Source organism: Streptomyces sp. NPDC091272, assembly GCF_044757485.1.
In the GTDB taxonomy this organism is placed as follows: domain Bacteria; phylum Actinomycetota; class Actinomycetes; order Streptomycetales; family Streptomycetaceae; genus Streptomyces.
On the sequence record NZ_JBIVVC010000020.1, the window covers coordinates 1 to 51150 of the forward strand.

The 51150-nt window shown below is 70.6% G+C and carries 50 protein-coding genes; 24 read left to right on the forward strand and 26 right to left on the reverse strand.

The window, feature by feature from the left end; genetic code table 11:
• Window positions 1-1250 precede the first annotated feature (1250 nt).
• Window positions 1251-3467: a Helicase associated domain protein gene (locus ACIQM4_RS33840; RefSeq protein ID WP_401599312.1), complete on the forward strand. Its 2217-nt coding sequence runs from the start codon at window positions 1251-1253 to the stop codon at window positions 3465-3467.
• Between the two features lie 615 nt (window positions 3468-4082).
• Here the strand turns inward: ACIQM4_RS33840 and ACIQM4_RS33845 are convergent.
• On the reverse strand, window positions 4083-5078 hold the full coding sequence (locus tag ACIQM4_RS33845) for a GlxA family transcriptional regulator (protein ID WP_401599391.1): 996 nt from the start codon (window positions 5076-5078) through the stop codon (window positions 4083-4085).
• 190 nt (window positions 5079-5268) lie between these two features.
• Here ACIQM4_RS33845 and ACIQM4_RS33850 point away from each other — a divergent pair, with 190 nt between their 5' ends.
• Window positions 5269-5589 carry a hypothetical protein gene (locus ACIQM4_RS33850; protein ID WP_401599314.1) on the forward strand — a complete coding sequence of 107 codons (321 nt, stop codon included), beginning with the start codon at window positions 5269-5271 and terminating at the stop codon, window positions 5587-5589.
• A complete protein-coding gene (locus tag ACIQM4_RS33855; protein WP_401599316.1) occupies window positions 5589-6317 on the forward strand; it encodes a cysteine hydrolase family protein in 729 nt (242 codons plus the stop codon). Before ACIQM4_RS33850 ends, ACIQM4_RS33855 begins: the two co-directional genes overlap by 1 nt.
• A 174-nt stretch (window positions 6318-6491) precedes the next feature.
• Here the strand turns inward: ACIQM4_RS33855 and ACIQM4_RS33860 are convergent, their stop codons facing one another.
• The 3 genes from ACIQM4_RS33860 to ACIQM4_RS33870 form a co-directional block, all read right to left on the reverse strand.
• Window positions 6492-7373, reverse strand: a complete 882-nt coding sequence (locus tag ACIQM4_RS33860) for an alpha/beta fold hydrolase (protein WP_401599318.1) — start codon at window positions 7371-7373, stop codon at window positions 6492-6494.
• Window positions 7374-7637: 264 nt separating this feature from the next.
• Window positions 7638-8207: an NADPH-dependent FMN reductase gene (locus ACIQM4_RS33865; protein WP_401599320.1), complete on the reverse strand. Its 570-nt coding sequence runs from the start codon at window positions 8205-8207 to the stop codon at window positions 7638-7640.
• 223 nt (window positions 8208-8430) lie between these two features.
• The gene (locus ACIQM4_RS33870; protein WP_401599322.1) at window positions 8431-9573 is read right to left on the reverse strand and encodes an FAD-dependent oxidoreductase; all 1143 of its coding nucleotides are present in this window, start codon (window positions 9571-9573) and stop codon (window positions 8431-8433) included.
• A gap of 239 nt (window positions 9574-9812) precedes the next feature.
• On the opposite strand from ACIQM4_RS33870, the gene ACIQM4_RS33875 reads away from it, so the two are divergent.
• The gene (locus ACIQM4_RS33875; protein WP_401599324.1) at window positions 9813-10490 is read left to right on the forward strand and encodes a TetR/AcrR family transcriptional regulator; all 678 of its coding nucleotides are present in this window, start codon (window positions 9813-9815) and stop codon (window positions 10488-10490) included.
• A gap of 37 nt (window positions 10491-10527) precedes the next feature.
• On the opposite strand, the gene ACIQM4_RS33880 is transcribed toward ACIQM4_RS33875, so the two are convergent.
• Window positions 10528-11988: an MFS transporter gene (locus ACIQM4_RS33880; protein ID WP_401599325.1), complete on the reverse strand. Its 1461-nt coding sequence runs from the start codon at window positions 11986-11988 to the stop codon at window positions 10528-10530.
• Between the two features lie 151 nt (window positions 11989-12139).
• Here ACIQM4_RS33880 and ACIQM4_RS33885 point away from each other — a divergent pair, with 151 nt between their 5' ends.
• The 4 genes from ACIQM4_RS33885 to ACIQM4_RS33900 all read left to right on the forward strand — a co-directional run bounded on the left by ACIQM4_RS33885 (window position 12140) and on the right by ACIQM4_RS33900 (window position 16492).
• Window positions 12140-12703: a TetR/AcrR family transcriptional regulator gene (locus ACIQM4_RS33885; RefSeq protein WP_401599327.1), complete on the forward strand. Its 564-nt coding sequence runs from the start codon at window positions 12140-12142 to the stop codon at window positions 12701-12703.
• A 165-nt stretch (window positions 12704-12868) separates the two neighbouring features.
• Window positions 12869-14512 carry a maltose/glucose-specific PTS transporter subunit IIBC gene (malX, locus tag ACIQM4_RS33890; protein ID WP_401599328.1) on the forward strand — a complete coding sequence of 548 codons (1644 nt, stop codon included), beginning with the start codon at window positions 12869-12871 and terminating at the stop codon, window positions 14510-14512.
• A gap of 20 nt (window positions 14513-14532) precedes the next feature.
• Entirely contained in the window at window positions 14533-15876 is a 1344-nt protein-coding gene (locus tag ACIQM4_RS33895; RefSeq protein WP_401599330.1) for a MalY/PatB family protein, read from the forward strand.
• Between the two features lie 109 nt (window positions 15877-15985).
• Window positions 15986-16492 (forward strand): hypothetical protein, encoded by a 507-nt coding sequence (locus tag ACIQM4_RS33900; protein ID WP_401599331.1) that lies wholly within the window; start codon window positions 15986-15988, stop codon window positions 16490-16492.
• Between the two features lie 107 nt (window positions 16493-16599).
• Here ACIQM4_RS33900 and ACIQM4_RS33905 read toward each other — a convergent pair whose 3' ends face one another.
• A complete protein-coding gene (locus ACIQM4_RS33905) occupies window positions 16600-16932 on the reverse strand; it encodes a hypothetical protein (RefSeq protein ID WP_401599333.1) in 333 nt (110 codons plus the stop codon).
• A gap of 143 nt (window positions 16933-17075) precedes the next feature.
• On the opposite strand from ACIQM4_RS33905, the gene ACIQM4_RS33910 reads away from it, so the two are divergent.
• Window positions 17076-17525, forward strand: coding sequence for a hypothetical protein (locus tag ACIQM4_RS33910; RefSeq protein WP_401599335.1), 450 nt, complete (start codon window positions 17076-17078; stop codon window positions 17523-17525).
• Between the two features lie 133 nt (window positions 17526-17658).
• Here ACIQM4_RS33910 and ACIQM4_RS33915 read toward each other — a convergent pair whose 3' ends face one another.
• Entirely contained in the window at window positions 17659-18582 is a 924-nt protein-coding gene (locus ACIQM4_RS33915) for an endo-beta-N-acetylglucosaminidase H (RefSeq protein ID WP_401599336.1), read from the reverse strand.
• Window positions 18583-18729: 147 nt separating this feature from the next.
• A complete protein-coding gene (locus tag ACIQM4_RS33920) occupies window positions 18730-19713 on the reverse strand; it encodes a MerR family transcriptional regulator (RefSeq protein ID WP_401599393.1) in 984 nt (327 codons plus the stop codon).
• Between the two features lie 617 nt (window positions 19714-20330).
• On the opposite strand from ACIQM4_RS33920, the gene ACIQM4_RS33925 reads away from it, so the two are divergent.
• A complete protein-coding gene (locus ACIQM4_RS33925) occupies window positions 20331-20993 on the forward strand; it encodes an RNA polymerase sigma factor (protein ID WP_401599338.1) in 663 nt (220 codons plus the stop codon).
• A 57-nt stretch (window positions 20994-21050) separates the two neighbouring features.
• On the opposite strand, the gene ACIQM4_RS33930 is transcribed toward ACIQM4_RS33925, so the two are convergent.
• Window positions 21051-21944 carry an oxygenase MpaB family protein gene (locus ACIQM4_RS33930; protein ID WP_401599340.1) on the reverse strand — a complete coding sequence of 298 codons (894 nt, stop codon included), beginning with the start codon at window positions 21942-21944 and terminating at the stop codon, window positions 21051-21053.
• Between the two features lie 350 nt (window positions 21945-22294).
• Here ACIQM4_RS33930 and ACIQM4_RS33935 point away from each other — a divergent pair, with 350 nt between their 5' ends.
• The 4 genes from ACIQM4_RS33935 (at window position 22295) to ACIQM4_RS33950 (ending at window position 27731) form a co-directional block, all read left to right on the forward strand.
• Complete coding sequence (locus ACIQM4_RS33935; protein ID WP_401599341.1) at window positions 22295-23926, forward strand: polyprenyl synthetase family protein; 1632 nt, start codon at window positions 22295-22297, stop codon at window positions 23924-23926.
• A gap of 129 nt (window positions 23927-24055) precedes the next feature.
• Window positions 24056-25588 carry a phytoene desaturase gene (locus ACIQM4_RS33940; RefSeq protein ID WP_401599343.1) on the forward strand — a complete coding sequence of 511 codons (1533 nt, stop codon included), beginning with the start codon at window positions 24056-24058 and terminating at the stop codon, window positions 25586-25588.
• Window positions 25585-26616 carry a phytoene/squalene synthase family protein gene (locus tag ACIQM4_RS33945; RefSeq protein ID WP_401599345.1) on the forward strand — a complete coding sequence of 344 codons (1032 nt, stop codon included), beginning with the start codon at window positions 25585-25587 and terminating at the stop codon, window positions 26614-26616. Before ACIQM4_RS33940 ends, ACIQM4_RS33945 begins: the two co-directional genes overlap by 4 nt.
• Complete coding sequence (locus ACIQM4_RS33950) at window positions 26613-27731, forward strand: DUF5914 domain-containing protein (RefSeq protein ID WP_401599347.1); 1119 nt, start codon at window positions 26613-26615, stop codon at window positions 27729-27731. The genes ACIQM4_RS33945 and ACIQM4_RS33950 overlap by 4 nt, the downstream gene beginning before the upstream one ends.
• 67 nt (window positions 27732-27798) lie before the next feature.
• Here ACIQM4_RS33950 and ACIQM4_RS33955 read toward each other — a convergent pair whose 3' ends face one another.
• The 3 genes from ACIQM4_RS33955 to ACIQM4_RS33965 are packed head-to-tail and all read right to left on the reverse strand — an operon-like array spanning window position 27799 to window position 31377.
• Window positions 27799-29358, reverse strand: coding sequence for an FAD-dependent oxidoreductase (locus ACIQM4_RS33955; RefSeq protein WP_401599349.1), 1560 nt, complete (start codon window positions 29356-29358; stop codon window positions 27799-27801).
• Window positions 29355-30128, reverse strand: a complete 774-nt coding sequence (locus ACIQM4_RS33960; protein WP_401599351.1) for a class I SAM-dependent methyltransferase — start codon at window positions 30126-30128, stop codon at window positions 29355-29357. Before ACIQM4_RS33960 ends, ACIQM4_RS33955 begins: the two co-directional genes overlap by 4 nt.
• A 58-nt stretch (window positions 30129-30186) precedes the next feature.
• On the reverse strand, window positions 30187-31377 hold the full coding sequence (locus ACIQM4_RS33965) for a lycopene cyclase family protein (protein WP_401599395.1): 1191 nt from the start codon (window positions 31375-31377) through the stop codon (window positions 30187-30189).
• Between the two features lie 412 nt (window positions 31378-31789).
• Between ACIQM4_RS33965 and ACIQM4_RS33970 the strand changes: the two genes are divergently transcribed.
• The 3 genes from ACIQM4_RS33970 (at window position 31790) to ACIQM4_RS33980 (ending at window position 34850) form a co-directional block, all read left to right on the forward strand.
• The gene (locus ACIQM4_RS33970; protein WP_401599353.1) at window positions 31790-32623 is read left to right on the forward strand and encodes an aldo/keto reductase; all 834 of its coding nucleotides are present in this window, start codon (window positions 31790-31792) and stop codon (window positions 32621-32623) included.
• A 150-nt stretch (window positions 32624-32773) separates the two neighbouring features.
• On the forward strand, window positions 32774-33538 hold the full coding sequence (locus ACIQM4_RS33975; RefSeq protein ID WP_401599355.1) for a hypothetical protein: 765 nt from the start codon (window positions 32774-32776) through the stop codon (window positions 33536-33538).
• Window positions 33539-33641: 103 nt separating this feature from the next.
• The gene (locus ACIQM4_RS33980) at window positions 33642-34850 is read left to right on the forward strand and encodes a cytochrome P450 (protein WP_401599356.1); all 1209 of its coding nucleotides are present in this window, start codon (window positions 33642-33644) and stop codon (window positions 34848-34850) included.
• Window positions 34851-34935: 85 nt separating this feature from the next.
• On the opposite strand, the gene ACIQM4_RS33985 is transcribed toward ACIQM4_RS33980, so the two are convergent.
• The 5 genes from ACIQM4_RS33985 to ACIQM4_RS34005 form a co-directional block, all read right to left on the reverse strand.
• Window positions 34936-37014 (reverse strand): iron ABC transporter permease, encoded by a 2079-nt coding sequence (locus ACIQM4_RS33985; RefSeq protein WP_401599358.1) that lies wholly within the window; start codon window positions 37012-37014, stop codon window positions 34936-34938.
• 22 nt (window positions 37015-37036) lie between these two features.
• Window positions 37037-38020: an iron-siderophore ABC transporter substrate-binding protein gene (locus ACIQM4_RS33990; RefSeq protein WP_401599359.1), complete on the reverse strand. Its 984-nt coding sequence runs from the start codon at window positions 38018-38020 to the stop codon at window positions 37037-37039.
• A gap of 243 nt (window positions 38021-38263) precedes the next feature.
• The gene (locus ACIQM4_RS33995) at window positions 38264-39160 is read right to left on the reverse strand and encodes an ABC transporter ATP-binding protein (protein WP_401599361.1); all 897 of its coding nucleotides are present in this window, start codon (window positions 39158-39160) and stop codon (window positions 38264-38266) included.
• A 116-nt stretch (window positions 39161-39276) separates the two neighbouring features.
• Window positions 39277-39936, reverse strand: coding sequence for a class I SAM-dependent methyltransferase (locus ACIQM4_RS34000; RefSeq protein WP_401599363.1), 660 nt, complete (start codon window positions 39934-39936; stop codon window positions 39277-39279).
• Window positions 39937-40116: 180 nt separating this feature from the next.
• Entirely contained in the window at window positions 40117-40737 is a 621-nt protein-coding gene (locus tag ACIQM4_RS34005) for an L-threonylcarbamoyladenylate synthase (protein ID WP_401599365.1), read from the reverse strand.
• Between the two features lie 157 nt (window positions 40738-40894).
• Here ACIQM4_RS34005 and ACIQM4_RS34010 point away from each other — a divergent pair, with 157 nt between their 5' ends.
• On the forward strand, window positions 40895-41632 hold the full coding sequence (locus ACIQM4_RS34010; protein WP_401599367.1) for a DUF2470 domain-containing protein: 738 nt from the start codon (window positions 40895-40897) through the stop codon (window positions 41630-41632).
• 5 nt (window positions 41633-41637) lie between these two features.
• Here the strand turns inward: ACIQM4_RS34010 and ACIQM4_RS34015 are convergent, their stop codons facing one another.
• On the reverse strand, window positions 41638-41865 hold the full coding sequence (locus tag ACIQM4_RS34015) for a hypothetical protein (protein ID WP_401599369.1): 228 nt from the start codon (window positions 41863-41865) through the stop codon (window positions 41638-41640).
• Between the two features lie 71 nt (window positions 41866-41936).
• Entirely contained in the window at window positions 41937-42503 is a 567-nt protein-coding gene (locus ACIQM4_RS34020; protein WP_401599396.1) for a GNAT family N-acetyltransferase, read from the reverse strand.
• Window positions 42504-42675: 172 nt separating this feature from the next.
• On the opposite strand from ACIQM4_RS34020, the gene ACIQM4_RS34025 reads away from it, so the two are divergent.
• From ACIQM4_RS34025 to ACIQM4_RS34035, 3 genes are all read left to right on the forward strand, one after another.
• On the forward strand, window positions 42676-43596 hold the full coding sequence (locus ACIQM4_RS34025; protein WP_401599370.1) for an alpha/beta hydrolase: 921 nt from the start codon (window positions 42676-42678) through the stop codon (window positions 43594-43596).
• Window positions 43597-43606: 10 nt separating this feature from the next.
• Window positions 43607-43981, forward strand: coding sequence for an RNA-binding S4 domain-containing protein (locus ACIQM4_RS34030; RefSeq protein ID WP_401599372.1), 375 nt, complete (start codon window positions 43607-43609; stop codon window positions 43979-43981).
• 110 nt (window positions 43982-44091) lie between these two features.
• Window positions 44092-44514, forward strand: coding sequence for a YchJ family protein (locus ACIQM4_RS34035; protein WP_401599374.1), 423 nt, complete (start codon window positions 44092-44094; stop codon window positions 44512-44514).
• Here ACIQM4_RS34035 and ACIQM4_RS34040 read toward each other — a convergent pair.
• From ACIQM4_RS34040 to ACIQM4_RS34060, 5 genes are all read right to left on the reverse strand, one after another.
• The gene (locus ACIQM4_RS34040; protein ID WP_401599375.1) at window positions 44496-44711 is read right to left on the reverse strand and encodes a hypothetical protein; all 216 of its coding nucleotides are present in this window, start codon (window positions 44709-44711) and stop codon (window positions 44496-44498) included. The two genes, ACIQM4_RS34035 and ACIQM4_RS34040, sit on opposite strands and share 19 nt — an antisense overlap.
• Window positions 44712-44716: 5 nt before the next feature.
• Window positions 44717-45754: a DUF6397 family protein gene (locus ACIQM4_RS34045; protein WP_401599377.1), complete on the reverse strand. Its 1038-nt coding sequence runs from the start codon at window positions 45752-45754 to the stop codon at window positions 44717-44719.
• Window positions 45755-45866: 112 nt separating this feature from the next.
• On the reverse strand, window positions 45867-46262 hold the full coding sequence (locus ACIQM4_RS34050) for a roadblock/LC7 domain-containing protein (RefSeq protein ID WP_401599379.1): 396 nt from the start codon (window positions 46260-46262) through the stop codon (window positions 45867-45869).
• Between the two features lie 192 nt (window positions 46263-46454).
• The gene (locus tag ACIQM4_RS34055; RefSeq protein WP_401599380.1) at window positions 46455-47141 is read right to left on the reverse strand and encodes a GTP-binding protein; all 687 of its coding nucleotides are present in this window, start codon (window positions 47139-47141) and stop codon (window positions 46455-46457) included.
• A gap of 95 nt (window positions 47142-47236) precedes the next feature.
• The gene (locus tag ACIQM4_RS34060) at window positions 47237-47641 is read right to left on the reverse strand and encodes a DUF742 domain-containing protein (RefSeq protein ID WP_401599382.1); all 405 of its coding nucleotides are present in this window, start codon (window positions 47639-47641) and stop codon (window positions 47237-47239) included.
• A gap of 386 nt (window positions 47642-48027) precedes the next feature.
• Between ACIQM4_RS34060 and ACIQM4_RS34065 the strand changes: the two genes are divergently transcribed.
• The 3 genes from ACIQM4_RS34065 (at window position 48028) to ACIQM4_RS34075 (ending at window position 50086) form a co-directional block, all read left to right on the forward strand.
• Window positions 48028-48627: a class I SAM-dependent methyltransferase gene (locus ACIQM4_RS34065; protein ID WP_401599383.1), complete on the forward strand. Its 600-nt coding sequence runs from the start codon at window positions 48028-48030 to the stop codon at window positions 48625-48627.
• Window positions 48628-48680: 53 nt separating this feature from the next.
• Window positions 48681-49007 carry a hypothetical protein gene (locus ACIQM4_RS34070; RefSeq protein ID WP_401599384.1) on the forward strand — a complete coding sequence of 109 codons (327 nt, stop codon included), beginning with the start codon at window positions 48681-48683 and terminating at the stop codon, window positions 49005-49007.
• A gap of 272 nt (window positions 49008-49279) precedes the next feature.
• Complete coding sequence (locus tag ACIQM4_RS34075) at window positions 49280-50086, forward strand: hypothetical protein (RefSeq protein WP_401599385.1); 807 nt, start codon at window positions 49280-49282, stop codon at window positions 50084-50086.
• A gap of 96 nt (window positions 50087-50182) precedes the next feature.
• On the opposite strand, the gene ACIQM4_RS34080 is transcribed toward ACIQM4_RS34075, so the two are convergent.
• Window positions 50183-50725 (reverse strand): MOSC domain-containing protein, encoded by a 543-nt coding sequence (locus ACIQM4_RS34080; protein WP_401599387.1) that lies wholly within the window; start codon window positions 50723-50725, stop codon window positions 50183-50185.
• An 11-nt stretch (window positions 50726-50736) separates the two neighbouring features.
• Window positions 50737-50919 (reverse strand): hypothetical protein, encoded by a 183-nt coding sequence (locus ACIQM4_RS34085; RefSeq protein ID WP_401599389.1) that lies wholly within the window; start codon window positions 50917-50919, stop codon window positions 50737-50739.
• Window positions 50920-51150: the final 231 nt, after the last annotated feature.

Consider the following 51150-nt stretch of genomic DNA (forward strand, 5'->3'; position numbering starts at 1 on the left):
CGCGCGGTCTGCTCCGCAGACACGACGCGGAGCCGCTACGCGGCTCTATCCTCGCTCGCTCCGCTCCCGAGCATGCCGGTCCACTCCGTGGCCCAGCACTTCCGGAGCGCTCCGCGCCCCGGAAGGCCAGCGCTCCGCGCTGGCAACTCGCCTGCTCCGCAGTCGAGTTGAAATGCGCCGACTACGAGGCAGGGTCTGATCCGGTGCGGGGTGTGTTTAGCTGCCGTGCTCGGCGTCGGGCCAGGTGGTTGGTGATGAGTACGGCGATGAGTAAAAGAGTAATTCCTGTGGGAGCACCGTTCCTTGCTCCGCTGTCGTTGTCGGCTATTCGCCAGATCAGGACCGCGACATTCAGAACCAAGGCCGGCCAGCACATGATTGCCACCCACTTACCTCCTGGCTTGCTTGCCGCCGACGGTTCATAAGTTGTCTCATGTATCCTTTTTCCTGAGCAACTACCACCATTTTGCGGCCCCACCCAAAATTTCCATCACCCTGAGGTACTGAATGCGTCATCTTGCGCAAACCGCTACCTTGATTTCCGTAAGCTATTATCAAACGCGCCATGCCAACATCATCGAGAACCGCAAGAGTGCTGTGCTTGCCTGCCAAGGTCAGGGACGCCACAGCGCTGCTATTTCCTACCCCCCGGCGACAAGCTAAAGAAAAGATCCAATACCTGACGCATCGCAAGGTCACAACGCCAGTTCCTCGCGAAGCTCTTGAGATCGAACTCCACTCACACCAGGAAGGAAATACCGTGTGGCTGCGACAGCCATGCGGTGCATCTTCCGCCGTTTCTCAGAGAGCTCACTGAAGCGAGTTCACAGGAAGAGGTTGGAGCGCGACGCTTGCTCGTATCCGCAGTCATGTCATGGTGACCGAGGTGCTGTTTGCCTCCTCTGTTGCCGTCCTCCGTGCTGCGCTCGCCGCGCTTACCGCACCTTTGTCTATCCCGGCGCGCAGAGCCTTTTCGCACTTGTTTTCGACCTAGTGGCGGGCGAGAGCCAAACTCTCCGACTGGAAGCAGAGGGCCGGAACCTCTCTCAGGAGTGCGCCACAGCGGCACGTGAGGGAATTTGGCTTTACTGCGAGGAGATCTTCTCCGGGCGTGACCTGGCCTCAGCAAGCCATGCGTTTGAGCTGTTGACGCTCATCAAGCAGGATCAGGCGTTCCTTGCTCGCATCCGACATTCGGCAGCCGACCGGATCCCTCCGTGCGTTCGGGTGGACATCAAGCAAGGAGAACCGTGTTGAACCAGGCCCTCAGGGCACACCAGGTCGAGGCAGTCGATGCGGTCGTCCGCCACCTCCAAGCACCGGTCGGCGCTCCGGTGCCCGCAGGGGGGTTGCGGTGCCAGGTCATCGCAGCGACGGGCTCCGGCAAAACCCGCATCGCCGCCGTGGTTGCGCAGCGGCTGCGTGCGCGGCGGGTGTTGGTGCTGGTGCCGACGTTGGATCTGCTGATGCAGATGGCTGCCGAGTGGCGTCGGGCCGGGCGTACGGGGGCGACGGTCGGGGCGTGCTCTCTTTCGGCCTCGGTATCGGAAGGGCTCCCTTGTACGACCAATCCCATGGAGCTTGTGTCTTGGGTGCAGGGCCAAGGTCCGGTGACGGTGTTCTCGACGTACTCCTCCGCGTCCACGACGGTGCACCAGGCCCGCGCGATGGGCATGGACGGCTTCGACCTTATGGTCGTGGACGAGGCGCACCGTACGAGCGGTGACGCGGCGAAGGCATGGGCAGCCGTGCACGACCAGACAAAGATCCCGGCGGTACGACGGCTGTACATGACCGCGACCCCGCGGATCTGGGAAGCCCTCGAAGACTCCCGGAAGCAGGGCCGGTCGGCGCCGCGGTTGATTGCGAGCATGGACGACGGGTCGCCCGTTTTCGGGCCGGTGGCGTGGAAGCTGACACTCTCCCAGGCCATCTCACGGGGATTGGTCGCGCCGTACCAGATCATCTGCGTGGACATCTCCGATCCCGATCTGCATGCCGCGCACGCGGCCGGTGACCGCAGCTCCGACCATGTGCGCGGGGCACGGCTGGCCGCCTTGCAGGCGGGCCTGGTGACGGCTGCGGCGGACGAGAACCTGCGCAAGACCCTCGCGTTCCACTCCCGGGTGCACGAGGCGGAGGCCATGGCCGCAGGCCTCCCGGAGGTCGCGGAGCGGTTGTTCGCTCAGGATCCGGCGCGGTATCACCCGCCGGAACGGGTATGGGCGGACTGGTTGTGCGGGGAGCACAAGCCGGGTCATCGGCGCCAGGTGCTGGAGGAGTTCGAGTCGGACGTCATCAGCTGCCCGCAGGGCACGGGTCGGCGGAGGAAGGATGTCGTGCACCCAGCGAAGTTGAAGGTGCTCTCTTCTGTTCGCATTCTGGGTGAGGGCGTCGATTCAGCCCGCTGCGATTCCGTTGTCTTCTGCGATACACGGGGGTCGATGGTCGACATCGTGCAAATGGTTGGACGCGCACTGCGCATGCATCCCGGCGGAGGGAAAATTGCCTCCCTCGTGGTGCCGGTATTCCTCGAACCCGGTGAAACGCCTGGTGAAATGCTGACGTCGCCGGGCACAGAAGCATTGGCGAAGGTACTCGGAGCGCTTCGTTCCCATGACGCGGACGCGATCGAAGCTCTTGCGGATCCTCGTGTGCGCAGCGGGAGTTGGGATACTGCAGGTACAGCTGAGGCAGGCGAGGAGGAGGGCCAGGAGCGGCGGGACACGGCGACGGGCCCAGGTACCGGTGCGCGTGAGTTGCTGAGGTTTTCAGCGCCGCGGGATCCGGCGGAGGTGGCTAGGTTCGTGGCGTTGCGGGTGCTGCATCCGGAGACGGACTTCTGGCGTGCCGGGATTGCGGCCGCGGTGCGGTACCGGCAGGAGGCCGGGGTCGAGGAGTTGCGGGTGCCGTATGACTTCGTGACGCCCGACGGTTGGGTGATGGGTGGGTTTCCTTTGGGGACGTGGCTGCGGAACCAGCGCACTGCCTATAGGGCGGACACGCTGGTGTCGGGGCGGGTGCGGGAGCTGGAGAAGCTGGGTGTGGTGTGGTCGCATCGTGACCGGGCGTTCGAGGAAGGCCTCGCTGTGGCCCGGCACTGGGCTGGTGAGCACGGGCATTTGCTCCCGCCGGCCACCGCCGTCCGGAACGGGTACCCGATCGGGACGTGGGCGAAGAATCTGCGGACCGCGGCCCGGCTTGCGGACATGCGGGCGGCGCAGTTGGAGGGCGACGAGCTGCCCGAGGATGCGGAGCGGGCCGGTGGCTTGTCGTGGGCGCGACGTGAGGCGCTGGATGAGATCGACCCCGGCTGGTGTCCGGTATGGGATGCGGGGTGGCAGCGTTGCCTGCGTCTCGTGCAACACCATCTGAAGGTCGGCGGTGCCGTGCCGAGAGAGGCCGGGAAGGTGGTCGTCCAGGGCGAAGATCTCGGGCGGTGGGTCCAGGGCTGCCGGTTCGGATAGGACACGCTGTTGCCCGCGCAGCGATGGTTGCTGGAGATCAGTCTCGGGATCGGACCGGCGGAGGAGTCGGAGCGGCCTGTGAAACGCACGCAGGACGACAAGTGGCAACTCAACCTCCGCGCAGCACAGCAGTTTCACGCGCGTGAGGGACACCTACGGGTGCCGAGGAAGCACATCGAGCACGTCGAGGCGAGTGAGGGGCTGGCAGGCATTCAGAGGGCCGCTGGTGGTGGTGTGGTGGGGGTGAAACTCGGGATGGTGCTGGACAACATCCGTAAGCGTGCCGACAGCCTCAGCGGCGATCGACGGCTGACCTCGACGCACTCGGTATGCGGTGGGCCACCCGAGCATGAACGGCGAAGAGGAGGACGGCACGAAAATGAGCACGGATGCGTAGACCAACCACGCGGTAGACAGGCAGCCGAAGACGTATGAGAAGGCAACGCGGGCGCCCATGCTGGCGGGCTGCCAAGCGGCTGAGTTCGTCCGCCGCATTCTCTTCGACCCAGCGCCCGTTCACGATGGCTCGCTTCTTCGATACTCATGGTTCATGAACTACGAGTAGAGCGGTTGGCCGAACGCTCATGCGGGCGGTCGGTTGGCGGTGTCTGTTGGTCACGAGACCTGAGGGACCCGGAATCGGCGCCGGTATTCCGTCGGCGTCGTGTTGAGGCGACGGCGGAAGGCCCGTACGAGCGTGTCGGTGGTGCCGAAGCCGCACAGGGATGAGACGCGGTTGAGCGTGGCGTCGGACGATTCCAGCTCGTGGCGGGCCTTCTCGACGCGTACCGATTCGATGTACGCATGGGGGGTCATGCCTAGTTCGTTCTTGAACAGGCGTGTCAGGTGCCGGTCGCTGACATGGGCGTACGCGGCGAGGTCGACGACGGTGAGCGGTTCGGCGATGTGCCGCAGGATGTGGTGGCGCAGGTCCTCGATGCGTCGGGTTGTGGAGACCTGCTTCAGTGGGACGCTGAACTGGCTCTGGCCGCTGGGGCGTTTGAGGTACATCACGAGTTGGCGGGCGACGCGCAGTGCGACGGTCTCGCCGAGGTCGTCGGCGATCAGGGCGAGGGAGAGATCGAGGCAGGCGCTGATTCCCGCGCCGGTCCACACGTTGCCCTCGCGGATGAAGATCGGGTCGGCGTCGACCTCCACCTCCGGGTGGTCGGCGGCCAGTTGCTGCGCGGTCGACCAGTGGGTGGTGGCCCGTTTGCCGTCGAGCAGCCCGGCGGCGGCGAGGAGGTGTGCTCCGACGCACACCGAGGTGATCCGGCGCGTCCGCTCTGCAAGTTCCTGCACCCGATGGACCAGCGCGGGGTCGACGAGGGGGTGAATGCGTCCGTCCCCGTCGACCTCCACCGCGCCAGGGACGATGAGCGTGTCGATGCTGCGTGTCGCGGCCGCGTCGAAGGTCAGGTCGGGCAGGACGCGGACTCCGGCGCCGGTGGTGACCGGGTCCATGGTCTCGGCAGCGAGGACCACTTGATAGCCGGCCGCCTCTGCGGTCTCGCGCCGGGCCAGTGCGAAGACCTCCGGCGGCCCGGTGACGTCGAGCAGGTCCACGCCCTCGAAGATCACGACCACGATGAGCCGTCCCGCGGTGTCCACCACGCTTCCCCCTTTGGTGCTACCGGGCTGGTGTTGCTGATGTGCTTGTCCGACGTCAGGTCGGTATCTGCATGTTAGACGTCATTGTTGACATCGGGTCGAGCTCATAGCGTGGAGGACACAGCCCCCGGCCGGCAGTACCGGGACCACGGGCCGTGACTCTCCTACGCGACACCAAGGTGGAACACCCATGTCCAGGACCACGCTGCGCGAGCTCAACGGTTTCGACCAGGCGCCCGCGGAGCTGGCCGAGTCGGCGTCGCACACCCCGGGCTCGCAGCAACTCCCGGTCGGAGCCCGCGCGGTACGCAAGAAGGCCGTGCACGTCATCAATGACGGCGGGAAGGACCGCCGTACGACACCCGGGGGGATGCCCCGTATGTGCCTCGCATTCACGGCTCAGGGCTCGTTCCTGCACGGCAACCGCCTCACGGTTGCTGCCACCGCCACCGCCACCGCCACCGCCACCGGCCTGTACAAGGTCGTCGCCTCCCAGAAGGAAATCGTTTGATGAAGCCGCTGCGTACGTTCGTCGCCCTGGGTGCCACCGCCCTGCTCGCGGTCACCGTCACCGCTTGTGGCGGGGAGAGCCAGGCCGCCTCCAGCACCGACCGACAGGACGGCAAGGTGTCACCGTCCGCCGAACCGAACGTCGCGAAGAACACCACGACGCTGCGTCAGCTCATGAAACTCGACGAGACTCTAGCGACGTTGTCCAACGCCGCGCTGATCCTTGTCGACTACCAGAACGTCTACACCGGCGGCCCGATGCAGCTCACCGGCTGGAACGAGGCGGTCAACAGCACCAAGGCCCTGCTGGAGCGGGCCCGCAAGGCTCATACGCCGGTCATACACGTCGTCGAGAAGGGCTATGACCTCAAGTCGAAGGGCGGACAGATCATCCCGGCTCTCAAGCCGGTCAAGGGAGAGGCGGTCGTCGAGAAGGCCGTCCCCAACGGCTTCCACGACACGAAGCTCAATGAGGAACTCAAGAAGACCGGCCGCAAGAACGTCATCATCAGCGGTTTCATGACACACATGTGCACCCTGTTCACCACGGAAGGCGCCGTCTACAACGGCTACAACCCGACCGTGGTCGGCGACGCCTCCGCGACCCGGCCGCTACCGGTCAAGGGCAGCCCCAACGGCATCCCCGCCAAGCAGGTCCACGAGGCCGCGCTTGCCACGATCCAGGACCGCTTCGGCGTCGTCGTGCCGAAGCAGAGCGACATCAAGTAGCGCTCGAAGAAACCGTCTTGGGCAGGAGCGTCTTGGGCAGGAGCGACTTGGGCGGGAGACGGAGCCTTCGCTTCTTGTCCCGCTCATCTTCTCCCGCTCAGGACGCGACGTCCTGCGCCGTTTTCCTCATGGCAGTGGGCATTCCCTGGGCCGCGGGTTCTGCGGACGACCTGCTCAGCCGGTGTGGGACACCACGGCGTCGATGAGGTCCGGCCAGAGCTCTCGGGGGCGGTCGTGGCCCATGTCGGGGATCAGCAGGAGTTCCGCACCGGGCACGAGCTCCGCGGTGCGCTTTCCGCCGCTGGGGTCGATCAGCGTGTCGTCCAGGCCGTGGATCACCAGCGTCGGTACCCGCAGTTCGCGGAGTGCGTCCGCGCGTGAGCCGCTGAGGATCATCGCGCCGAGTTGCCGCCCGAGCCCCGCCGGGTAGTACGAGCGGTCGTAGCTCGCGGCGGCCAGCTCACGCAGCACCGCTGCGTCGCCGTAGCGCTTGGAAGCCCACACCAGCTCCTTCTCCGCCGCCTTGATGTATCCCGCGCGGTCCGCCGGCTTCGGGGCGGACAGCACCGCTTGAGCCTCCGGACTGTTTTGACCGTACTCACTCTCGCCGGTCGAGGACATCATCGACGTCAAGGTCAGCACCCGCTCCGGGGAGGCGATGGCCATCGTCTGAGCGATCATCGCGCCCATCGACGTGCCGACCACGTGGGCGCGTTCGATTCCGAGCGCGGTGAGCAGACCGAGTCCGTCATCAGCCATGTCGCGAAGCCTGTAGGGAACCATCGCGAGGGCAGCGGGAAGGTCGCCCGAGCTGACGGTGGCGATGAACGTGCCCGTGTCGACCGGGTGCTCGTCGAATTTCGTGGACAGTCCGCAGTCACGGTTGTCGTAGCGGATCACGTACCGACCGCGGTCCGCCAGCGCCCGGCAGAAGTCCTCGTGCCAGCCAAGCATCTGCGCGCCGAAACCCATCACCAGCAGGACGGGTGGGTCCCCGGGGTCGCCGAAGCTCTCGTACGCGATGGACACCTCGGAGGACACGACAACATTCGGCATACATGAATCCTGCCATGGGACAGACCCACGGAGCGCACCGGCAGATCCGGCCCGTGACCTGCGCCTCTCCTCGCGAAAGCGATCGCGCTGCCGCAATGCCCATGCTCACCGGTGAGTTCACCGGTCGCGAACTGGTTGTCGCTGGCGGCCTCGGCGCCGGCGTCTGACGGATCGCAGTGTGCGTCCGCCCGGTCTGTATGCCCGTACGCCCGTATGGGTGCGTGCTTGCGCGGGCAGCCCGGATCGCCCGAGAGGAACCGGCGGTCAGGAGGGGTCGGTGCGGGTCTGGGCGAGGGCGTTGGTCCAGGAGAGGAGTTGGTCGAGCATCGCTGTCAGTGCTCGGCCCTGGTGCTCGCCGGGGGTGAACGCGGCGCCGAACTGCGCGAAGTCGGTACGTAGATTCAGGGTGACCTGGGCGGAGACGTGTGCGAGCTGAAGGGCGCTGAGCACCGGGCGCAGGGCCTCGACAGCGCGCACGCCTCCGTCCACGCCGTAGGAGACCATCCCGACGGCCTTGTTGTTCCACTCGGCGTAGACGCGGTCGAGAGCGTTCTTCAGGACGCCGGGGAAGGAGTGGTTGTACTCGGGGGTGACGATCACATAGCCGTCGAAGGCGGCGACGGTCGTGGCCCATCGCTGGGTGTGGGGATGGCTGTAGCGGCCCATGGCCGGCGGGAACGGTTCGTCGATCTGCGGCAGGTCGACCTCGGCCAGGTCAATCAGCTCGTAGTCGGCGTCACCGCGTTCGCGTGCCTGCTCCAGGACCCATTGGGCGACTCGCTCACCCGCGCGTCCGGATCGTGTGCTGCCGAGAATGATCGCGATTTTTGTCATGGTGTCTCCGGTGGGTGAATGCGGGACGTACCCGGGAGTGTTGGCGGGCGGCACGCTGAGGGGCGGTCGGGATGCCAGGTGCTGGGTGCCGGTTGCTGGGTGGGAGGGGGACGGTCCCGCCCTCAGGGGTGCGGGAAGCGGTGATCTGAGGGGCGGGAGCCGGGCTGTTCCGTAGCTGAGCCGGGTGCGGTCTTGGCCGAGTGGTACTCGTCGGAAGCGGTGTTCACTCGGTGCTTGTCGGGTCGGAGGTGAAGAACTCGACCATCTGCTCCAACCCGCGCTTCCCGAACATCATGTCCAGGCTCGCCGCGGACTCGGCGGCCGATGCCTCGCTGCGGGGGAACAGTGCCTTCTCGTAGGCGGCCAGCGCAGCTTCGGTGTCGGCGGGGTGCGCTGCGACGGCCAGAGCGAGTTCGGAGCCGTCGAACATGGCCAGGTTGGCTCCCTCTCCCGCGAACGGGGACATCACATGGGCGGCGTCTCCCAGCAGCGTCACCCCCGGCACACGGTCCCAGTGGTGCCCGACCGGCAGGGCGTGGATGCGCCGCGGGGTGATCGTTTCCGCGTCGGCCACCAGGGCGCGCAGGCTCTCGTCCCAGCCCTCGAAGTGGGTCAGGACCGCGGCCTTGGCAGCGGTGTGGTCGGTGAAATCGAGAGTGTCGAGCCAGCCCTCGTCGGCCTTGAGCGCCGCGTAGACGTGCAGGCTGCCGTCGGTTTCCCGGTGCGCGAGGAAACCGCGCTCGTCACCGAGGCTGATGAAGAAGCCGGCTCCGACGACCGCTGCGCTGCGCGGATGGCGGGAGTCGGCCTCGAACAGGTCCGTTTCGACGAACGAGATGCCCGTGTAGTGGGGCTTCGCGTCCGAGACCAGGGGGCGCACGCGTGACCAGGCGCCGTCGGCGCCGATCAGGAGGTCGGTCGTGAGGGACGACCCGTCGGTGAACGTCACCTCGTGCCGGCCGTCTCCCAGTGCTCGGGCGCCGGTGGCCTTTCGACCCCAGTGGACCGTGCCATCGGGCAGGGAGTTCAGCAACAGGTCGCGCAGATCACCTCGGTCGACCTCCGGCCGGTCGCCGGCGTTGTCGTCCTCGGCCAAGTGGACCGTGCCGTCGGGTCCCATCAGGCGGAAGGACTGCCCGCCCTCGTGAATGAGCTTGGTGAATTCGTCGTGCAGTCCGGCGGCCTGCAGGGCCTTCTGTCCGTTCTCGGCATGGATGTCGAGCATGCCGCCCTGGGTGCGGGCCGCCGCTGACGTCTCCAGCTCGAAGATCGCCGACTCGACTCCGTTCACGTGCAGGACGCGTGCGGCAGTCAGGCCGCCGAGACCTCCGCCGATGATCGCGATGGGGAAATGTTCGACGCTCATAGCAGCTCCTCTTGAAGGGATGGCGGGGATGGTGGGACGGCGTGGGGCCGTGGTGGGCGTGCGGTTTGGACACCTCCAACGTAACGAACATGTTCGGTACGAACAAGTTCGGCGCGAGACGAGGATCACCTCTTTGTCAATACGATCCCAAAATCCTGGCATTTATCCCCTCGCGCCCGAGAGCCTTCCGAGCGAACGCGTTCGCTCCGAACGCGTTCCGCGGCGATATGCTTTCCCGCATGCCGACTCCGCAGAGCCGCCGCGAGCGGCCCGCCAAACCCGCCCTGACCCGCGAGGGCATCGTCGACGCCGCCGTACTGCTGATGGAGCACGAGGGGCTGCAGCGCGTGACCATGCGCCGTCTCGCGCAGGCTCTCGACACCGGTCCCGCCTCGTTGTACGTGTACGTCGCCAACACCGCCGAGCTGCACGCCGCCATCCTGGACCGCCTGCTGGGCCGCGTCGATCTGACCGCCGATCCGGGCGCGGACTGGCGAGAGCGGCTGGACGCCGTGCTCGCCAGCTACGAGCAGGTCCTCTTCGCCCACCCGGCACTCGCCCAGTCCGCCTTGACCGCCCGAGCCGCGGGTGAGAACTACCTCGCCCTGCTCGAGTCGCTGCTCGCGCTTCTCGCCCAGGGCGGCGTGCCCGACCGCCAGGCCGCCTGGGGCGTTGACCTCCTGCTCCAGCGCTCCACCGCTTCCGCCGCCGAACACTCCGCCCGCCGCGAGGACTCCCACGCCGAACGCGACTGGATCCAGCTGCGCCAGGCGCTTGTCACCGCCTCCCCCGACACGCTCCCCCACGTACGCGCCCAGGCCGACAACCTCATCTCCGGCGCCCCTGCCGAGCGTCGCCGCTGGAGCATCGACACCCTCGTCAACGGCATCCTCGCCACCGGCGCCCGCCCGCGGTAACGACCGGCTCGCGAGGGGGTGTTGACAGCAGACCTCCTCAGGACAACGTCTGGTTGTCCGCGGTCGGGCAGTCGCCAGCAGCCGGTGCCAGGACTCGCCCAGATCCTTTCGCGGGCCTGGACCTCGCCAGCCACAGGCCGGTGAAGACGGCGGTGGCCAGAGTGACGACACCGGCAGTCAGGAAAGCGCTGTTGAGGCCCGTCTCGAAGGAGGCGCCTTCGGATTGCCGGGCGCGGACGATCGCTCCGAGCAGCGCCACGCCGAGCACCGCGCCAATCTGCCGGGTGGTGCTGCTGATGCCCGAGGCCAGGCCGCCTTCCTTCGCGCTGACTGCCTGGATGGCGGCTCCCGTCAGTGGCGACATAGCCAGCGCGAACCCGGTGCCGGCGAGTGCCAGCCGCCACCACACGTTCCCGTATTCCGTCTCGGCGTGCACCGTGCCGAGTGCCAGCAGTCCCAGGCCGGCCAGGGCCAGGCCGGTGGTGACCACGATGCGAAAGCCGTAGCGGGCGGCGAGCCGGCCCGCGAACGGGCTGACGATCACCATGGCGAGGGATACCGGCAGGGTCTGCAGGCCGGCACGAAGGATCGAACTGCCCTGGACGTACACGAAGAACTGGGAGAAGAAGAACGACGAACCCATGAGCGCGAACCCCACCACGGCCATGGCGATGTTGGACACGGTGAACAGGCGTCGACGGAACAGCCGCAGCGGCAGCATCGGAGCGGACCTACGTGCCTCCACGGCGACGAAGGCAGCGAGGAGGATCACGGCGGCGGTGAAGCTGCCCAGGATCAGCGGTGACGTCCAGCCGCGGGCACCGCCCTCGATCAGCCCGTAGGTGAGCAGCCCTACCCCCAGAACTGACAGCGCCGTCCCCGGAACGTCGATGGGGGGAGCGCTCGGGTTGCGGGTCTCTTGGAGGCTGCGCAGGCCGGCCAGCAGCAGGACCACACCGATGGGCAGGTTGACCAGGAAGATGGCGGGCCAGCCGAACGCATCTGTGAGCACGCCGCCTGCCACGGGGCCTGCCGCGAGGCCGATTCCGCTGAAGCCTGCCCACAGTCCGATTGCCTTGACCCGTTCTCGTGGTTGCGGGTAGGCGGCGGCGAGCAGGGCCAGCGAAGCAGGGCTCAGCGCTGCGGCCCCGATGCCCTGCAGCACCCGGCCGGCGACCAGCCAGCCGGCCGAGGGCGCGAGGCTGCAGAGCACCGACGCGACGGTGAACACCGCAACGCCGGCCAGGTACACGCGCTTGCGGCCGAACCTGTCCGCGAAGACACCGCCGGACAGCAACAGCATGGCGACCAGCAGTACGTACGCGTCGACGATCCATTGCAGACCGGTCAGCTGGGTGTGCAGCCGGTGCTGCATGTCGGGCAGGGCCGCTCCGACGATCGTGTTGTCGAGCAGGACCATGCATTGACCCAGGCAGGTCACCGTGAGGAGAACGGCACGGTTCGGTCGACTGCCTACAGCTTCAGTCGGTGCAGCCAAGGGGGGGTCCTCTCTCCGTCGTCCGGGGGCGCCTTGGTGTGACTGACCGGGGGTCAGCCGCAAGCGCACTAACGCAGTCAGCGACTGCGTTAGTGGACTGTAAGAGGGAAGGGCGCACAAACGCAAGCCTCAACTGCGTTAAGGTGGGGGGATGAACGAGCGACAGCCTGCCCGGCGGCCCGGCGGGCGCAGCGCCCGTGTCCGCGCGGAGGTGCACCAGGCCGTGACCGCCCTGATCAGTGAGCGCGGCTACGGCAACTTCACCGTGGGCGAGGTCGCGGCCCGCGCGGGCGTGGCCGACAGCAGCATCTACCGCCGATGGGGCAGCCTGGCCGCCCTGCTCAGCGACGTGGCGCTCAGCTACCTCAACGCGCGCTCGCCGATGCCCGACACCGGGAGCCTGGCCGGCGACCTGCGTACGTACGCGGCCGCCGTGGCGCGCGAGATCACCGGGCCCGACGGCCTGGCGGTGGTGCGTCTGGCCGTCGCCCTGTCGGGCAACGGTCAGGAGGGTCTGCAGGCGCGTGACGACCTTCGCGCCGAACGCGTACGGCAGTTGCAGTCCATGCTCGACCGCGCCCGCGAACGCGGCGAGCCCGCGCCCGACGCGTTGACCGTGCTGGACCACGTCCTGGCCCCGATGTATGTCCGCGTCCTGTTCGGCATGGAACTGGCTCCGGACTACGTCGACGGGCTGGTCGACCGATTGCTGTGACCCTCGGCTCGGCCCCGCGTCCGAAGTCGTGCCCTATGGGTCTGGTGTTCGAGGTAGCAAACAGGTTAAGACAGGGGGTGGCAGATCAAGTAGCGCATCCGCCGACCCGCCGGGCTCGCTGCGAGGTCGGTCGGGCCTGACCGTACGCACGAAGGAACCGTCGCTGTGAAGAAGACCAAGGCCGCCCTCTGGGAATTCCTCCAAGGGTTGGGCAAGACGTTCATGCTGCCCGTGGCCCTGCTGGCCTTCTGCGGAATCATGCTGGGGCTGGGCTCCTCCCTCTCCAGCGATGCGGTCGTCCAGAACCTGCCGTTCCTTGACAACGATGTCTGCCACCTGGTCTTCACCTGGATGGCCAACACGGGCACGGTGGCCTTCACCTTCCTTCCCGTGCTCTTTGCCATGGCGATCCCCCTCGGCCTCGCGCGTCAGGACAAGGGCGTGGCGGCCTTCGCGGGGTTCGTCGGATTCGCGTCCATGAACCTCGCCGTCAACTTCTTCCTGACGGCCAAGGGCGTGACCACACCGGCAGAGAAGGAGCACTACGGCGTCGCCCAGATACTCGGTGTCGAGTCCATCGACACCGGGCTGCTGGGTGCGGTCGCGGTCGGTGTGGTCGTCGCCGTACTGCACAACCGTTACCGCACCAAGCAGATGCCCGACGCCCTGGCCTTCTTCGGGGGCCTGCGGTTCGTGCCCATCGTGTCCGCCCTGGTCATGAGCTTCGCCGGACTGCTGGTGCCGCTGGTGTGGCCCACGCTCAACGGCTGGATCGCCGACCTCGGCAAGGGCATCGCACACACCGGTGTCTTCGGCCCGTTCTTCTTCGGCATGGGCGAGGTGCTGCTCAGGCCGATCGGTCTGCACCACATCCTCGTGGCCCTCTTCCGGTTCACCGACGCGGGCGGCGCCGGCGCGGTCTGCGGCGAGCACGTCAGCGGCGCACTCAACCTCTTCTACGCCCAGCTCTCCTGCGCCGAACCCTCCGGCGCCGCGCACACCGCGACGCAGTTCCTCTCCCAGGGCAAGATGGCCGTCTACCTCGGCGGTCTGCCAGGGGCGGCGCTCGCCATGTACCACTGCGCCAGGCGTGCCATGCGTCCCGAGATCAAGGCACTGCTGATCTCGGGCGTGGTGGCGTGTGTCGTCGGCGGAGTCACCGAGCCGCTGGAATTCCTCTTCCTCTTCATCGCTCCGTGGCTGTACCTGCTGCACGCCGTCCTGGTGGGTCTCGGCTTCCTGACGGCCGCGGTCCTGGGCGTGTACGTCGGCAACACGGACGGCAACATCATCGACCTCGTCGTCTTCGGTGTTCTGCAGGGCACGAGCACGAAGTGGTACCTGATTCCGGTCATCGCCGCCGTCTGGTTCGCCGGTTACTACTTCCTCTTCCGTTTCGCCATCACGCGGTTCAACCTCATGACGCCGGGCCGCGAGGAGCCGGACGACGACGCAGCCGCGGGTGCGCAGGCCGGTCAGGGCGACCCCGCGGGAGCCGACGGGGACACCACTGCGGCCGGAGATGCGTCGGCACCGGCCGCATCCGGGACCGCGCTGGTCGCCGGGAAGTACGACCCCGTGGCGATCCTCGAAGCCCTCGGTGGCGCCGCCAACATCCGCACCCTCGACAACTGCATCACCAGGCTGCGGATGTCCGTGGAGGACGCCGGGCTGCTGGACGAGGCACGTCTCAAGAAGCTCGGGGCGGTGGGAGTGGTCAAGCTCGACCAGTACAACGTGCAGGTGATCATCGGACCTCAGGTGCAGTCCGTGAAGGACGCCATTGCCGAACTCGCCCCGACGAGCTGACCGAAGAGATCATTGACGATGTGGGCAGCGTGAACGACGACGACATGGACAGCAGGAACGACGACGTGGGCATCACGAAAGACGCGGGTGGCGCCTCGCACACCGCGGACGGCACCGGCAGTCTCGGCGGTGTGCAGCACCCTCATGGGTCGGCCTTCGACCAGCACGCCCGTGAGTCAGCCTTCGACTTCGACACCCCGGTGGACCGGCGTGGTACCTGGTGCACCCAGTGGGATTTCACCGAGGACCGGTTCGGCGTCCCCGGCCTGCTCCCCTTCACCATCTCCGACATGGACTTCGAGACCGCCCCGCCGGTCATCGCGGCCCTGCGCTCACGGCTCGACCACGGCGTGCTCGGCTACAGCCGCTGGCGGAACGAGGACTTCCGGTCCGCGGTCACCCATTGGTACGAGACCCGCTACGCCGCCGCCGTCGACCCGGAGCATCTCGTCTACGGCCCGTCCGTGCTCTACCAGATCTCCCAGCTCGTTCAGCTCTGGTCAGAGCCCGGCGACGGTGTCGTGGTGCACACGCCCGCGTACGACGCGTTCCCCAAACTGCTCGCCGCCCACAGCCGTGAGCTGCGCGGGTGCCCCTTGTCCAAGGGCGCGGACGGCGGGTGGACGTACGACCCGCAGCAGCTGGAAGCGTTGCTGGCCCTCCCCGACACCTCGGTCCTGCTGCTCTGCTCCCCGCACAATCCGACGGGCCGGGTGTGGACCGAGGACGAGTTGACCTGGATGGCCGACGCGTGCGAGCGGCACGGTGTGGCTGTGATCAGCGACGAGATCCACGCCGACCTGAGCCGGTCGCCGCACCGCCACCTCCCCTGGTCACGTCTGGGCAGCGAGCGCGGCGGGCGGTGGGCGGTGGTGACCTCCGCCTCCAAGTCGTTCAACATCCCTGCCCTGACCGGCTCGTACGGCCTGATCGGCGACCGGGAGAGCCGGGAGGCGTACCTGCACCGGCTCAAGGAGGCCGACGGGCTCTCGTCCCCCGCGGTCCTCTCCCTCGTAGGGCACATCGCCGCCTACCGGCAGGGCGGGCCGTGGCTCGATGCGCTGTGCGCGTACGTGGAGCAGAACCTGCGCATGGTCACGGGCCGGCTGAACACGCGGTACCCGCAGCTCGACCTGGACGTGCCGCAGGCCGGCTACCTCTCCTGGCTCGACCTGCGCCCCCTCGGTGTCAACGACGACCAGTTGCAACGACTGCTCATCGACCGGGAAAAGGTAGCGATCATGCCGGGGTCGACGTACGGGCCGCAGGGCGCCGGTTTCATACGGCTCAATGTCGGCTGCCCCCGGGCCAAGGCCGAGGCGGGGGTGGACGCGCTGATCAGGGCACTGGGGACGTTGGTGTGACCGGTATTTGCCCGCAGCACGCCCCTCACGCCGTACGGTCGTTCCCACCGGCCCGACACCCGACGCTGACCTGCCGGAGCAGCTTGCTTGGAGTCAGGACTGGATAACGGTGACTTCTCCGGACGGCGATGCCCTCGCCGCGGCGGTGGTGAGGGTCGCGAAGACCTTCGGCGGTATGACGGTTCGCGCGGACGAGAGCGGCTGCGGCCGGTGTTTCGACGCGGGTGAGGTTGAAATGGCCCGTGGACTGGCCGCGGCAGGCTGGTCGCGGTGGCCCGACGAGCAGGCAGGGGCGGTCGCCGGATTCCTTCGAGCGTGGTGGATGCAGACCCTCCGGTCGAAGTCGCCGCCCGGATCCGTCCGCTCGGTGTTCGAGAGCTGTGTGACCGCGAGTTCCTCGGTCACCTCGTGGCTCGCCCTGTGGGAGGAAGTGATGAGCCCGGTTGCCCGTCGCCACCTGGCTGACTGTGTCGATGTGTGGAGTGAGGAGTTGTCGTCCGGCTGGTCGCCCTTCACCTGGTGGTGGGGAACCGAGGCGGAGGAGCAGGCCGCCTGGTCCGAGGTGAGGGCATGGCTGGCCGGACAGACCCGAGCGGCCGTGGTGCCCGAGGGATGATGCGGCACCGGCGCGGTGGTGCCGGGGTTCGGCGGACGATCGTTGGGCGGGGGCGAACAGACCCGGCGCCGGGACGGCCTGCGCGCGTTGGTGGATGAACGCAGCGCCTAGACAGGAACGGGCGGGCATTCCAGGACCTCGATCGAGTTCCCTGGATGCAGAGCGAGATGGGGGTGGTCACGAAAGAGCCCCGTCGCGGCGTCGTGCGACCCGGCCTCCACGATCGCGTATCCGATCTTCGAGTCGGTGAACTCCTCGATACCCCGCGCCGTCACCCGCTTCTTGTGGAACAGCGGTGCGCCGGGGTCGACGAGCGCATTCTCGTTCCGCTGCGCCCACGCCGCCCAGGCACTCATGAACTCGGTCTGCTGCTGTTCGGTGAGCTCTGCCTTGTCGGCATCGTCGGCGGCACCGTTGAGGATCGCGAGGAACTTGCCCATGGTGGCAGCGTAGTACGGGCCATGTGCAGCGCAGGCTGCCCACGGTGCACGTCGTCGTCAGCGCCCGGTTCGCGAACTCACCCGAACGGTGGGACCTCACGCCGACCGGGTATCCAGGGGCGGTTCGCGGGGACCTGAGGAGCATGAACGCCAACCATGAGGGGCCGGCAGCGGCGCACCGGCGGCCCGAGGGCATCAGCGACGCGACGGTGGAGGCCCTCGGTTCCGTCTCGAAGGCCCTTGAGACGGTCGAGCAGGCCCGTGGTCACCTCTACGCCTTCCACCAGCTCACCGGCACGGCCGACCTCGAACTCGGCCGCGCCGTCGACCTGCTGCGCGCGGCGGGACACAACGACTGGGCGGACCACGTCGAGCGGGAGCTGGTCGGCCGCAACGTGCTGGAGGGGCGCTGGACCTTCCAGATCGTCGAGGAGTACAACGCCGGGTTCTACGAGCCCTACAGGGATACGGAGGGCCGCCTGCGCAAGGACCTGGTGCAGGGCCGCGACCACCTGTACGAGGCGGAGATGAAGGAGGATCGCCGCACGAAGGGGCACCCGCACCACACGGCGCGCCCGGCCGACCGCGGGTGACAGCAGGTCGGCGCGACCGCGCTCCCGACATCGTTGTCGGGAGCGCGGTTCATGCGGATCAGGCTCCTACGGGAGGAGGTGGTGAGCAGGCGGCTGCGGGGGTGGCGTTGACGCTTTGCCGCGCATAGCCGGCCTACGGCGTGTAGACGGCAGCACTGCCGTACAGCTCCCTCGTGAATGCGGAGACGTCGGCGCTGCGGTCCGCACCGTCGAGGTTGTAGGTCAGGTAGACGCCGTAACCCTCGCTGACGGTGCGGCGGGCGAAGTCGGCGGCCGTGCTCTGCGAGGTGCGGCCGATCTCGACCGCGGCCGGCGACAGCTTCGACTTGGGCAGGCCGATGCCCGGAACCTGCCAGCTGCCGTAGTACGGGTTCCAGGCGTAGTCGAACTTCGAGGAGACGTCGACGCCGCCGTAGGAGAGGCGCGACGCGGCCGGGCCGATGTTGTAGAGGCTGATGATCTTGCCCGGCATGTTCGTGCGCAGCGCCGTCACCAGGTGCACGAACGAGCTGGCATTGGGCTGGCCGGTGCCGTTGTTGCCGTACTCGGCGTACTCGTCGTCGAAGTCGATCCCGTCGAGGCCGTACTTGGCCACGGCGTCCGACATCTGCTTGGCGAAGGCCGAAGCCGTCTGCTGGGACGGGAAGTTGGCGAAACCGGCGCCCTGGTGGTTGCCGAGCACCGAGAGGACGACCTTGATGCCCTTCTGCTGCAACGGCCGTATCTGTGTGGCGGCGTTGTCGAGGACGCGCTGCACGTTCTCGTTGAAGTGCAGGTACGCCGCCTTCGTGCTTGTGTCGTAGTTGATGTTCGCTGCGAAGATCACCGCGACGTCGAAGGCGTTTCCGCCTCCGTTGGCGAGGGTGTACTTGCCGACGTTGAGCATGCTGTTGTTGTTCACCTCGACGTACGCCACCGAGGTCGGTCCTTGTTTCGTGGGGGCGGGGGCGGGGGCCGCCTCAGCGCCGGTCGTCACCGTCGCTCCGAAGGCGAGAGCCGCGACTGCCGAGAGCGCGAGCGCGGCCGTCCGTACTCTGCTCCGTACCAGAGTGAACATCGTTGATCCGTCTCCCATCACCTAGGACGGCGCCGGCCTGTTCAGGGGCGCCGGGCGAGCCCTCCGAGTTTTCCGCCCCGGCCCACTGATCCCCAGCACCGTGTGCGAATCCTTCACGACTCCTGCGCAGCAAGAGCGGCAATACGGTCAGAGCGTTGCCCCGCGGTCCGTCGTGCGCGACGCGACGGCCGCCACGGCCTCCGCCAGACCCTGCGGACAAGTGACCCCCCGAGGCGCCGGGGTCGGCCACCCGGGGCCCAGGGCAAGTACGAACGGCTTTCGGCGGGCTCCCAGCGGGCCCCATTCCAGCGCTGCCACGCGTTCGGCGAGGTCTCTGCTCGCGGTGGTACGGGACTGGGACCACAGCCCCACCACGGCGGGGCCAGTCCTGTCGACCGCCGCGAGGAGGCAGTCGGCAGGCAGTGCCGCGCCGAACATCCGTACCGGGAGGCGTCGTTCGGCGAGGGCTGCTGCCAGGACCTCCAGGGGCAGGGTGTGGTTCTCGTTCGGTGTGCAGGCGAGCAGGGCGCCGCCGACGGCGTGGGAGCCGGGGGGCAGGGGTGGCGTGGCCCGGCGGAGCGCGCCCGAAATGTGCCAGGAGAGGAAGTGCTCGACCTCTACGTACCGTTCCGGCGCCCCTTCCCATTTCCGGCCGACCGCGTGCAGCGCAGGCATGATCACCTCCGTCCATGCGGTGATCAGACCGTGCTCCTCCACCGCGGCTGCCAGCAGTGCGTCCAGGGACACGGCGTCCAGGCGCAGGGCCGCTCGGGCGACTCCCCTGCACTCCTGGCGCACCTTGCCCGGCCGGACCCCGCCTCCCGCCCCGAGGGGCGGCTCGCCCGGAGCAGGCGCGGTCGGCACCGGGCCGGGCGGCGGGGGCGGTGGCGGCGCGCTGCTGCGAGCGAGCCGCGCGGCTTCCGCGGGGGGCATGCCCGTAGCCGTCAGTGCACACATGTGCTCCAGTCGCGCGAAGTCCTCCGCGCTCCAGCGGCGGTGTCTGCCGCCGGTACGTGTGCCGGCCCCGATGCCGTAACGGCGCTCCCAGGAGCGGATGGTGGTCGGTGACACCCCGAGCCGCCGCGCGACCTCACCCGTGGAGAAGCCGACTGCGGCGGGATCGGCGGGCACTGTCGATTCCGCTCGGGAGCCGAGGCTGAGCTGGGCGTTGATGGATCGCCACGTACGTGCGGGCGGGGTGGTGATCAGGTCGTCGCAGGACAGGGCGCGGGCTCGTTGGACGACGTCGCGCAACTGGTCGAGTTCGGTTCGGCAGAGGGTGCACCGGAGGAGGTGCCCGTGTTGGGGCGCGGTGAGGCGGATGGGGACGGCCTCGGCGGGTGCGAAGCAGATTTCGGTGAGCTCCTCCGCGCCCAGGTGTTCAGCCACGGGACGCCGGCCTGCGGGAGGAGGCGGCTGTGAGGGGAGTCGGATCGGTCACGCTGCGGTTCCCTCCTTGGTAGCTCCTGCGGCACGGTGAACGGATAACTGCACTACCCGTCAGAGGCGCAGTAAGGATGCACGGATCGACGACGGCGGGGGCCGCGGGGGCGGCGGGGGCGGCGGGGGCGGCGGGGGCGGCGGGGGCGGCGGGGGCGGAGATGTCCGGACGTACGGGGCGGGGGACGTCGATGTCTGGGCCCGCCGGGATATCGATGCTTAACCGATGCGAGTTGGTGCGCCCCTCGGTGTTGACCAAGGTTGACGCATGTTGTCGTGAACCGCCTCACCTGCCCGAGGAGCACGCCATGCCCGCCGTTCAGCATCTGCCGCTCCCCACCGAGGTGCCCGTTCCCCGAGCCGCCGACGCCATTGTTCCGCCACCCCACGATCCACTCGCATCCCGGGAGAACGCGCCACCGGAGGCCGAGATCGCCGCCGCGCTGGTACGGGGTGAGGAGGCTGCTCTGGCCGCCGCGTACCGGCACTGGGGCTCGCTGGTGTACTCGCTGGCCCTGCGCGCCCTGCGCGATCCGCAGGACGCGGAAGACGTCACCCAGCAGGTGTTCCTCGCGGCCTGGCGCGGGCGTACCCGTTACCAGCAGGACCGGGGGCCTTTGGGGGCGTGGCTGGTGGGGATCACGAGGCACACCGTCATCGACAGCCTCACCGCCCGTACGCGCCGCGCCGACCTCGCGCGCAGTGCTGCGGCTCAACACGACGACGCAGTGCGCCGCCATCAGGACAACGAGAGCGAAGAGGCTCTGAACCGGGTTCTGCTGCTGCGGGAGCTGGGTGATCTGCCCGCGGTCCAGCGGCGTCTGCTGGGGCTGGCGATCTGGGGTGATCTGACCCAGACACAGATCGCACGGGAGACCGGGCTTCCGTTGGGCACGGTCAAGAGCCACATCCGACGCGGCCTGCACGCCCTGCGAGGGGCGATGGAAGCGCCTTCGGTACGGAAGAAGTGAGCGAGCGCGTCGGCCCGGCCCCGGTCGCGGGGGCCGGTCGGCTTGCTCTCTGCCGGCTCAGGCGGGGCGGGCCGCGGTGGCCGGCTCGGACGGTGGGGCCATCGCCCAGCGGATCACGCCCGTCACCGCGGCTCCCGCGCTCCGGGTCAGCGGGTTGAGGAAGGGAGGCGCGGTGGCCAGGCCGAGTTCGGAGCGGGCCCACGCGGGCAGCAGAGCCGTCGCGTTGGCCGTCAGCGCCCGGTACGGAAGACGGGCGGCCCGGGGCAGCGGCGGCTCGGTGACGATGAAACGGGCCGCGTCCCGGGCCGCGGGCGTCGCCCACAGCTCGGGGCGGTAAGAGGCGAGCACTTGACGCAACTCTGCGACTGTCAGCGGCGGTTTCTCGACGCCCAGGGCCGTGGCGATGCGCGCGGTGTCCCGTATGTACTCGTCACAGGCGGACGGCGGGAGCGGGCTGACGCCGAACGTCTGGTGCGCGGTGAGGAAACTGTCCACCTCGGCCGCGTGCACCCAGGCCAGGAGGTGCGGGTCGGATGCCCGGTAGGGGCGGCCGTCATCCTGCGCGGTGCCCGTCACCCGGTCATGCACCGCCCGCACCTGCGCGACCGCTGCCGCGGCGTCCTGCGCGGTGCCGTAGGTGGTGACGGCCAGGAACGTACTCGTGCGGGCGAGGCGGCCCCACGGGTCTCCCCGGTACCCCGAGTGCGCGGCGACCGCGGCCATGGCCAGTGGGTGCAGGGATTGGAGAAGCAGCGCGCGCAGCCCGCCGACGAACATGGCGGCGTCACCGTGCACGGCGCGGATCGGTCGTTCGGGGCCGAACCAGCGCGGCCCGGGAGTCTGGTGGATGCGGTCCCGGTTCCTGGGGCCGTCCGGCCCTGCCACCTGCGCGAACAGCTGGTTGCCCAGCCGACCGCGCAGAGCCTCGCTGCCCCGCCGGATCACGTCCATGTCTCCAGTGTGCCGCCGTGGGAGCCGGTCGTGCCCTCCGGTGGGCACGCCACGTCCGAGAAGCGCCGGGCGTGTCGGCTGCGAAGCGAGGCGGGGGGCGGCGCCGCGCGTGATGCATTCGGGTGCGCCGCGCCGGAGCCTGCGTGGTGGGGGGAGATCCAGGGGAACAACCCCAGAGCGTCCGGACCGGCCCTGGCGTGGGCGCCCTCCGGCGTGAGCGGGCTCCTGACTTCCGGGCGGCGGTGGAGGCAGGTTCGCTCGAAAACTCGGGTTCGAGTGCATCCGAACGCGTCCGCCGGGCCGAATACCCAGACGATGCACGTCGGCTGAATCCCAGGAGAGGCAGAGTGATGCGCCTTACGAGGACGGGGGACGGCTCCTCGGAGACCGTCCGGTGGCACGCCGGGGAGCCCGCGGAGAATGTACGGCGGCATCCCGGGGAGTCCTCGCAGGCCGCCGGGTGGCACGCCGGGGACCCTTCGGGGGCCGTCCGCAGTGCCGGTGAGAGCTGTGACCGCCGGCCCGCTCCGTCGTCGGCCGCCACGGTCCGCTCCCGGGACACCGCTCCGCCCGGCCGCTCCCTGACGTGGGTCACCGATCAGAACGTGCCGCACGCCGTCCGCTCGGTGCTCCAGGAGATCTTGCGCGAGCGGGTACGTGACTGTGCGGCGCTCGACGCCGTCTTCGCGGAGGACGTCGCGGAGCGGGTCGCCGCCTTCACCCTCGACGGCGGCAAGATGATGCGGTCCCAGCTCCTGTGGTGGGGGCTGCGTGCCTGCGGCGGGGGTGCGGGCCCCGGTGAGGGGGACACCGCGCTACGACTGGCCGCCGGGCTCGAACTCATTCAGACCTGTGCCCTGGTGCACGACGACGTGATGGACGGGTCCGTCGTCCGCCGGGGCAGGCCCGCCCTGCACGTCGCCCTGGGGAGGCGGTACGGATCGGGCGGCGCGCCGGGGCCCGGCGAGCCCTTCGGCAAGGCGGCTGCCGTACTGGCCGGGGATCTCGCCCTGAGCTGGGCCGACGACCTGGCCGCGGAGACCTGGGACACGGTTCGCTCCGCCGGGGGCGCGTGGGCGCGGGTGCACGCGGTGTGGCGCACCATGCGGACCGAGATGGTGGCCGGCCAGTACCTGGACCTGCACGGCCAGGTCACCGGCTCGCGGGCGGTGGGCACCGCGATCCGCACGGCGATGCTGAAGAGCGCCCTGTATTCGGTGGAACGGCCGCTGGCGCTGGGCGCCGCACTCGCCGGGGCGGACGACCGCACCTCCGGGGCGCTGTGCGCCGCGGGCCGGAGTGCGGGCCTCGCCTTCCAGCTCAGGGACGATCTGCTCGGCGTGTTCGGCGACCCCCGCGTGACGGGCAAACCGTCGGGGGACGACATCCGCGACGGCAAGCTCACCTATCTGACGGCGATCGCCAGGGCACGCGCGGTGGCGTCCGGCAACCGGGCGGTCGTGGAGCTTCTCGACAGCTCCGTGGGGGACGCGACGCTGGACGAAGGTGGTGTGGAGCGGGTCCGCGAGGCGCTGGTGGAGACGGGTGCCCGGGATCTGGTCGAGGCCAGGATCGGGCGGCTCGTCGCGGTGAGCAACCGTCATCTGACGTCGGCGGCCCTGGCCCCGCAGGGTGAGAGCCGGCTGCGGGCACTGCTGGGCGCGGTCGCGGGCCTGCCGCTCGTGGCGCACACTCCTCCCGTGGCCGAGTCCGGGGCGGCTTCCGCGCACGGTCCCGCTACCGCGGCTGCGGCCGGGTCCGTTTCCCCCCTCGGTTCCGCTTCCGAGGCCAGGACCGCCTCCTCGCGGGGCTCCGCTCCCGCAGCTGCGGCCGGGTCCGCCTCCGCCCACGGCCCCGCTTCCGAGGCCGGGTCCGCTGCCGCGCCCGCTGCGGCAGGCGTCCGAGCACGGCACACCACGGGACGCCCGCACCCTGCCGGGCCCTGGAAGAGACGACCCGATGAGGATCCCGATGCTCCTTGACACCGCGCTGTGCCGGCCCGCCGCACGGGCTCGTACATCGCCCGCACAGCCGCCGGCTGCGACCGCTCCGGACGCTTCGGCCGCTCCTGTTGTTCCCACCGCTTCGACCGCGTTCTTGGTGAGGCCCTGATGAGGACGGTGAAGGGGCCCACCGACCACGTCGTGGTGGTCGGTGCGGGGCTGGCCGGGCTGTCCGCGGCGCTGCACCTGCTCGGCGCCGGGCGCCGGGTCACCGTCGTCGAGCGCGCCGACGAGCCGGGCGGACGGGCGGGCCTGCTGCGGCGTGGCGGCTATCGCATCGACACCGGGCCGACCGTACTGACCATGCCGAACCTCGTCGAGGACGCCTTCGCCGCCGTCGGTCACTCCATGGCCGGGCGTCTTGACCTCATCCCGTTGCACCCCGCCTACCGGGCGCGCTTCGCCGACGGCAGCTCGCTGGACGTGCACACCAGGGGTGAGGAGATGGAGGCCGAGGTGGCCAGGTTCGCCGGGGCCCGCGAAGCCCTCGGCTACCGGCGGCTGCGTGTCTGGCTGGAGCAGCTCTACCGCGCGCAGATGGGCCGCTTCATCGACGCCAACTTCGACTCGCCGCTCCAGCTGCTGCACCCGGATCTGGCCCGGCTCGCCGTCCTGGGCGGGTTCGGCAGGATGGACGCCCGGATCGGCCGGTTCCTCTCCGACGAGCGGCTGCGTCGCGTCTTCACCTTCCAGGCGCTGTACGCCGGGGTGCCGCCCGCCAGGGCGCTCGCCGCGTACTCCGTGATCGCCTACATGGACACCGTTGCCGGGGTGTTCTTCCCGCGGGGCGGTATGCACGCACTGCCGCGTGCCCTCGCGGACTCCGCCGCCGAAGCGGGCGCCGACTTCCGTTACGGGCACACCGTGACGCGCCTGGAACGCTCGGGCACCGGCGAGCGCGTCACCGCGGTCGTCACCGACCAGGGGCGGATTCCCTGCGACGCCGTCGTGCTCACCCCTGACCTCCCCGTCACCTACCGGTTGCTCGGCAGGCGCCCGCGCAGGGTCGTACCGCTGCGTCACTCGCCGTCCGCGGTGGTCCTGCACGCGGGCACCGACCGCACCTGGGCCGGGCTGGGGCACCACACGATCTCCTTCGGCCGGGCCTGGAAGGAGACCTTCCACGAGTTGACCCGTAAGGGGGACCTGATGTCCGACCCCTCCCTGCTCATCACCCGTCCCACCGCGACCGACCCGGCGCTGGCGCCGGCGGGCCGTCATCTGCACTACGTGCTGGCGCCCTGTCCCAACACCGTCGTCGGTCCGGACGCGCGGCAGTGGCGGGACCTCGCGCCGCGTTACCGCGACAGTCTGCTGCGCACGCTGGAGGAGCGCGGGCTGGAAGGCATCGGCTCGGCGATCGAGGAGGAGTGCCTGGTCACCCCCGCGGACTGGAGCGCCGACGGGCACGGGGCCGGCACTCCCTTCTCCGTGGCCCACACCTTCCCGCAGACCGGGCCCTTCCGCCCCGGCAACCTGGTGCGCGGCACCGACAACGCGGTTCTCGCCGGCTGCGGCACCACCCCTGGCGTCGGGGTGCCGACCGTCCTCATCTCGGGCAAGCTCGCGGCGGCCCGCGTCGTCGGATCCCCGCGGCCGTCCGCCCCTCTCCGACACCGCAGCCAGGAAGGCGCCGCATGACCGACCGTGAACTGGACGCGGCGGGGATCACCGATCCGCGCCTGCGCGCCGCCTACCACCACTGCCGACGCCTCAACGCCCGGCACGGCCGTACCTACTTCCTGGCCACCCGGCTGCTGCCTGTCGAGCGGCGCCCGGCCGTCCACGCCCTGTACGGCTTCGCCCGCTGGGCCGACGACATCGTCGACGACCTGCACCGCACGGCCACCACCCAGGACCGGGCGGAGGCGCTCGGCGCGCTCCTCGTACAGCTGCGTGCCGGTCTGGCGGGCTCCGACAGCGCCGAGCCGGTGGTGCGCGCGCTGGCGCACACCGCGGTCAGGTACGAGATCGATCCGCGGCACTTCACCGACTTCATGGCGTCCATGCGCAGCGACCTGGACGTCACCGACTACGCGACGTACGAGGACCTGCGGGGGTACATGCACGGTTCGGCGGCGGTGATCGGGCTACAGATGCTGCCGGTCCTGGGCACGGTCGTGCCGCGTGCCGAGGCCGCGCCGCAGGCTGCGGCGCTCGGTGTGGCCTTCCAGCTGACCAATTTCCTGCGTGATGTCGGTGAGGATCTCGACAGGGGGCGCGTGTACCTGCCCGCCGACCTCCTCGACGCCCACGGCGTCAACCGGGAGTTGCTCATCTGGAGCCGGCTGACCGGTCTTCGCGATCACCGCATCACCGCCGCGCTGGGCGCGGCCGCGGACCTCACCCGTTCCGTCTACCGGGAGGCGGCGCCGGGCCTCGCCCAGCTCGACCCGGTGTCGCGGCCGTGCATCCGTACCGCCTTCGTGCTCTACGGGGCGATTCTGGACGCCGTCGCGGACGACGGGTACAGCGTGCTGCACCGGCGGGCCGTGGTCCCGCGTCGGCGCAGGGCAGCGGTCGCACTGGACGGGCTGGTGCGCGTCGCTCTCGCGAGGACCTTCGCACCGGTCTCCGGCAGGGTGACGGCGCCGGTCGGCCTCGCGGTTGCCGGGGCGCCCGGGTGGGCGGCGATGTACGGCGGCCGGGACGGGAAGGGGTCGGTGTGACGAGGAACGGCGAACGCTTCCCCGACGGGGAACGCTCCCCCGGTGGCTCCCGTCTCCCGTTGCGGCTGCGCCGTACGCCGGTGCCCTGGGAGCGGCAGCAACCCACCTGGCGCGACGCTTCCCCGGCAGTGATCGCGGACGCCCTGAAGCGCGCTCAGTCGCGTCCTTCGGGCAACTGGTTCGTGGTGGGTGCCTCGGCTGAGGTGCCGGACGGACGGCCGGTCGGCCGTGTCGTCGGCGGGACGGAGATCGTGCTCTGGCGGGACGGTGACGGTGAGCTGCGCGCGGGGCCCGGTGCCTGCCCGCACCTGGGTGCGCCGCTCAAGGACAGCCGGGTGCGGTGCGGCACTCTGGTCTGCCACTGGCACGGACTGGCGCTGGACGGCTCCGCGTTCGCCGGGTGGGCGCCCTTCCCCGCGTACGACGACGGGGTGCTGGTCTGGGTGCGGCTCGACCGCGTCGGCGGTGAGACTCCGTCGGACCGCCCCGTGGTTCCGCGCAGGCCGGATCCGGCGGGGGCGGTGGCGGCCGTCTGCACGGTGGTCGGGCGCTGCGAGCCGCAGGACGTGGTCGCCAACCGGCTCGACCCGTGGCACGGGGCGTGGTTCCACCCGTACTCCTTCGTCGACCTGACGGTCGTCAGTGCGCCCGGCGGGGACACGGGCGGTGTGCGGCCTACGGGCGCGGACGCGTTCGGGGACGGTGACGCCTGTGCGGGCGGTGCCGATACGGCGGACGGGGAGGATGTGGAGGACGCCTTCGTCGTGGACGTCTCCTTCAAGGTCGCCGGGCGGGCCGTGGTGCCGGTCAGGGCGGTCTTCACCGCCCCCGAGCCGCGCACCGTCGTCATGCACATCACCCGCGGTGAGGGCCGCGGTTCGGTGGTCGAGACGCACGCCACGCCGTTGACCCCGGATGCCTCGGGCCGTCCGCGTACGGCGGTGGTGGAAGCGGTGGTCGCTGCCTCCGGCCGCAAGGGTTTCGCCGTGGCCAGGGCGGCCGCGCCCGCTCTGCGCCCGCTGATGCGGGCCGCCGCGGGACGCCTGTGGCGCGACGACATCGCCTATGCGGAACGCCGTTGGGAGCTGCGCAGTACCGGTCGGTTTCCCGGCTGAGCTCCTTCTGCCGCCCGGTTCGGCCGTGGCGCCGTGCCCCGTCGGGCACGGCGCGGCGCGGTGTGCCTCAGCCGCCGGCCAGCGAGGCCAGGGCCCGTAGGGCGGGAACCCGGCCCCGGTCGGGCACCGTCCACAGCGTCTGCCCGCGCAGGCCCCACCGTTCCAGGAGGGCGTTCGCGGCGAGGAATCCGGTGGTGGCGGCCCGTTCCATCAGCGCGACGGGCAGCGAGGTGCGGACCAGGTCACCCGCCAGCACCACGCAGGGGTCGGGGGTGCGCACCCCGGGCCGGTCGCGGTGGCCGCCCACCTCGAACAGCGGGCAGTCCGCCCGCCATTCGTGCCGTACGTCCACCACCTTCGCCTCCCGGGTTTCGGGATACACCCGGTAAAGTTCGGCCAGCAGGCGGTCCTGCACCGCCGGACGGTCGGCCGCCGGGTCGACGGCGTACGCGTGTAGTTCGACGACCGAGCCGCCGGTGCGGGCGGTCCAGCGCGCGGCCTCGCCCTCCCAGCGTTCCAGCACACTGACGTTGTCCAGGGGGCCGAATCCGCCGGTGCCCAGGAAGCCGGCGCGGTCCGCGCCGACCGGGCGGTCCAGCCAGTACCGGGAGACCAGGAACGGCGGTGTGGTGCGCAGCCGCATGATGCGCGCCCGCCAGTCGGCGTCGCCCAGCGAGGGCGAGCCCCCGATCACGGCCTGGAGGCCGCCGGTGTCCAGGGCGAGGACCAGCGCGTCGTAGGGCGATTCCCCGGCGGCGGTGGAGAGCGTCACCCCTCCCCCGGGCGTGGGCGCCGCGCCGAGGACGGCGTGGCCGGTGCGCAACCGGACGCCGTGTCCCGTCAGATACTCGCCGAGCGGGTTCCACAGGGCGTCCGGGTACGGCTCGCGCGGCACGTCGAACAGCAGACCTTCGCTGGAGCCGAGGAAGTAGATGTGGAACATCAGGACGAGCTCGGCCGCGGACAGTTCGCGCGGGTCGGCGAAGAAGCTGCGGGAGAACACCTCGAACGCCAGGTGGTCCGCGGCCTCGGGGAACCTGATGCGGGAGAGGAAGTCGCGGGCGCTGACGTCGTCGAGACGGTCGTACACCTCGGGCACCCGTACGTCGAGGAGGGGCAGCGCGGCGCGCGGGTTCATCCGGGTCAGGTCGCGCCAGCCGAAGGCAGGGCTCAGGGCGACGAAGCCGAGCGCGCTCCACGGCGGGGTGCGCGGGACGCGGGCGAAGCTGTCACACAGTCCGTTGCGGTGCTGGAGGGGGTAGTCGGGCAGTCCGGCGAGTACGTCGAGGCCGGGGTCGACACGGCGCAGCAGTCCGCGCAGGTTGTAGTACTGGCGGAAGAAGGCGTGGAAGCCCCGGCTCATCGTCGCCGAGGAGCCGTCGGCGAGCTCCACCGGCCATCCCGCGAGGCGGCCGCCGAGCGTTTCCTCCCGTTCGTACAGGGTGACTTGGACGCCCCGTTCGGCGAGGGCGGTGGCGGCGGCGAGCCCGGCGATTCCGCCGCCTGCGACGGCCACGGCGGGCGCCGCGCCGAGAGCGCGTGGGCGTCCTTCGGGGCCGGGCACGCGGACGGCCCGGCGGTCGCGGCCGTGGCGGGCCACGGGTGCGCCCTTCCCGCCGGCGCTCACAGCCGGCCCTCCGCCACCACGGGCCGTGCGTCGCTCGGCGTGGGTGCGGCGGTGCCCGGGGCCGCGGCGAGCACGGTGTGCACGATGCCGGTCTGCCAGCCGGGCAGCGGCAGCACGCGCACCGAGCTGAAGCCCGCGCGGCGCACCCGGGCCGCGAACTCCTCGGCGGTGTCGAAGTCCACCACGCTCTCCAGCAGGTGGCGGTACAGGTCTCCGTCGCCGAAGGCACGGCCGGCGGGAAGCACGATGCCGTGACAGACCGCGCTCCACACCATGCGGTCGACGAGCCTTCCACCGAGGGTGTACTCGTGCACCGCGAGCCGCCCGCCGGGTGCGAGCAGCCCGCGTACGGAGTCGAGGACGGCGTCCGGGTCCTTCACGTTCCGCAGGAGGTAGGCGGCCAGTACCGCGTCGAACGGCCCTCGCACTCCCGCCTCTTCGAGGCCTTCGGCGGGTGCGTGCACGAAGGAGACACCCGGCGGCCAGTGCTTGGCCGCCGCCTGCTCCAGCATGCCCTGCGAGGCGTCCACCGCGACGATCTCCGCCAGCGGGGCGGCCCGCAGCAGGGCCGCGGTGGAGGCTCCTGTTCCGCAGCCGAGGTCGAGCAGCCGCAGCCCCTCACCGCGGTGTGGCAGCCCCAGCCGCCGCGCCGAGCGCCGCAGGTGCGCGTGATAGCCGGGGTTGGCCGCTGTCAGCCGGTCGTAGGTACGGGCGGCCCGGTCGAACGCGGCGGAGAGGGCGTCGTCGCGAAGCAGGTCGTTCCGGTTCATGTGGTGGCTTCCTCTTGCTTCTGCGGTAGTGGGTTGTGGGGAGTTGCGGTTCTGGCTTCTAACGGCCCAACGGCCGGCCGGCCGGGCGCTTCGGTAGCCACGGGAGCTCGGCCGCCGTGCGCAGCATGGGCAGGACCGGCGTGCGCAGGCCGACGGCGAAGTTCTCGCGCCATGTGGTGCGACCGTCCAGGAAGCGCAGCATCCGCGCCTCCTGCACCCCGCTGAAGAGCCGGGTGAAGAACTCCGAGCCGTCCACCCGTCCCGTGGCCAGGGCGCGCAGCAGTACGGAGTCCATGGCCCTGGCACGGGCCGGGTAGGCGGCCGGCGGGAGCGGCACCCGCCCTCGTGCCAGGGCGTCCGCGACCGCCGTGCTCTGCCGCTGCACGGCGGCGAAGGTGTAGCCGGTGGACGCTCTGGTGGCCCCGCCCGCGGTTCCGATACGGAAGGTCGACGAGCCGTGGCGGCGCGGGAAGCGGGCGTCCGTCATCGGGATCACCCCTTCCTCGACCCCGGTCACCTCGAACGGGTCCAGGCCGAGCACATGGTGGGTGTAGTGGCGCAGGGCGCGCTCGTACCCCCGGTCGTCGAGAGGCTGCGGCGAGAACTCGGTGTACTCCACCAGCGCTTCCCGCGGGTTGAGGGGCAGCACGTAGCCGAAGGACAGTCCGCGCGCCGGCTGCGGGGTGCGGAAGTCCATCAGGTCGGCGGTGGCGGGGTCGAAGAACGGCCGGCGGGTGCGGACGAACCAGCCCCGGAAGTGCTGCAGGAGGAGCGTGCGGTACGGGGGCAGGGCGCGCGGCGGACGGGAGTCGAACACCCATCGGGCGCGCAGTCGGAAGGGGGCGCCGGCTGCCGTCGTTCCGCGGATCTCGGCTCCGGGCCGCAGGTCGTGGATGGCGTCTACCGTCGCCGCCGTCCGCGTCAGTCGCGGTGTCGCGTCCAGCCGCGCGCCCACCACCCGTTCGAAGTCCGCCGAACGCAGCATCTTGTACCGGGAGGGGGCCAGCCGGCAGTGCACCGTGTCCCCGTCGCGCCCGCGCACGCGCAGCCGGTCCCAGGAGGCGCTCAGTACGTCGTCGTACTCGCCCTGCGGGCCTTCCCAGAAGCACCAGGTGCGTTCGGGCGGGCGCAACGGCCCCGGCGGCGCGTCGACCAGGGTCACTGTGGGCCCGGCACGGCCGGTGCGGGGCGTCTCGCAGAGCCGGTGGGCGAGCGAGAGACCGGCGGCGCCCGCACCGACGATGGCGATGTCGGTGTCGTAGCGGGGGTGGGGGGCGGCTGCCGTGGGCCGGGGCGTCGTGCCGGGTCGGCCCGGGGCATGCGGGGCTCCCGGGGCCTGCGGGGTCAAGGGGTGGTGCGGCTGCTGCACGGTGCGCCTCCGTCAGTTCCGGTCGCAGGTCCGTCGGTTCCGGTCGCTTCCACTCGGGCATGGATGCCGGCTGCCCAGCATTCCGTACGGGTGGCGCTCCGAGCGGTACGCGACGCCGGGGCGGCGCGAAAGGGCGGAGGCGACACCACTCGCTGCCGCCCCACCGCCCCTCTCGGCGCCCCGCCTGCACCACTTCGCCAGTTGCCGCCGTAACGGATGCACCGCGGGTGATGTGAGCATGGTGGTGTTCCGGCGTGGGCGCGACGGTTGAAGACACGAAAAGGGATGCACCATGACAGCGGCTAGGACAGTGACGTTCCCCTCCGGTACGAGCGTGCCCGCTCTGGGCCAGGGCACGTGGCACATGGGGGACCGGCGGGCGGACCGCGCGGAGGAGCTCGCCACGCTCCGCAGGGGTCTCGATCTGGGTATGACCCTTATCGACACGGCGGAGATGTACGGCAGCGGCGCGTCGGAGGAACTGGTCGGCGAGGCGATCCGTGGGCGCCGCGACGAGGTGTTCCTCGTGAGCAAGGTGCTGCCGTCGAACGCCGGCCGCAATGACACCGTCGACGCCTGCCGTGCGAGCATGCGCCGTCTCGGTACGGACCGGATCGACCTGTATCTGCTGCACTGGCGGGGCGGAGTGCCGCTGGCCGAGACCGTCGAGGCCCTCGAAGGACTCGTGCGCGACGGCAGCATCGGTGGGTGGGGCGTGAGCAACCTGGACGTCGACGACCTGGACGAGCTCCCGTCGGGCGCCGCCCTGGAGACGAACCAGATTCTGTACAACCTCACCCGCCGGGGCCCGGAGTACGACCTCTTCGACTGGTGCCGGGCGCGTTCGGTACCGGTGATGGCGTACTCCCCTCTCGAACAGGGTCGGCTGGGAGAACACGGCGCCCTCGACTCCGTGGCCAGGGCGCACGGAGTCACACCGCTTCAGGTGGCGCTCGCCTGGGTGCTGCGTCACGACGACGTCATCGCCATTCCCAAGGCGTCCACGGTGGCCCATGTGGAGGACAACCACGCCGCCCTCGGCCTGCACCTCACCGACGATGACCTCAGGGCGCTCGACGACGCGTTCCCCGCACCGGTGCGCAAGCGGCCCCTGGAGATCCTGTAACGGCCCCGCCCGGCCGCTCCTGCCCGCACGGTGCCCGGCCGCTCCTGTCCGCACGGATGAGTGGTTGACGCTCATCAGAAGGGCGTGATGGTCTTCCCGTCGGCGGCCGGGCCCGGCCGCCGGGCACCCTCACCTCAGGAGTGACGAACCATGCCTGTACGGGAACTTCCCGGGGATCGGACCGAGTTGGTCGTCCCCCGGCACGCGTACGGGTTTCCCGGGGTGGGGTTCGGCGGCTACGCGGCGGGTTTGCTCGCGCGGGGTTTCGCGGACGGCGCGTCGGTCAAGGTGAGTTTCCGCAGGCCCGTTCCGCTCGGCTCCCCGCTGACGGTGCGGGCCGGCGCCCGTGGCGGTCAGGAGCTGGCCGACGGGGACGGCGCCCTGGTGACGGCCCGGGTGTACGAGGATTTGGTGCCCACTCCCCCGCGTGTCCCGTCCTGGGACCGGGCGCTCAGGGCGGAGAAGGAGCATCCGCTGTCGGAATCGCCCTTCGCCACCCGTGACTGCTTCGGCTGCGGGATGGGCAGGGAGCCCGGCCGGGGGCTTAGGCAGAACCTCGCCCTGCTCGGCGAGGAGTCCCTGGTGGCCGCCGCCTGGACGCCGGATCCGGCGCTGGGCCAGGGGGGTTCGACCCTGCCGGCCGAACATCTGTGGGGTGCGCTCGACTGTCCCGGAGGCTGGGCCTGCCGGCTGTTCGGCGACGCGCCGCCCAACACGGTGACGGCCTACCTCGCGACGACCGTGCTCCGGCCCGTCGTCCTGGGTGAGGACCACGTGAGCTTCGGCTGGTCGGTCTCGCACTCGGGTCGCAAGCACATGGCGGGCAGCGCGGTCGCCACCCGGGAGGGAGAGCTCTGCGCGTACGCGAAGGCGCTGTGGCTCTCCCCGTCCGCCGGTGAGCCGGCGGCGGCGTAGGGGCGGGAGCAGCCTGGTCGGGCCGGGGACGGGAGAAGCCTGGTCAGGGCGGGGGCGGGGAGAAGCCTGGTCAGGCCAGGGGTGGGGCGGTTAGCGTCCGCTCATGGACGATGTTTTTGACCCGTGGTCGCCCGAGTTCCTTGCCGACCCCACTCCCGCCTATGCGGAGCTGCGTGCACGCGGACGGGTGCACTGGTTCGAGCCGACGCAGCAGTGGCTGGTGGGGCACCATGGCGACGTGTCGGCGCTGTTGCGTGACCGGCGCCTGGGACGCTCGTACCAACACCGTTTCTCGCACGAGGAGTTCGGGCGCGCTGCGCCACCGCCGGAGCATGAGGCCTTTCACGTCCTCAACGACAGCGGGATGCTCGATCTGGAGCCACCGGACCACACGCGCATCCGACGGCTGGTTTCCAAGGCCTTCACCCCGCGCACCGTCTCCGCACTCGTCCCGTACGTGGAGCAGTTGGCCTCCCGGCTCGTGGCGGGACTCGTCGCCGAGGGCGGCGGTGACCTGCTGGCCTCGGTGGCCGAGCCGTTGCCGGTGGCGGTCATCGCGCACCTGCTGGGTATCCCGGAGTCGGACCGGGCGCCGCTGCGGCCCTGGTCCGCCGACATCTGCGGCATGTACGAGCTGAATCCCCCGCCTGACGTGGCCGAGCGGGCCGTCCGGGCGTCGGTCGAGTTCTCCTCGTACCTGCGGGACCTGATCGCCGTACGGCGCGAGAAGCCGGGTGACGACCTGCTGTCCGGGCTCATCGCCGCGCACGACGACGGGGAACGCCTCAGTGAGCAGGAGGTGATCTCCACCTGTGTGCTGCTGCTGAACGCCGGACACGAGGCGACCGTGAACGCGACCACGAACGGCTGGTACGCGTTGTTCAGCAATCCGGCGCAACTGGCGGCGCTGCGGGCGGACCCGGAGGGGCTGGTCCCCTCGGCCGTGGAGGAGCTGTTGCGCTACGACACGCCTCTGCAGCTCTTCGAACGGTGGGTGCTCGACGACATCGAGATCGACGGGGTGAGGATCCGCCGGGGTTCGGAGATCGCCCTGCTGTTCGGCTCGGCCAATCACGACCCGGCTGTCTTCGCACGGCCGGAGCAGCTGGACCTGGGCAGGCGGGAGAATCCACACATCTCTTTCAGTGCGGGTATCCACTACTGCATCGGCGCACCCCTCGCCCGGCTCGAACTCGCCGCCTCGATGCGTGCGTTGCTGGCGCAGGCGCCGCGACTGCGGCCGGTGGCCGAACCGGAGCGCCGGCCGAACTTCGTCATGCGGGGGCTGCGGGACCTGCTCGTCGAGGTGTGATCCACGTGCGAAGGGCGGGCGGCGCAGGCACAGTGGTGTCCGCGCCGCCCGCCCGGCGCAGGCGGCGCGGCGGTTGGTGGCGTCCCTAGCGGGACTCTCCCCTGCTGCGTACCAGCAGCCACAGGAAGTACGGCGTCCCGATGACCGCCGTCAGCAGGCCCGCACCGAGCTGCGCGGGCGCGATCACGGTGCGACCCACGACGTCCGCCGTGCCGACGAGCACCGCCCCCAGCAGGATCGCCACCGGCACCACCCGCAGGTGGCGGCGGCCGACCAGGGCCCGCGCCGCGTGCGGGGCGACCAGGCCGACGAAGGCGATGGTGCCTGCGGCGGCGACGGCCGCGGCGCTCAGGAGGACGCCGAGGGCGAGGAAGCCCAGGCGTGAGCGCGAGAGGCCGAGGCCGAGCAGCCTCGGCGTGTCCTCGTCCAGCGAGACGAGGTCCAGTTCGGTCCGCCGTACGACCGCCACGGCGACCCCCGCCGCCAGGACGACGGCGAGCGGCACCAGGTCCGGCAGGGTGCGCCCGTACGTCGAACCGGACAGCCAGGTCAGTGCCTTGGTGGCGTTGAACGGGTCGGTCAGGACGATGAACAGGCTGATCAGCGCGGCGCTCGCGGTGGCGACTCCCATGCCGACCAGCACCACCCGGTTCTGCTGGAAGCCGCCTCGCGCCGACAGCCCGAAGACGACGACCGAGGCGAGGGCCGCCCCGGCGAAGGCGGCGAGCGCCAGGCCCGTCGGCCCGGCCATGGGCATGGTCGTCACCAGGATCACCGCGCCGAGCGCGGCACCGCCGGAGACACCCATGACGCCGGGTTCGGCGAGCGGGTTACGGGTCACGGCCTGGATGAGGGTGCCTGCCAGGGCGAGGGCGGCCCCGGCGAGGAGGGCGGCGAGCACCCGCGGCACCCTGGTGTCGAGCACGAAGGAGACGGCCCGGCCTGCCTTGCCCTGCGCCCAGTTCACGACGTCGCCGAGCAGCAGCTTGGAATCACCGAGCAGTACGGAGGCGACGACGAGGCCGATCAGCACGGCGATCAGCACCGCGGTCACGCCCAGGAAGACGGCGCGGCTGCGGATGCGGAGTTTGTCCGGCGGGGACGCGGCTCCCAGGTCGCGCCCTCTGGTCGCCAGGACGATCAGGAAGACGGCGCCGACGAGGCTCGTGACGACACCGGTCGGCACGGCGACGGACGTGTCGGCCGACACCAGGGTGCGCAGGACGACGTCCGAGCCCAGTACCAGTACGGCGCCTGCCAGCGCGGACACGGTGACGTTGGCGCGCACCCGGTTGAAACCCCGGTAGCGGCGTGCCAGGACGCGTACGAGGGCCGGGGCGCAGAGCCCGACGAAGCCGATCGGGCCGCACAGGGTGACGGCGGCGGCGGACAGCAGCGCGGACAGTACGACGGTGGTCACCCGGGTGGCCCGGACCGGAACACCCAGGCCGCGTGCGGCGTCGTCGCCGAGTGCGAGGGCGTCGACCCGGCGGGCGACCAGCAGCAGCCCGGTGAGCCCGACGACGGCGAGGGGCACCATCCACAGGACACCGCCGAAGCCGTTCTGGGCGATGCTGCCCTGGTTCCAGGCATAGAGCCCGTGGGTCTCCTCGGGGAACAGCAGGAGCAGGCCCTCGGTGACGGCGGTGAGGCCGAGGGTGAGGGCCGTACCGCCGAGGACCAGCCGTACGGTCCCGGCGCCGAGCCCCGACATGCCGAGCACGAGGGCGGCGGCCGCCAGACCGCCGACGAAGGCGATGCCGGAGGAGGCGAGCAGGGGCAGCGAGATGCCGGTGGCGCCGGCGACGCCGAGCGCCAGGTAGGAGCCGGCGTTGACCGCGAGGGTGTCGGGTGCGGCGAGTACGTTGCGGCTGACGGCCTGGAGGGCTGCGCCCGCCATGCCGAGGACCGCGCCGGCGAGGATTCCGGCGGCCATGCGCGGCAGCCGGGACGCGACGACGACGGAGGCGTCCGCCGGGTCGGCCTGGCCGGTGAAGGCCTTCCAGACCTGGGCCGGGCCGACGTGGGCGGTGCCCTGGGCGATGTCGACGACGGCGAGGGCGGCGACCAGCAGGACGAGCACGGCCGTCACCGCTACCGCGCCGCCCTTCCGGGAAGCCGCCGCCGTGGTGGGGGCGGCGGGTGCGGTGGTGGTGACGGCCATGGTGTTTACGCGTGTCCCGTCGTTACTTCTTCAGCGCGGCGACGAGGGAGTCGACGTAACTCTCCATCGACAGGGTGCCGCCGAACATCCAGACGCCGTCGGGCAGCCGGTGCACCTTGTTCCCCTTCACGAAGGGCAGCGACTTCCACACCCCGTTGTCGGCGAGCGCGCCGGTGAACACGTTGCTGCTCTTGTCGGTGTCGTTGGCGATGTACGCGAACTCCGCGTCCTTGTCGAGCTTGGTGAGGCCCTCGACGTCGGTGGTGCCGAGACCGTAGGACGGGTCGCCCTTGACCTTCCACGGGTTCTTCAGGCCGAGCCTGTCGTTGACGGCGCCGATGAGCGAACCGCTGGTGTACGGGCGGATGGAGACCTGGTTGCCCTCCGCGTAACCGTCGGCGAAGGCGAACTTGGCGTCCTTGTAGCCGGCCTTCTCCAGTGCCTGCTTGCCCGAGGCGAGCTTGGCGTCGAAGTTCTTCTTCAGCTCGTCGGCCTTGGCCGTGGTGCCGGTGGCCTTGGCGATCAGGTCGAGGTTCTTGGTCATCGTGCCGAGGGGGTCCTTGGCGTCGGCCGCCTTGAGGTTCAGGACCGGGGCTATCTTCTGCAGCTGCGTGACGGCGGCCGGCGGAAGGTCCGTGGTGGCGACGATGAGGTCGGGAGCGAGGGCGGCGACGGTGTCCATGCTGGGTTCGCCCCGGGTGCCGATGTCCTTGGGCGCGTTCTTCAGCGGGGCGGCCTTGTCCCAGGCGGTGTAGCCCTTGACGTCGGCGACACCGGCGGGGTCGACACCGAGGGAGACCAGGTGCTCGATGACGTCCCACTCGGTCCCGACGACCTTCTTCGCGGGCCCGTCCAGCTCGACCTTCTTGCCGGTGCCGTCGGTGAGGGAGATGCGCTCGGCGGTCTTCTTCTCCGTCTTGTCCGCGGCGGGTTCGGTCGTGCCGCAGGCGCTCAGGGTGAGGGCGGCGGCGGTGGCCGCTGCGGCGGCGAGGACGAGTCGTCTCATGGCGGGGTACTGAGCCTTTCGGTGTGCGCGGTAGGCGCGTTGAGCGCGTTCTGCGGGGAGTCCTGCGGGTTGATGAGGTGTTGGGGGCCGCGCCCGTGGGTCACGGGAGTGGGCCGGGGCGCGCCGGGGGCGGGCGGCTTGCGGGGGCCGGTTGCTTGCGGGGGCCGGGGGTTGTGTACGGGTGCCGGGGTGCACGCAGGTGCCGGGTGGCACCCGGGTCCGGGGACCGCGGCGGTCGCGGGGTTACGCCCGGGTGCCGACCTGTGCGTCGTCGCTGTCCAGTACGCGTACACCTTCGGGCGTGCGCCGGGCGTGGTGCCGGCCGATCGCCCTGGTGCGCAGCCGTCCCGTGAGCGGGTCGGTGGACACCTCGATACGGATGCCGTACGTGTCCGTCAGCAGCCCGGGCGCGAGTACCTCCTCGGGCTCGCCGTCCGCGATCACCCGCCCCGCCCGGAGCAGTACGATCCGGTCGGCGACGGCGGCCGCCTGGTCCAGGTCGTGCAGCACCACGCCGACGGCGATGGCGTGGTCGTCCGCCAGGTCGCGTATCAGGTCCAGGAGTTCCACCTGGTAGCGGAGGTCGAGGTAGGTCGTCGGCTCGTCCAGGAGCAGCACGCCCGTCTCCTGGGCCAGGCAGCTCGCGAGCCACACCCGCTGGAGCTGCCCGCCGGAGAGATGTTCGACGCCCCGCTCGGCGAGTTCGGTGACACCGGTCATTTCGAGCGCGCGGTCCACCGCCGTGCGCCCGTCCGGGTCGGTCCGGCCCCAGCGCCCCCGGTAGGGGTAGCGGCCGAACTCCACGACGTCCCGTACGGAGAGCCCGCTGGGGGTGGGCCGTCCCTGTGTCAGCAGCGCCACGTGCTGCGAGAACTCACGAGGGGTCAGGGCGAAGCCGTCCGTCCCCTCGTCGAGCGTCAGCGAGGCGTTACGTGCTCGCTGCAGCCGGGCCACGGTCCGCAACAAGGTGGACTTCCCGCTGCCGTTCGGCCCGACCAGTACGGTCACCTGCCCGGGTGACAGTTCGAGGGACGCACTGTGCACCACGTCGACACCGTCGTACGCCACGGTGACATCCGTGGCGGACAGGGTGTGGCCGCGGGGAGGCGAGCCCTGGGGAAGTTCTTCACCGACATTCACAAGCCGAAGGTTAGCCTAACCTAAGCATGGCTGAAAACAGTCTGCGAAAAGGACCTTGTGTACCGATACGGGGTCGGTGTGCCGGGGCGTGTACGCCGTCGGGAACGAGATGTCGATCAGGCAGGGTCGCGCGGCAGACGGCGGGCCAGGAAGTAGCACCGACGGGTTTCGGCCTCGTCCGGGTAGCAGGTCCGTTCCATACGCATCTCCACGGCGAATCCGGCTGCTTCGAGGAGGGCGGCGATCCGCGCGGGGGCCAGGAAGCGGAAGTCGAGGTTCACTTGCTGTCCCCACCACTCGCCCATGTGCCGGATCTCCTCACCCATGTGGAAGGAGAGAAGGAGCAGCCCGGCGGGGCACAGCGTCCTGCGCATCTCCTCGAAGGCGCGCGGCAGGTCGTCGGGGTGGAGGTGGATGATCGAGTAGAACGCGACCGCGGACGCGAACTCGCCGTCCTTCGCCGGAAGTTCACGCAGGTCGCCCTGGCGGAACTCGACTTCGGGGAATCTGCGCCGCCCGGTCTCGACCATGCCGGCCGACAGGTCGATGCCGACGGTGTGCGCGCCGTTCCCGGTGAGCCAGGCCGCCACGTGGCCGGGGCCGCAGCCCAGATCGGCGATCGTGCCTCCCGGCCCGGTCTGCTCCAGGAGGCAGGAGAGGAGCGCGCGGTCCAGTGGCTTGCCGGCGAGTTCCTCGTGCAGCCGGGTCGCGTACTCCTCGGCCACGGCGTCGTAGCTGTCGCGTATGTCAGAGATGTCATGCCCGAGATCGCTCACACGGGCAGCTTGTCATGCACCGCGGTGGGTGCGGCAGGAGTACGGCCACCTCGAACGCCCGCAGGGTGACGGCGGAGGGCGGCGGCCAGGTACTCGTCACGGTCCGGCGCCCTCGCGTGGGGCGCGAGGGGCGGTTCGCGCGGGCTCGCGTCGGATCGCGGGCCCGCGCCCGGCCTCTCGTTACTCGAAGCGCTCGGTGTCGCCCGCCCCGCGTCGTACGATCTCCGCCTCACCGTCCGAGAAGTCCACGACCGTGGTCGGCACCGTGCCGCAGTCTCCCGAGTCGAGCACCGCGTCGACCTCGTGGTCCAGGCGCTCCTTGATCTCCCAGCCCTGTGTCATCGGCTCCTCCTGGTCGGGCAGCAGCAGGGTGCTCGACAGCAACGGCTCGCCGAGCTCCGTGAGCAGGGCCTGGGCGGCGACATGGTCGGGGATCCGGACGCCGACCGTCTTCTTCTTCGGGTGCAGGAGCTGGCGCGGCACCTCCTTCGTCGCGGGCAGGATGAAGGTGTAACTTCCCGGCGTCGCGGCCTTGATGGCGCGGAACACCTTGTTGTCGAGCTGCACGAACTGGCCCAGCTGGGCGAAGTCATGACATACGAGAGTGAAATGGTGCCGGTCGTCGAGGTTGCGGATCGACCGGATCCGGTTGATCCCGTCACGGTTGCCGAGCTGGCAGCCCAGCGCGTAACAGGAGTCCGTCGGATAGGCGACGAGCGCTCCGGAACGGATGCTGTCGACCACGGTCTTGATGGTGCGGGGCTGGGGGTTCTCGGGGTGCACGTCGAAGTACTTCGCCATCCGCGGAGTCTAGGTGACGTGGACGCCCGTACCCCGTCGGCCCTCCGCAGCGGCGACGGCCGAATGGACCCGCCCCATGACCAGCACGACTCATTAGGTTAGGCTTACCTAAGTTGCTCGCTCCGGTGATTCACCGCTGCCCCCATGGAGATTCAGCATGCGCCTGCCCCGCACCCGTGCCCCGCAGCCGACCAGCGCCGAACGCGTGCGCTCCGTACTGGCCGCCGCCCACTCGATGACGGTCGTCAGCGACGGTGTGCACACGGAGGTGCGCAGGCTCGACGGGGCGGGGGTCATGAGCCGTATCCACCTGCACGAACCGGTCGGTGAGAGCCGGCCCGCGTCCGGCTCCGCCGGCCACCCCGACGCCCCGGTCCACGAACGCATCCCGGTACGGCTGGAATTCACCGACGTGGCGTCCACGCCCGTACGGGACCGGGTGCGTGCCCGCGTCACCCTCACCGGGCTCCTGGCCGCCCCGTACAACACCACCGCCACGGACGAGAGCACGTGCATGGAGTTCGGGCAGGCGGTCATCGAGGACGCCGAGGGACGCACCTACGTCACGCTCGACGCCCTGGAACACACCTTCCCCGACCCGCTCGCCCCCTTCGAGGCCGGGATGCTGACGCATCTCCTGGACTCGCACGCCGAGTTGATCCCTCTGCTGCTGCGACTCGTGCGCGAACCACGAACCGCGGAACTCACCCGTGCGCTGCCGCTCGCGATGGACAGGTACGGTCTCACGTTGCGCCTGGAGTACCCGCACACGCACGCCGACGTACGACTGCCGTTCCCCACCCCGGTGAACGACGTCGAACAGGCGGGGCCCCAGATCCAGGGGCTGCTCCGGGCGGCCCGCCGGATGTCCCACCCCAACCGGCTCCCCGCCTGACGAGGTCAGAGCCCGCAGATCTCGCAGCCGAGTTGCTCCGCCTCCGCCCGCCAGGCCGGCTCGGGGTCGACGAAGTACTGGATCTCGCCCCGGCGGTAGGCGTCGAGGTCGTGCTGGATGGCGGCGCACCGGCTGGGGGCGGACGTGCTGTCGGCAGACGCGCCGGAGGCGGTCAGGAGACTTCCGGCGGCGATGGCCGCGAGGGCGGCCGTCGTGGTGCGTAAGCGAATCATGGTGGAACCTCTCTGGGGGCGGCGGGGGCACGGAGCCGTCCGGCGCGGAATCCCAGTGTCTCCGGCCGCGCTCAGCCGCGCCGCTCCCACTCCGCGCACGTGAGGGTGTATTCGACCTCGCCTTGTTCGGATCCTTCGACAATCTCGGGCCAGTCGTCGGTGTAGTGGCGCAGGAGCTTCAGGCCCGACTTCTCCATCACCCGGCGGGATCCGGTGTTGACGGCCATGGTGTTCGCGGTCACCCGCTGCACACCGAGGTCCGTGAACCCCTTGCGGACAAGCGCCCGCGCGCCCTCCGTCGCACGTCCGCTCCCCCATGCCGTTCTGTTGAGCCGGTAGCCGAGTTCGACGGTCGTGGCGCTGTGGTCGTCCACCGGGCGGAACTCGAACCAGCCGAGGAAGGCGCCGCTGGCCCGGTCCTCTGCCGCCCAGTAGCCGCGGGTGCCGAGGCCCGGGTGGTCGTGCAGGAGCCGTGGCAGCGTCCTGGTACGGATCTCTTCGCGGGTCGTGGGCCGGCCGCCGTTGATGTACCGCATGACCTCAGGGTCGTTGTCCAGGGCAAACAGATGGTCGACGTCCGTGTCGGACCCGGTGAAGGGGCGCAGGACGAGGCGCTCGGTCGTCAGGAACGGGTGCATGCCGCGATGGTCACCGTCCGCACGAGGAATCGCCACCTGATTTCTCCCCTTCCGCGGGGGCCCCGGCACGAGGGACGTTGACTGTTGTACGGCTCTTCCCCTCTGCTCTTCCCCTCCGTGCGGTAGGCACGTACATTCGGCGCGTCAGTGACGGCAGTCAGGGAGTGACGCCATGCCGATCGAACCAGCACTCCAACAGTTCCTGGACCTGATCCCTCCGATGGACTGGTCCCTGGAACCCGCGGACTTCCGTGCCCAAGCTGCGGCCGGGCTCGGCCTCATGCCGGTCACGACGGAACTTCCGCGGGTCGTGGACGCGAGCCTCCCCGGCCCTGCCGGAGAGATCCCGGTACGCGTCTACCACCCTTCGCTCGACCCCGGCCTGCCGGTCACCGTGTTCTGTCACGGAGGGGGCTTCGTCCTGGGTGACCTGGACAGCCATGACGCGCTCTGCAGGACGACCGCGCGGGAGACCGGTTCACTCGTGATCTCGGTCGACTACCGACTGTCACCCGAACACGCCTTCCCCGCCGCGCTGGAGGACGGCTTCGCCGCGTACGCGTGGGTACGCAAGCACGTCGACGCGTGGGGCGGAGATCCTGGCCGCATCGCACTCGCCGGGGACAGCGCGGGCGGCTCGATCACTGCCGGGGTATGCCTCATGGCACGCGACCGAGGCTTGCCGCAGCCCGCCCTGCAACTGCTCTGGTACCCGGCGACCGGGCTGGAGCAGACGCCCTCGCGCCGCCGTTTCGCCGAGGCGCCGATGCTCGGAACGGAGGCCATGGCCTTCTTCCACCGGCACCACTTCGGTGCGATCTCCCGCGAGCAGGCCATCCCCTACGGTGCGGTGGCACACGCCTCCGACCTCTCGGGCCTCGCCCCCGCGTACATCGTGGTGGCGGGCAACGATCCGCTGCTGGACGAAGGGTCCTCGTACGCCCGACAGCTGCGCGACGCGGGGGTACCCGCCCAACTGGACGTGCAGGAGGACATGGTGCACGGGTTCCTCAGCTTCGCGGACCTCGTGCCGTCCTGCCTCGCCGCGGGCCGCCCCTCATGGGCCGCCTTGCGTTCCGCCCTGTCGCATTAGGGTTGGGTGTATGGCTTCGGAAGCGGGAACCGTACGGGTCGACAGCTGGGTCTGGTCCGTGCGGCTCATGAAGACACGGTCGATGGCGGCTGCCGCCTGCAAGGCAGGGCACGTACGGATCAACGGGGAGCGCGCCAAACCGGCCCAGTCGGTGCGCGTCGGCGACGAGGTGCGGGTGCGGCAGGAGGGCTGGGAGCGGGTCGTCGTGGTCTCCCAGCTCGTACGCAAGCGGGTGGGGGCGGTGCCCGCCGCCGAGTGCTTCGTGGACAAGAGCGCCCCGCGCCCCCCGAAGGAGGCCATCGGGGTGGGAGTGCGCGAACGCGGGGCGGGCCGGCCGACCAAGCGGGACCGCCGGGAGTGGGAGCAGCTGCGCGGCGGTCTCTGAAGACTCCGCGGCAACCGGCCGGCGCCAGGAGAAGGCCTTCGGGCCCCAGCAATGGCGTCCGCCGCGAGGGGGCGTACGGGGGCCGAGTACCGCCGGGGGAAGATGGTGGCATGTCCAAGATGCCTCGCTCTCGTACGAAGACCAGCGCCACGGCTCCCTGCCCGTGCGGACGTGAGCAGTCCTACGGGGACTGTTGCGGACGGTTCCACCGCGGGGAGGCCGCGGCCCCGACCGCCGAGCGGCTGATGCGTTCGCGCTACAGCGCCTTCGTGGTGGGCGACGTCGACCATCTGCTGCGGACCTGGCACCCTACGACCCGGCCCGGCTCCTTGGACCTGGACCCCGGCATGCACTGGACCGGGCTCGACATCGTCGCCACCACTGGGGGCTCCGCCTTCCACCAGGAGGGAACGGTGGAGTTCCGCGCCCACTTCGTGCACGAGGGCCGGGCCGACAGTCAGCACGAGGTGAGCCGGTTCGTGCGCGTCGACGGGGGCTGGTCCTACCTCGACGGTCAGAACAGCGGCAGCTGACCCGGGAACTCCGGTGTGGTGTAGCCGTCCAGGGACTGCTGCAGCGCCGGCCCGAGGGGCGCCGCGCTGCGCGAGCCGGGGCAGGAGATCAGCTCTGACGTGCCGCGCGCGCCGGGCGGATCGTGACGGGCGAAGCGGGCGGCGACGACAGCGATCTCGCGGCGGCACACGGGACATACGCGACGGGGAGACGACACGCTGATCAGTGTGCCTCATCGGTCTGCCTCCGCCGCTTCGCTCCCGAGGTCCAGCGGTGCAACCGGCCGCGCAGGGCGCGTACGCCTGGGCCCAGCAGGGATCCGCGGGATCCGCGCGCGGTGGGGACGAGGCTCCGGGCCGGGACGGCCGAGCGGTGCGTGCGGATGCTCGGAGCGGGCGTGGCGTCGCCTGAGTCGTGAGGGGGGCCGCCCCGCACGGTGGCGCCCTGGCCGGCGAGTGGCCGGTTCGCGCGTGCCTCAGTGAGGGAGAGACTCAGGCTCAGCCTGACCCAGGTGATCTCGTCGTCCTCCTCCGCCACCAGCAGCCGGTGCACCACGTCACGGGCAGCGGGGTTACGTGGCACCGCGGCGACCGGCGCGGATCTGAGCCCGGCGAGGTGCGCGGCCTCCTGCGGGTCGTCCAGTACCTGGTCGAGATCCCTCGGGGCCAGGAACGAGCTGAAGACCGCCGCCTGTTCCCAGGGGTCCTCGGTGCGGCCGAGCAGTTGACCGATGCGGCGGCTGCGCCAGTTGCGGGCCCGCCGGTCCTCTCCCGTGGCCACCGCGGTCCGTACGGCGAGCGGGTAGTTGCCGGTGAGCAGTTCGGGGTGGCGGACCTTGAAGTCGGTCAGCTCCTCGACGAGGTAGAGCCATACGACAGCCCGGTACCGGTTCAGGTAGAACCTGGCCGGGCTGAGGTATCCGGCGCGGGCGAGACCGGTGAACCTGGCCCTGCTGATGTGCAGGAGGGCGGCGCCCTCGGTGGTGCCCGCCGTACGCATCCGTTCCCTGAGCGGGGTGGCGGTCGCCTCCTGTTCCCGCAGGCGGTCCATCTCCTCGTGGGAGACTCGCCGCCCTCCCTCGCCGGACGCGACCGTACGGATCCGGCCGAGCTGCACGGCGAGGTCGAACTCGCCTCTCCTCAGCCCCAGTTCCCGTGCCGCCCGGACGGCGGTGACGGCGTCCCGCGCGCCGGCGGCGACGGGGCTTGCCCGCCTCCTGCCCCGTACCGGCTGAGCCTCTTGAACTTCTCGTACCACCATGACGGTCCTCCCCGTGAGCTTCGATCACTCTCGGTAACGACCGTAGCCCGGCGGCCCCGATCGCGCTCGGGCCTGTGGATAACTCTCGGACCGCGCGCGTTTTTCCGGCCGGTCAGTTGCCGGGGGTGCGTGCCGACACGCCGAGATGCTCACCGACCCGGTTGACCAGCAGGGTCATCTCGTACGCGACCTGGCCGAAGTCGGCCTCGGCGGCGCTCAGTACGCACAGACAGCTACCCTCGCCCGCGGCGGTGACGAAGAGCAGACCGTCGTCGAACTCGACCATCGTCTGGCGCACCTCCCCCACCCGGAAATGCCTCCCGGAGCCCTTGGCCAGGCTGTGCAGTCCGGAGGAGACAGCGGCGAGGTGCTCCGCGTCGGCCCGCTCCAGCCCGGCGCTCGCCCCGGTCACCAATCCGTCGCTGGAGAGAACCAGCGCGTGCCGGATGTGCTGGATCCGGTTCGTCAGGTCGTCGAGCAGCCAGTCAAGTCCCTTGTTCAGCGCCATGGTTCGGCTCTCCCCGTCCATTCGTTCCCCGTGTCCCCATGTTCTGCCGCAAGCCTTACCCACTGGCGGCGCGGCGGCAAGCAGATCGGTTCGTTCGGGGTGGCGAGGGCCCGCGAGGTGACGCGCGGACATGTGCGGGAGGGTGGTTTCCGGTCAGTCGTGGCCATCAGGTGTGGCCATCATTCGTGGCCGTCAGTCGTGGCCCATCGCTTCGAGCATGCGTGTCGTGTGCATGCGCCCCGCGTACTCGACCAGCCGGATCAGCACCTCCTTGCCCGAGTCGCGGTCACGTGCGTCGCACAGCACCACGGGGGTCCCTCGGGCGAGGTCGAGCGCCTGGGAGACCTCACGCGCTCCGTAGGACTGGGCTCCGGCGAAGCAGTTGACGGCCACCACGAAGGGGATGCGGCGGTCCTCGAAGTAGTCGACCGCGAAGAAGCTGTCCGCGAGCCTGCGGGTGTCGGCGATCACTACGGCGCCCAGCGCTCCCTGCGAGAGGTCGTCCCAGAGGAACCAGAAGCGGTCCTGTCCCGGAGTGCCGAACAGGTACAGCGACAGTCCGGACCTGATGGTGATGCGTCCGAAGTCCATGGCGACGGTCGTGCCCGGCTTGCGGCGGACCCCGGCGGTGTCGTCCACCGACTCCCCCGCCGCACTGAGCACCTCCTCGGTGCGCAGCGGCCGTATCTCGCTGACGGAGCCGACCAGGGTGGTCTTGCCGGCACCGAACCCTCCCGCGACGAGTATCTTCAGCGCCAGAGGGGCGCCGTCCGCTTCCGTTTCGGTCGCCACCTGGCCGGGGGCGATGGTGGGGTCAGGGCCTGTGGGGAGGTCGGGGACGGCGGAGGTCGTGTTCCGCTCGGAGTCCTCGGGAACCATGGCGCGCAACTTTCGGCAGTCGGACTGGGCGGGGGCGGCACCACCGTGCGGAAACCGGCGGAGCACGCGGGTCCGCTCCATCCAGTGCCGCGCGGTCACAGGGCGCGCAGGCCTTCGATCAGCTCCTGCACGGGAAGTTCCGCCGGCAGGCCGTCCGGGCGCGCCGGAGTGTTCAAGGCCAACTGGCCTGCTGCCAGAAGGTCGTTCAAGAGGGTGCGTACAGCGCCGGTGGGCAGATCCGCCGATGCCGCGAGTTCGGCCACCGTCAGCGGACCGGTGCGGCAGAGCGTGAGCAGGGTGCGGTGCGCGTGGCCCAGCAGGGCGGGGTCCGGTTCGCCGGCGCCTGTCACGGCGGTGAGCTCGGCGACCAGGTCGAGGGGTGCGAGCGGCCGCTCGGGATCGGCGCGCACACCGGACTGCGCATAGGGGCGCACGAGCGGGCCCGCCTCCGCGTCGTACCACTGTGTGCTGCCTGCGGCAGCCCTCTGATGCTCGATCATCCGTGCCTTTCTCCGGCTCCGGCGGTGGTGCGGTGCGGTGCGGTGCGGTGCGCCCCGTGGATCCGGACGGTAGTCCCGACGAGGTGCGGTTCCACGGCCGGTTTCGAAAGCAGGCGCAATATGGCGGAAAAGTTCGCCACCGGTGATCGGGCCGGACTCGAACGTGCGCACAGCGGCCGACCGTACGGACCGCGCGGAGGGGCCGGGTGCGGGGCGGGGCGTGCGGTGGGGTTCGCGCGCGGGGCATGGCGTGCTGAGGGGTCCGGGTGCGGAGCGGGGCGTGCGCGGTACGCCCGGTGCGGATCATGGCGAGCAAGCACGGGAAGATGAGGCGCCGGATGCACGTGGGGCGGCGCCATGCACGGGCCGCGGGGGATCATGTGGCCATGACCGATGACCACATGCAGGTTCAGGAGTTCTTCGGTGCTCGCGCCGCCCACTGGGACGCGCGGTTCTCGGGCGACGGCCCGGCGTACGAGGCCGCCGTGGCCGCCCTTGGGCTACGGCACGGAGACTCCGTGCTGGACGCGGGCTGCGGCACGGGACGTGCCCTGCCGTACCTCAGGGAAGCGGTGGGGGCCGACGGAACCGTGCTGGGCGCGGACCTGACCCGGCAGATGCTCGACGAGGCGGTCCGCGCGGGACGTGGGAGGGCCGCGTGTCTGCTGCAGGCCGACGTCGCGCGGCTGCCGGTCGCGTCGGGCGCCCTGGACGCGGTGTTCGCCGCGGGGTTGATCGCGCATCTGCCCCGGCCCACGGAGAACTTGCGGGAACTGGCGCGCACCGTACGCCCCGGCGGCCTGCTCGCCCTCTTCCACCCGGTGGGCCGGGCCGCTCTCGCGGCGCGGCAGGGACGCCAGATCACCGACGACGACCTGCGGGCCGAGCCCCGGCTCGGCCCGCTCCTCGAGAGCTCCGGATGGCGCCTGTTGTCGTACGTGGACGAGGACAGCCGGTTCCTGGTGCTGGCTGCCCGTACGGGCTGAGGGGGCACACTTGAGGAGTCGGCCGGTCTAGTGCTCACAGGGATGTGGTCCGGGTGCACGACAGAATCAGGCAAATCGTCAGGGCGTGGCAGGAGCGGCGCCCACAGGAGTGGCAGGCGCAGGAGACGCTCCCGAAGGGGCCCGCACACCTCCCGGGCCCTCGGCGGCACAATCTGTTCGATGCAGCGGCCGAGTATGTGGCCGCCTGCGCGGAGGACGACGAGCCGCGCAGTGACGAGGCGGCGGGGTGGGTCTCTCCTGAAGCGCTGTCGTTCGGGGTCACGGAGCTGGCCTGCCGGGCGGTGATCGCCCTCGCACGTGAGCGGGACGAGTCGCCCCGGAGCGTGGCGCGCAGTCTGCTCGGGCTGCCTGCGGCGTGACCGTTCGGGCCTCGGCGTGACCGTCCGGTGGGCCTCGGCGTGACCCATGGCGGCGCGGGCCCGTCCATGGTCCGTCCGGTGCGCCTCGGCGTGACCCGTGGCGGCTCGGGGCCCCTCCGGTGCCCTCAGCGCGAGCCGTCGGCGGCCCAGGTCCGCTCCTCCGGCGGAGCAGGGCCCGGCTTCCGGGCGGGCCGGCGCCTGGCAAGGGGGTCGACGATCTGGTTACCGGCTGGTTAAGGTGCGCCGACAACCGATCATCTGTGGAGGGTGCCGTGGCCGGGACGGAAGTTGCCGGGGACGACGAGCTGTTCGTGCTCACCGCGGTCCTGCTGACGCCTGCACAGTTCCCCAGCGTGCTCGGCGACGACTTCCCCGCGGCGTGTGCGGCGCTCGGTCTGAAGCCGCTCGACACGGGGTACGGGCTGGTGTTCGGCCAGGACGGCGCAGGCGCCCGCTGGACGGTGGCGGTCGATGACGTGTCGCTGGTGGCGGTGGCCATCGCGTCCTGGGACTGCGGCATGGAGTACGACCTGTCCCCTACAGAGGACTCGGTGGTGGCCGCCCTGCCCGGCTGGCCGCTCGCGCTCGCCGTCGCCGCCCCCGGGGTGCCCGAGCCCCACGACCCGGAGCCCGAGGAGGACGGGGCACCGGGCGGCCCGGAGCCGGTTCTCTCGCCGCCCGACACCGATGAGTGGGGACCGGCGCAGCGCCGGCTGGGGGCCGACGAGATCGGCCGCCAGTGGGCCTTGTGGCGCTGTCAGCTCGACGAGCAGAGCGAGGGCGAGTCCTTCGAGGGCACCGGGGGCGCGCTGCACCCTGCGGTACGCAAGGTCATCGACGCACTCCACGACTACGTCGCCGACCCGCCACCGCCGGGGCGGGTACGGTCGGCCTTCGCCACGAGTGAGGCGCGAACGCTGCGGGCTGACGGTCCCGGCTGGTCGTTCGTGGCGCGGACAGACGACATGGCGTTCCTGCTGCTGGACGACGAGCCGGGCGAAATCCTGCCGGTGGGCAGGGGCGCCGAGCTTCCCGGGCTGCTGGAGTCCTTGGACAAGCTGGCCGAGCGGCCTTCCTGACGCCTCGGCCGCCCGGGCCGCGGGCCCGCCCCGGGCTGGCCCTGGCAGGCGTGGGGCCGGGCCGCGGCCGACGGGCCGCCGTGCCCGGCACGGGGCTCAGACGCGGTCGAGCGGGCGGTGCGGTTCGGCCGGGAGGACGACGCCGACGGCGTCACCCGGCCGGACCGTACCCCCGGTGCGGACGACGCTCATGATTCCGGCCTTGCGGACGATGTGGCCGTCGTCGTCACGGCCCACCACCTGCTTCAGCAGTCCGTCCTGGAAACAATCGATCTGCAGGCAGGGGTTGCGAAGCCCGGTGACCTCCACCACCGCTTCGCCGCCGAGGTGCAGCAGGGTGCCGACGGGCAGGGCGAGCAGGTCGATGCCGGTGGTGGTGACGTTCTCGCCGAGCTGGCCCGGCGCGACCTCGAAGCCTGCCTCGTGCACCTCCTCGAAGAGTTCGCGGTGGATGAGGTGGACCTGGCGCAGATTGGGCCGGGTGGGGTCCTGCGCCATCCGGGAACGGTGCTTGACGGTGACCCCCGCGTGGACGTCTCCCTCCACCCCGAGTCCGGCCAGCAGGGTGATGCTGTCCCGGTTGGGTTTGGTGAACGAGTAAGTACCGTTGCTGCTGACCGCGATGACCTTCGGCTGCACGACCGGGGGGCTCAGCGTCCGATCTCCTTACGTGTGATCCGCTGCAGCCTGCGCCGCTGCGTGTTGTCCAGCATCAGGTACGCGGCGACGGGAACGCCCACCATGACCAGCAGGGCGGGCCAGAACCCGATGAACCAGATGAGGGCGATGCCCACCACGACACCGCCGGTAGCGACCTTGGCACTCTTCGACATCTTCGACGCCTCCTCCGCGGCAGCCGCCGCTCCTGCTTCTGACAACGCACACCGGGCCGTGACGGTTCCGCCTCGCACGGGTTCGTACTCACGGGCAGGCGGAGAGCTCCGGCCGCCGACGCCCGTCCGGTGCGCGACTAGGTCGTTTCTGATGGCTCTTGGTGGGCTGGGTGGATCTTTCGGTCGGGTGGGAAGTGGCTTCGTATGGTGCGACGACATGAACTCACCGAC

What these genes read in the sequence shown, in the direction of transcription:
- ACIQM4_RS33860 (WP_401599318.1), bottom strand. Translation starts at nt 7,373, where the DNA reads ATGCCGAATGTTGTCGTGTCCTCCGAGGTGTCCATCGCGTACGAGAGC.
- ACIQM4_RS33905 (WP_401599333.1), bottom strand. Translation starts at nt 16,932, where the DNA reads ATGGGCAAGTTCCTCGCGATCCTCAACGGTGCCGCCGACGATGCCGAC.
- ACIQM4_RS33930 (WP_401599340.1), bottom strand. Translation starts at nt 21,944, where the DNA reads ATGGACGTGATCCGGCGGGGCAGCGAGGCTCTGCGCGGTCGGCTGGGC.
- ACIQM4_RS33885 (WP_401599327.1), top strand. Translation starts at nt 12,140, where the DNA reads ATGAACGAGCGACAGCCTGCCCGGCGGCCCGGCGGGCGCAGCGCCCGT.
- ACIQM4_RS33980 (WP_401599356.1), top strand. Translation starts at nt 33,642, where the DNA reads ATGGACGATGTTTTTGACCCGTGGTCGCCCGAGTTCCTTGCCGACCCC.
- ACIQM4_RS33910 (WP_401599335.1), top strand. Translation starts at nt 17,076, where the DNA reads ATGAACGCCAACCATGAGGGGCCGGCAGCGGCGCACCGGCGGCCCGAG.
- ACIQM4_RS34020 (WP_401599396.1), bottom strand. Translation starts at nt 42,503, where the DNA reads ATGCACCCGTTCCTGACGACCGAGCGCCTCGTCCTGCGCCCCTTCACC.
- ACIQM4_RS33945 (WP_401599345.1), top strand. Translation starts at nt 25,585, where the DNA reads ATGACCGACCGTGAACTGGACGCGGCGGGGATCACCGATCCGCGCCTG.
- ACIQM4_RS34030 (WP_401599372.1), top strand. Translation starts at nt 43,607, where the DNA reads ATGGCTTCGGAAGCGGGAACCGTACGGGTCGACAGCTGGGTCTGGTCC.
- ACIQM4_RS34050 (WP_401599379.1), bottom strand. Translation starts at nt 46,262, where the DNA reads ATGGCGCTGAACAAGGGACTTGACTGGCTGCTCGACGACCTGACGAAC.
- ACIQM4_RS33925 (WP_401599338.1), top strand. Translation starts at nt 20,331, where the DNA reads ATGCCCGCCGTTCAGCATCTGCCGCTCCCCACCGAGGTGCCCGTTCCC.
- ACIQM4_RS33970 (WP_401599353.1), top strand. Translation starts at nt 31,790, where the DNA reads ATGACAGCGGCTAGGACAGTGACGTTCCCCTCCGGTACGAGCGTGCCC.
- ACIQM4_RS34045 (WP_401599377.1), bottom strand. Translation starts at nt 45,754, where the DNA reads ATGGTGGTACGAGAAGTTCAAGAGGCTCAGCCGGTACGGGGCAGGAGG.
- ACIQM4_RS33865 (WP_401599320.1), bottom strand. Translation starts at nt 8,207, where the DNA reads ATGACAAAAATCGCGATCATTCTCGGCAGCACACGATCCGGACGCGCG.
- ACIQM4_RS34015 (WP_401599369.1), bottom strand. Translation starts at nt 41,865, where the DNA reads ATGATTCGCTTACGCACCACGACGGCCGCCCTCGCGGCCATCGCCGCC.
- ACIQM4_RS34085 (WP_401599389.1), bottom strand. Translation starts at nt 50,919, where the DNA reads ATGTCGAAGAGTGCCAAGGTCGCTACCGGCGGTGTCGTGGTGGGCATC.
- ACIQM4_RS33940 (WP_401599343.1), top strand. Translation starts at nt 24,056, where the DNA reads ATGAGGACGGTGAAGGGGCCCACCGACCACGTCGTGGTGGTCGGTGCG.
- ACIQM4_RS33975 (WP_401599355.1), top strand. Translation starts at nt 32,774, where the DNA reads ATGCCTGTACGGGAACTTCCCGGGGATCGGACCGAGTTGGTCGTCCCC.
- ACIQM4_RS33935 (WP_401599341.1), top strand. Translation starts at nt 22,295, where the DNA reads ATGCGCCTTACGAGGACGGGGGACGGCTCCTCGGAGACCGTCCGGTGG.
- ACIQM4_RS33990 (WP_401599359.1), bottom strand. Translation starts at nt 38,020, where the DNA reads ATGAGACGACTCGTCCTCGCCGCCGCAGCGGCCACCGCCGCCGCCCTC.
- ACIQM4_RS33960 (WP_401599351.1), bottom strand. Translation starts at nt 30,128, where the DNA reads ATGAACCGGAACGACCTGCTTCGCGACGACGCCCTCTCCGCCGCGTTC.
- ACIQM4_RS33850 (WP_401599314.1), top strand. Translation starts at nt 5,269, where the DNA reads ATGTCCAGGACCACGCTGCGCGAGCTCAACGGTTTCGACCAGGCGCCC.
- ACIQM4_RS34060 (WP_401599382.1), bottom strand. Translation starts at nt 47,641, where the DNA reads ATGATCGAGCATCAGAGGGCTGCCGCAGGCAGCACACAGTGGTACGAC.
- ACIQM4_RS33870 (WP_401599322.1), bottom strand. Translation starts at nt 9,573, where the DNA reads ATGAGCGTCGAACATTTCCCCATCGCGATCATCGGCGGAGGTCTCGGC.
- ACIQM4_RS34025 (WP_401599370.1), top strand. Translation starts at nt 42,676, where the DNA reads ATGCCGATCGAACCAGCACTCCAACAGTTCCTGGACCTGATCCCTCCG.
- ACIQM4_RS33855 (WP_401599316.1), top strand. Translation starts at nt 5,589, where the DNA reads ATGAAGCCGCTGCGTACGTTCGTCGCCCTGGGTGCCACCGCCCTGCTC.
- ACIQM4_RS34065 (WP_401599383.1), top strand. Translation starts at nt 48,028, where the DNA reads ATGACCGATGACCACATGCAGGTTCAGGAGTTCTTCGGTGCTCGCGCC.
- ACIQM4_RS34010 (WP_401599367.1), top strand. Translation starts at nt 40,895, where the DNA reads ATGCGCCTGCCCCGCACCCGTGCCCCGCAGCCGACCAGCGCCGAACGC.
- ACIQM4_RS33875 (WP_401599324.1), top strand. Translation starts at nt 9,813, where the DNA reads ATGCCGACTCCGCAGAGCCGCCGCGAGCGGCCCGCCAAACCCGCCCTG.
- ACIQM4_RS33985 (WP_401599358.1), bottom strand. Translation starts at nt 37,014, where the DNA reads ATGGCCGTCACCACCACCGCACCCGCCGCCCCCACCACGGCGGCGGCT.
- ACIQM4_RS34055 (WP_401599380.1), bottom strand. Translation starts at nt 47,141, where the DNA reads ATGGTTCCCGAGGACTCCGAGCGGAACACGACCTCCGCCGTCCCCGAC.
- ACIQM4_RS33915 (WP_401599336.1), bottom strand. Translation starts at nt 18,582, where the DNA reads ATGTTCACTCTGGTACGGAGCAGAGTACGGACGGCCGCGCTCGCGCTC.
- ACIQM4_RS34005 (WP_401599365.1), bottom strand. Translation starts at nt 40,737, where the DNA reads ATGGCGAAGTACTTCGACGTGCACCCCGAGAACCCCCAGCCCCGCACC.
- ACIQM4_RS34035 (WP_401599374.1), top strand. Translation starts at nt 44,092, where the DNA reads ATGTCCAAGATGCCTCGCTCTCGTACGAAGACCAGCGCCACGGCTCCC.